Consider the following 57,671-nt stretch of genomic DNA (forward strand, 5'->3'; position numbering starts at 1 on the left):
ATTTTGCTGTCGTTTTTTTCGTTACTAATGGTCATCTAGACCATATTTACTCTCTTTCTCTTGCCCGCTGCGCATCACGAATATTCTTTTGAACCGTAATCGCTGCAAATAAACTTAGAACAAATGACATCCCATAGAATCCTTTTTCGCTCAAATCAATACTGCCAGCATTATATAAACCGATACCCATTAATGAAATAGCTACAATAAGTGCAAACCAACTAATACCATAATAAATATTTGTAACTGGTATTCCTTCTTCTTTATCTCTTACAGCTTTTTGTAAAGAAACAGACGCATATAGGCCGAATACTAGTACAGCAAAGTAATAGCCTTTTTCGTTCAATTGCATCGCTGCGTTAAACAAGCCAACGAAATAAGCCGTAACACCTACTAACAGAGCTGCCCAAGAAGCACCAATAAATGCCGGTGTCGGTTCTCCCTCTTTCCTAATTGCTTTCAACTTTGGATCCTTTTGTTTTCCTTTATCTAATAAAACCTCATTCTCATTAGACATAGAATGTTTTCCCCTCCTTCTATTTCTCTAATAAAAAGGAACACCGCAGATACACTGTAGTGCCCCCCACCTCATTCTATTATATAGAAAATTCTTACAAATAAAAGATGATTTTCCTAAAATTTCTCATTCAAACCTACTTCCATTTTCCAGAACTGTTCACGATAACTTTAGCATGAATTTTTATATCCATATCTTGGTACGACTGATACTTGTCCAATGCTTTCCATTCTTTATAATCCATTTTATTTCGTACGTATCGTCTAATACCAAGAGGATCTACTTGGAGTTTTTGCAACTTTACGATAAGTTTTTTACCTTCCCGATTTATTTTCTTGGTAATAATCGTTTCAATTTTTTTCTGTACTTTTGTATCAGAAATTTCTTCTCTCCCAGTATATTCAATTACATCCCCAATCAATTCTATATATATTGAGGCTTTCTTTGGGTTCGTTGATGTTGATGGGATTTCAATCTTGTGGTCCTTAAGTTCATAGTTAAGCATGATAGTGGCTTTTTCATCTTCTCCTACGTCAATTTGGTCAATGAAACTCCCTTCCTTCATCTCTTCTCGAAAAAGGAAAAGATAACGGGCCTCTGCAGGTTTCAGAATACCGACAACTTTGTCAGCATGAAATAACCCAATGCCATTATAAGTAATATTGTTTTTTTCAACTTTAAATACCGGCAGAATGGGATCAATGCCGTCATCATAGTAGTCTCTAAGAAATTGATAAATATTATAATTTGTTCTTAAATTTTCACGGTTTAACTTCGTTAAAAACTGCTCTAAGTATGTAGCATTTTGACCTTCGTTTTTAATCTGCAGCATTAATATATCACTTGCTTCATCTTCCGCTAAAGCCAATTTTGCTCTTGTACCAACACTTGGATCACGAGCTAAGGAAAGCAGGGTGGGCAGTAACCCCTGTTTCGCCAATTCATGACCAAATAAGGAAACACGCATTTGTCCGCTTTCAAGTTTTAAGTTTGTTTCCAATCTTACTTTTTCCCTTGCCTCTTTACTTGATTTCCCTTCAACACTGATTGTTTTTCGATCATATTTTCCGTCTTTTGTAATGATTGGAAAGGTAACGGTTAACCGTAAGGGATTCTTTTCGTTATCACTAACATCATAACTTACAGCATTAATTAGCGCTAAATCGTCTATGATCTTTTGCTCGGCACATCCAGTTAGTATGAGAATTAGTATAATGCTAAATAATTTATTCATTGGCTGACTCTCTGTTCATTATTTTCGTACTTACAACGGTAATTAATAAAAAGATTGGCAATAAAAAGGCTACAGCTGTACAAGCATAGCTAATATACTTTAACCATTCATCTAAGTCTTTAAGAACTTTTGGTATAAATGATACGACAAAGCTTATCAGTATTATTACGGTTACAAGATAACTTGATTTTGCTCTTTTAAATTGATATTGTAATAGTTCTTTTGTTCCCCATAAGTACATAACGGTAGTCAACATTACCTTTATACCGAAAACAGAAAAGGTAAAGCTTTCGACACGTTCTAAAACAGGAAAAGATATGTACCCCAATAGTGTTACGACCGGGTACATTTCGCTTACCAGTTGTTTAAAACTGAAAAAACCAAAACAGACAAAGGTCACACCCAAATATATAACGGTAGTAAGTGAATTTCCAGCTATAAGGGATTTTAATTGTTTCCTTTCTATCCGGTGGATATATAAGATCGACAGCTCATAACCTAAAAAGGCTGTAAAAACCGACACTCCCCCATTCAACATGTCTGTATCTCCTTTAAAAATAAACGGTGTCAAGCGAATAAAGCTGAATTCCGGAAGGTGGAAAGCTAATAAAAAAACAGTCCAGACTGTAAAATAAAATAAAACAACAGTTGCTTTCGCAATTTGATAAAGATCCTTCTTTAATAACATATAAGATAATATATAAGCCATTGAGAGAAAGTACACTAGTGACACATTATTGTAAAACAATACTTTAAGGATCATGGAAAACTTAACAGTCACCATTGCCCCTAAAAGCGTCCAAACAGACGCGATAACGAAATTAAAAGGAAGTGTCATCCACTTTGGCAGTATAGCTATGATTTCAAACATGGACTTACCTTTACTCAATTTGAATACGAGCCAAATAAGCACTAGATTGATATTGACAACGAAATAAATAATGAAATGACCAATCCAGCCGTTGGTCCCAAATGCTTCTGCGACAAGCCGGGGTAAATAAAACAGCGTAACTCCAGACTGAGTTAAATAAATCAATATCGAAGCTTGAAAGGGTGATAACTTTTCTTTCATTGTCATGATCGTTACTCCCTTCCAGCTTTTTTCTTAAAAGGTCCCCGTATCAATGTGTATTTAAAGAACTTGGGATACATCGGAGAAATTGGCATTAAATAAGGAGAATTTAAATTCGTCAAGGTGCTTAAATGAATAATTAAAATGGCCATTCCAAAAACAATCCCAATATTCCCCCAAAATCCTGATAGGATAATAAAGCCAAAACGTATAATTCTTATCGACCCGCTTAATAAATAACTAGGTACCACAAATGACGCGATAGCAGAAGCTGCTACGACAATAATAAGGATATTACTAGTAATGCCTGCCTGGACAGCCGCCTGTCCGATAACAATACCGCCAACAATACCAATTGTCTGTCCAACTTTTGTGGGAAGCCTGGCTCCTGCCTCTCTCAACAGCTCTAACAAAAATTCTAAGAATAGCGCTTCTAAGACAGGTGGAAACGGCACTTTACTTCGGGACTCCTGCAATGTCGGAAGTAAAGCCTGCGGAATCATTTCATAATGATAGGTTGTAACGGATACATATAAGGCAGTAAATAACAATGTAACTAAAATGGCAATATACCGTATGATTTTTATAAAGGTACCAACAAACCATCTTTGACTGAAATCATCCATGGATTCCATAAAATCAAAAAAACTGACAGGTGTACAAAAAGCGTACGGACTGTTGTCCATTATGCCTGCTACTTTTCCTTCAAAAAGTTTATATACCACCACGTCCGGCCTTTCTGTGGTATAAAATTGTGGAAAAGGAGAATTTGGATACTCATCGATAAATTGAACAAGCATATTGGTATCGGTAATTCCATCCTTTTGAATCGATAGAATTCTTTTTTTAATTTCTTCTAAGTCTTTATCTGATGCAACACCTTCAATATAAAGTAGATAAACAGACCTTTTTGATTTATTTCCGACATGCAATTTTATCGTCTTGAGCTGTGAGCTCAAGACTCTTTTCCGAATAAGAGATAAATTTACATCAACAGATTCCACAAAAGAGTCATGCGCACCAAGTATGACCGTTTCTGTTTCAGATGGAGAAATCGAACGACCTTTTCCCTCTTTAAATGGAAGCTCATATGCTTTTTGCTCAGTGAATAAAATGGCACTTCCAGATAATATAGCTTCTTCAAGTTCGCTAAAATCTGACAATAGTCTGAACTCTGAATGAGTTAAAAAGGGCTGTAATTCTTCTATCGTGATACATCTAAGTTTTGATAAGAATTGTTCATAATGGTCCTTATTAATTAAATAACTAAAGTAGTAAATTTTTATTGTTAAATTTGGAAACTCTGTGACACTTAAATCAGAACTATTCGTAAAATTGTTTTTAAATTGCTGTAATAATCCCTCTTTAGCTAACTTTGGTTCTACTTTTTCACTCGCATTCGATATTTCTATGCTTCTCTGCAGTTTGAAGTCCTTCAAAAAGCGATTGCGATTTTTACGCATTCGCACCCGCCCCATCTTTTTCTTTTATTTTTTGCTAACAATGGTAATTTATACATTTATTTAAAGGCTGAATAATAATTTGTATTAGAAAGGTAGATTGCAAATAAGGGAGGTTACCGGTGAAAAACCTAAATCCATTTTCTCCTTGGGAAGAGCATTATTTTTGGGTCAATATACTCTTGGATCATGCCATTTTTGTTCGTGATTACTTATCACCAGTCGAGGTAAACCTTATAGAAGAAGCCGTTGGGTTTATTAGCAGATTCACAGAGGTAAGAAACAGATTAGAACAAATTCCAAATACGAGTCAGATAAATTCACAAGCATTGGTTGAATTTTCAAAGCTATCCGCACAAGTTTCTTATGATTATTACACCTTCGAAGGAAAAATTCTTAACTTACAATTAAACAATAAAATATTGATTAACATTACCCCAACCTATTTTAATGGGACATTAAATGAAAACGGTGAATATTTACGAATCCTGCAATATTACATGAATGGAACAGATTACCCTCCTCTTCCATTAGTTGATTTATTAGATCTTTGGTTAGAGGATCAGATTGGTCACGCTGCATTACTAAATCGGGCACTCGATGGGATAGAACTTATTCTCCATGAGAGAGTGAACACGCTGAATAAGCTATTTTCAGCACATGTATTAAAAAATGACGCGATAAAAGGTTATTTACGGTTTATGCCTCCCCATTTCCCGGTACAAATCGCCTTTGCACGTGAAGTAAGTGGAACTGTTCTTGCCTTTAACCAATTGGTTGAACATGTTATTAAGTTATATAAAGGAAAAGAAGTTTTGAATGCCACAACGCTGCGTTTTTTAGAACACCATTTTCCTGAGTCCTGTTATTTTTTAACAAAGCTAAGTGCATTTGTTCCTGACATGGATCGTCCCCCGTGCTCATTGACAGCTTATTTTAAAAACTACCATGGCGGGTATTAATATGGTTAATCCATTCTCTGTTTGCTCATACTAATTTTGGATTCATGATTATTAGAAATGGAGTGAACATAAGAATGGAATTCGAAGCAAGAAATTCTACAGAAGCAGCCTTACATGAGTATAAATCTGGGTTAGGTGTATTTACCCAAAAAATGCCAGAGTTTGCTAGACACTTCAATGCCTTTACAGAAGAATGCTTTAAAGAGGGTGCTTTATCTCAACGGGAAAAGCAATTAATTGCATTAGGCATTAGTCTCTATACACAGGATGAATATTGTATTATTTATCATACAAAAGGTTGTCTTGATCAAGGATGTTCCGAACAGGAAATCCTCGAAGCTGTTGGTGTTACGGCAGCATTTGGCGGCGGAGCAGCTATGAGTCAGGCAGTAACGCTAGTTCAGGAATGCATTACGGATTTAAATCAACTAAAACAATAAATTATATTTAAAAAACCACTACAGAACACTCGTTCGTTCTGTAGTGGTTTTTTCAGTGAATTTGGTTTTTAACTTGTTTCATTAAGTACTGAACAAAATCATCGTCTTTTACTATCCACACCTCATAATTTCTTTTTAAGTAACTCTCCCCTTCTTCAAAATTGGCATAGGTTTGTTCCAATCGTTTCTGGCCTTTTTGAATCGCCCATTCATCGTCACTTACTTGATAAAGCAGAAAATAATCTTCTCTTCTACTTTTATACAATGTACCAAAAGAAGAACGTTTCAAATTATATCGATTTCGTCTCGCGTCTTCTGGAATAGATTCTAAATGAAAGGTCTCTGTTACAAAGTTTTTATAAGCTTCTTCAGTTAAAGAACAACCGGATGCCTTTGCATGCCCGCCTCCACCATATTTTCCGGCAACCTCAGAAACATCGATATGATCGTGAATGGTTCGGAAACCCATCCGCTTCCCACCAATATTTAAAATTGCAATATAATCTAGATGTGGATATTCTTTCCCTAATTCATTTCCCAGTTCTGAGTGATAGGATTCCGCATAGACCACACCTGCAAAAAGGCCATCAAGTTCTGTCTGAACAAGCTCCCGCCTTTTCCTGCGAATATAGCGATCAATTTTATCTTCTTCCATATCTAATATTTTCTTTTCAAACTCATCAAAATAAAAGTGGTCACTAGTTTTAAGCCGCTGGATCATTTTTTCTTCAAATTCGTCAATGGAAACTAGAAAAAATAGTGCATTCAGACGCTGGGCGTCTTGATTCTCATTTTTCTCCCACTCCCACGTATCGTATTGTCTAACCAACTCGACAAATTCTCTTATCGCATTTGACTCTTCAATGAACTGATGGGAAATAAGATAATCATATAATAATGAGGTCGCAGAGGTTAATTTACCATCTTGGTCTTCAACCATCACATGTCCCCATGGATAATCATTGTAATGCAGTGCGGTTTTGTGATGATCGATGAGCTGTACTTTCCCCCCTTCTTGATAAAACTCATTAATTCTCTGTTCATTTTTTTCATTTACAGACAAATCGGTAATAAATAAGGTAGTCCTTTTATCTTCGTTTTCGAAAAACCATTCAACTTCTCGATTTAAACCAGAAATGGAATTGTAGCGAACCTTTACATCTTCTCCAAAGGCAAGCTTTCCTAGTATTCCACACCCGACACCATCTAAATCATTATGTGATAACAGTTTATACATGCCCTTCACCTCATAAAATAGTATGGTTTCAAAAGGTGAAAAATATTGAATCACACCAAACAAAAAACCCGCCCCATCAAAAGTGCGAGTTTTGGTTGTTATTTTTCTAAAAACGAAAGAATTTGGTCTTTCTGTTTTTTAAAAACATTTCTTCCTAAATCACTTAAAACATCCATATAATCTACTTCATCAAAGGGAATCTCCTTACCCAAATCTTCATTGATTCGAAGGTATTGGTCCTTTAGAAGAATCTGACAATGATAGGTTACGGATTCTGATGAAAGGTGGAGGGCCAAATCCAGAAGCTTAGGTGTTACCTTCATCGTAGGTAAGTGGAACGGGAGCCACTGATTGATTCCCCAATACTTATCATTATTGTTCGTAAAATCAATATTTTGTAATCCAGTACCGATGGATAAGATGTTGATTTCCTTCATATTCTTTTGGAAGAAATCAATGGCTTCTGTCAGGCAGACCAATGAAGGATTATTCGCCCATAGCCCGCCATCTATGGATAAGTACTGATCCCCTATTTTGTTAGGAGGGAAATAGACAGGTGCCGAGCACGAGGAAAGGACCGCATCCCACACTTTTATCGATAGATCATCACAGTCAGGATGTCCGTAGTTTGAACGGTGAGTAAATGGTTTTCCATGCGTAATGTCCACAGCAGGAATAAGCAGCGGCTTGGTTATCTCCTGCAGTGTCACTTCACCAAACGCTTGTTTTAACAGATGTCTTAGCGCTCGGTCACTATAAACACTCTTAAATAGTCCAACCTTTGCCTGCCTGGTAAAAATCTTTCCACCGAAGTACTTATAGCTCTCATAGATCTCTTTCATGTTTTTGTGGAGTGAAACAGAGGCAGCAATGATAGCTCCAGTACTAGTACCAGCGACTACATCAAACAACTCATCTACAGGATGACCTACTTCTTCTTCTAATGCTTGTAAAATGGCGATGGCAAAAATACCACGAATTCCACCACCATCTATACAAAGTAATTTCATTATTTTTCACCTAAATTACCCTTCTTTTCCCTAAGTGTACCCTTTCTTTGTTTTCCTTATCACGGCGGCTAATTTATTTCATCGTTGTTGTGATTGGCCAAAATTTTCGTCATACATTGGTTAACATCAGACCTCTATCAATTAACACAGGGAATTCTTCACTTAAAAGCTTTATATCTTCAAGTTGTGTTTTTAGTAATAACTGTTGGTCAGGCATAAGGTTATGTCTCACTAACAGTTCCATTACTTCAATTCGTAATAACCAATCATCCTTATAATCCCTTGTTAATTCACCAAGCACCTCAAGTAGGGCTGTTTCTATGTCATTATGTGGATTTTCACGAATGGTTCTAACCTTCCCATACAACTGTTCTAATGGAGATAAATCTCTTTTAACAAGTGGTTTCGTTTCAACTTCTTCTAAGTTTGCATAAAATTGTTCAGAATCTGCTGCACCTGCGAATACGGAGGTAATTCGTTCTCCCACTGCAAGATCATAATTGCCCCAATCACGATCAAATAACGTTTGGCCTGCGTATGAGACACTACAATCATTAAATGATATGAGCAGAAGTTTGCCCTCTTTTCGATAGAAATGTTGTGGAGTTCCTGACACCTTCACGCCACTCTCAAAATTGATGGTAGATTCTTTCCCTATCTCAATGCCAATTCTATTAAGCTCCTCGTCACTTAGCTCCTCGAATGGATTGATGCTATTTGTTATTTTACCAATGGGAGCTCCAAAGCCGTCTTGATGTGTAGTTTTTCCATGACCTGACAATTCATTATTTTGATAAGCCAAGGCTGATGGACCTTCAGTTTGGACGTAAATGGCTTCACCTTTTTCATCTTTAATGATGTTACGTAAGGTGCCGGTTAACTGCAGTCCTGAGCTATATTGAAACGTAGCCGTATGATTCGATCGAAGTGCTTTATCTAAGCCCTTTGTTCCACCAATCCTAAAAGCCATGGTTTTCGAAAATTCCATTACTGCATTTATTAACTGGTCAAAGCTGTTACAAACAAAAAGCTGGGGCTGTGGTTTGGTAATATCAAAGCCAGTTTTAATAACAGTCTCCAAGTCAAAAGGGATCTTCTTAACCGAATCGGTTAGGCTGCTTCTACCTTCGGATACAGAAGATAACAATCCAGCTCCATAGATTTGTGGCTGATCGACACTGCCAATAAGGCCGTATTCTACGGTCCACCAATATAAACGCGAAATTTGCTCCGCTTCTGATAACTCGGTTACAGCCGCTTGTTTTTCTTCAAAAACAGCTTTAGCTGCGTCGATTTCTTCTTTTGTTGCTTTTCCGCTCTCTAATAGATTCGAATAGGTTCGCACTGCTTCAAATAATTCATGCTCTTCACTTGTTGCTAATGCTTTTGAACCAATTTGTCCGAAAAGCTTTACATATTCCGAGAATTTCTCCTCGCAAAGGATTGGTGCATGACCTGCGGCTTCATGAATGATATCAGGTGCTGGTGTATATTGAATGTTTTCTAGTTTACGAATGTCAGATGCTATCGGCAGGATACCGTGTGCTTGAAAGTCGAAGAAAATAACACCGGGGATAAAACCATCAATATTAGCTGCTCCCCAGCCGGACGGCTCTAACGCTTTGTTCATATCTGTAACATTAGGTATTTTCTCTACAGATATCCCAGAGGACTTTAACCCGCCTACATACGCTTGATGGGCAGTGTCTTTTAGATAGTTATGGTTCTGTCTCATCACATAACGCCACACCGCGTGATCAATCGGTGTGTATTTCTCATATTGCTGGTCTACCACATATTTTTGCAAGTGTCTCGGAATTTTCTTTGCTTTCCCCATAGATATCTCTCCCTTGAAAAGAAAATTAACTTTTCACTTTTAAATAGACTTCATCATATTTTGTGGCTAATTCAAAATCCAAAGCCGTTAAACCTTTAGCATTCCATGATGATATTCGTAATGTAACAACCTTATAATCTATTGAGATAAATGGATGATGGTTAGCCTGCTCAGATAGGTTAGCAACTGATTGAACGAAATCAATTCCCTTTAAATAGTCACGAAAACGAAACTTTCGCTCGATCCATTTTTCATCTGTTAATCTCCAGTCTGGAACGGAGGATAACTTTTCTTGAACCTCCGAAGGGGTTAGTTTTTCCACTATCTTCACTCCTTTATACTAATAAAGCGCTTTCATTCAATTTGGAGCCATCATTAAATATTATTCAATTACAATAAAAAAAACACTGTCAGTTTTTATTGTTTGCTTGAAGGGCAAATCAACTAACTGAGTCAATTTAAGATCAGAACTTTTACTGATAATCTCTCCTTGAAAAAACAAAAAGTAAAAGTTAGTTCATTTTTACTATTTTTAATATTTATAATATTTGAAATATTGACACTATTTATTCACCGTGTTAAGGTTGTTTTAGTGAAAGCGCTTTTACTACATATTGTTTAACTAAGGAGGAACCATTTAGTGAGGAAAAGAGTTTTAGCTATAACACTACTTATATTGATCTCCCTTGTAACTGTAACAGCCGCAGTTGCAGGCTCTACCCCAGGAGGAAAACCGCCGGCAAAGGAAAGACATACTATTACAGAAATTGTTCCTAAAGATGCCGTTTGGGAAAAGGTCTCCACTTCAGCCGGGTTTCTAGAGGGTCTTAATTTTGATCGCGATGGAAATATGTGGATGACTGCAATTTTTTCTGGAGAAATCATGAAGTTTGACAAAAATGGTAAGTCAAAGGTTGTTGCAACTTATGGAAACCCTAACGGGGCAAAGTTTCATAAGGATGGACGCCTGTTTATCGCTGATCTAAACGGGGAGCTCTATTACATTGATCCTGTTAGCGGAAAAAGGACAACAATAACGGAAAAATTCAATACTGAGCATTTAAGAGGACTTAATGATCTTGTATTCGATGATAAAGGAGGAGTATACTTTACAGAACCACATGGGTCTAGCGCACTGAATCCAAATGGTCGAGTCTTTTATCTTCCTCCGGGTGAAGGTGCAAAAGTTCAACTCTTCCAGGAGAATATAGCATATCCAAACGGGATTGCCATTTCACCAGATGGCCAGCGTGTATATATCTCTGAATATGGAAAAAATCGAATCATCGGTGCCCCTGCAGTGAATGCAAAAGATATATATGATACACCGTATGTTTTTGCTCGATTTGAGGGTGGAGTCGGACCCGATGGATTAGCTGTTGATACCGAAGGAAATGTATATGTAGCACATTACAAAGCTGGTGAAGTGGTCGTTGTGGACCCTAATGGTTTTCAATTCGGTACCATCCGTCTTCCAGAAGATGCTGGTACTTACAGTACCAATCTTGCTTTCCATGATGGACATCTATATGTCACAGAATCAAACAAAAACGAAGTTTGGCGAATTAAGGTTAATAAAAGTGGCCTAACACCATACGGATTACAATGACTCTTATCGCTGATAACTGCTTATTAATAAGTTAACTTTTTGGAAGTTAGGAAATTCAAAAATTACATTAATTTTAACACTCACCTGAACAACAAAAAAATCGCTATTGCAACTTAATTAAAACCCAAGTGAGACTATGCACTTGGGTTTTTCTTCTCTCGTCAGGATAATATCATTTTAAAGTACATTTATTCACAATTTTTATTTTATTGCAGGGTTAAAGGAAAGGTGAATTTGGACGATTTCTGAACGTGTGCCAATTCGAATCGGTAAGCCCCAGACACCATAGCCGGAGGAAACAATCGATTGGAGCTGCCCTTTTTTCAGATAGCCAAAATCATTTTCAAAAATCTTATCGGTTATAAGATTACCTGGTGCAACTTGTCCCCGATGTGTATGACCTGATAAAATAAGGTCCACACCGTTCGTTTCGGCGATATCTAAATCGTAGGGCTGGTGCTCCAGGAGAAAAACTGGTTTCTTTAGGTCGACTTGTTTCATTAATGTAGAAAGCTCCGCTCTAACTACATCCTGATAACCTCGATCTTTCCTCCCTACAAGGGAAATCCCCTCAGGAAGGTCCAATACCTCATCATCTAAAACCTTCATACCGCTGTTATTAAAGATCTTAACAAGATCGACGTCATCACGATCATGATTACCGAGGGAAGCATACACAGGTGCTTTGATTTGTTTTAAGATCTCTGGAATACCTTTTTCAAGAAATGGCGTAATATCATCATCAATAATATCTCCAGGAAATAACACAAGATCAGGATTTTGAGAATTTATATATTCCACCAATTTCTTTGCCTGTCCGCTTCCAGATAAATCCCCGAAATGCATATCCGAAGCCATAATAATTTTTAGATTTTGTTTCCCTTCTACCTGTTTCGGGATATTAATTTGATAGGTTGTCACTTTAGGACTGTAGGCATTAAACACTCCGAAAAAGAATGAACCAACCATCACAACTAATACGCTGTATCCTGTCCATTTAACAAACTTCTCTTTCTGTACCTTTGTAAATCTTCTTAAAAAAATGGATAAGTTGGCTAGGGGTAGCAGCAATATCAGAAAATAAAATAACGACAGCCACGCGGCTCCAAGCCATGTAAAAAATAAACTCTCATCCAGCCAGCGTGAGAACACGAAAGAGTAAGCAAAAAGAACGAGTACAACCCAGAAGATTATTTTTATACTCTTTCGGTCACCACTTATTTGCTTCAACCAAACCCAAATATTATAGCCTATGTAAAAAATCAATACATTATATAGTAAGATTATTCCTATCCCAACAGCCCACACAGAAGTAAATCTCCTTTTCACCAGAAGTCTTACTATAATTAGACAATATTTGAGCTCATTTAACAAATAATTAAGACTCGTTATTTACCATTAATTCGCAAGGTTGATATTACCAACACTTCCTCCTCTTATTTTTTGATACAATTTCATAGTCAGAGAATAATAGGGAGGTATACAATCTATGAAAAAAAGCAAAATCCTCCTTGCCCTGGTAATCCTCATTACCTTTACAGGGGGAATATTTACAGGAGTGTTTTATACCAAAACTAAAACAGAAGAAGCGTCAAAACCGCATAAAATAGAAAAAGCTTCAGAATCGGTAAAACTTCCCGAAGAAAAAGCAATTTCAGAGGAAAGTATTGAGGAATCGAAAGTGTTATTGGGCTATGTACAAGATTTTCGCGACCCGAATGTGGTTGATTACTCTAAGTTAACACATGCTATCTTCTCGTTTGCGCATCCGACTGCGGATGGCGAGATCTTGCTAAATGGTGATACAGCCATCAATAATTTACGAGCAATGGTCAAGGAAGCTGACAAATACAATACAAAAGTAATTCTAGCGGTTGGCGGCTGGTTTCATATCAATGGCGGGGAATCCTACGAGCCATTTAAAGCAGCCATCAGCAATCCAGATTCTAGAACAAGACTTGTGAATGAACTTACTAATATTGCAGACCGTGAACAACTAGACGGTATTGATATCGATTTCGAGCACCCTCGTTCAAAAGCAGACGCGGCAAACTTGGCAGCATTTGCTAAAGAGCTAAGCGATCAGCTTCATCCAAAAGGTAAAGAACTATCGATTGCGGTTTATGCCAAAATTCATGCGGTGACAGGCACCGAGATGGGCTTTGTTGTTTATGAACCTTCTACTTTCCAGTATGTCGACCATGTAAATATTATGGCCTATGACGGCCAGTGGGACGGCGGTTACAACGCAGCGAATTTATCACCTTATCCGTTTACGGAGAAAATAGTAAGCTATTGGGCAAATTTGTTTGACCAAAACAATTTGCCAAAAGAAAAGCTTGTTTTAGGAGTACCATTTTATGCTCAGCCTGAAAACCCTGATATTAAACAGGTTTCTTATGCCGCTATCGTTAACAGTGATCCTGCAAATGCTGTGAATGATACGGTGAGTATGAATGGAACGATTTATCATTATAATGGTGTCGAAACCATAAAAAAGAAGACCAATCTAGCACTTGATCACGGCTTTGGAGGTATGATGCTATGGGAAGCTGGTCATGACAGTAAAGGTGACCATAGCTTAACAACAGCAATATACGATGAATTAGTTAAATCGAATAATAACCTCGCAAAGAAATAACAAAAGGCTGCACATTCTTAACAAAGAGCGTGCAGCCTTTTTCTTATGCTTGTAAATTCATTAATCTTTCATTCACTTCTTCTTCAGTTAAACCATGCTGTGCCACATAGCGGTTTCGTGGGTGCGTCCTGCACTCATGAGAACAGCTGCGCAGGTGACGGTGTTCATTTTCCTCAGAGCAGAGAATTTTCTTATTACACTCCGGATTAGCACAGTTTACGTAACGCTCACAAGGGTCACCAGTGAAATAATCCTTACCTACAACCACATGTTCTTTTTGATTGACTGGAACGGCAATGCGCTCGTCAAATACATAAAGCTGTCCATCCCATAGGTCACCTTGAACCTCTGGATCTTTTCCGTACGTCACAATACCGCCTTCTAATTGTGAAACATCTTCAAACCCTTCTTTTACAAGCCAGCCTGAGAATTTTTCACAGCGGATACCGCCTGTGCAATAAGTAAGAATCTTTTTCCCTTCGAATTGCTCCTTATTATCTCGAATCCAATCAGGCAGATCACGGAAATTTAATATGTCAGGGCGAACAGCGCCTCGGAAATGACCTAAATCATATTCATAATCATTACGTGCGTCAATCACAACAGTATCTTCTCTTTGCATCGCTTCAAAAAATTCTTTCGGTTTTAGATGTTTTCCTGTTGTAACAAGTGGGTCCACATCATCCTCTAGACGAAGTGTAACAAGCTCTGGTCGATAACGAACTCTCATTTTTTTGAACGCATGCTCTGTTGCTTCATCGATTTTGAATACTGTACCTGCAAAAAGCGGGTGTTCATTCATATATTTTATATAAGCGTCAGTTTGCTCAACTGTACCTGACACAGTACCGTTAATTCCTTCTGAGGCAATAATGATTCGACCCTTAAGGCCTAACTCATTACAAAACTGAAGATGTTCTTGCTGAACCTCTTCTGGATTTTCTATATGGACATATTTATAATACAATAACACTAGAAATTCTTGATTCATATTTACCACCTTATTTACTTTTATACATTCCTTATATTAATAACCGAATTATTATATCAATAATCGTGCATAAATTTCAATTGATAAGAATTATTCTAACTTGCATGAAAAATAACACTAACGCTGGGTTAGTGTTATTTTTTGCTATCATCCAAATTGCCATACGCTATGACTTAGGTTTCCATATCTAAAGCTACGATGTAATAATTTTGCTTTTTGGTTGTCATCTGCTGCTCCCATAGCATAAAAAATTGGAACAAAATGTTCATTTCCATATGGAGGTACAGCATACTGTGCATTTGGAGCGATTGAATCGTATTTAAACAATGAATCTGTATCCCATGTATGAAGATGATGAGCTAACCAATCATCAAACTCCAATGCCCATTGATCAGTTTTTCCATTGTCTGCAAAATTTACTGCCCTCAAATTGTGAACCGTTCCCCCGCTGCCTATAATTAGAACATCGTTAGCACGTAATTCAGCCAGTGACTTTCCGACTTTATATTGTTCTTCTGGAGTTAAATTAGGATTTACCGACATGGCAATGACAGGGACATCTGCTTCTGGGTAAAGTAAACGTAGCACCACCCAAGCACCGTGATCCAATCCGCGTTTCGTTTCTACATCGAAAGGAATACCATTTTCTTTGAATAAATCCTTTATTTGATTTGAGATTTGGTGTAGACCTTTAGCTGGATATTTAATGGTATATAACGATGGGTCGAAGCCACCGAAATCATAAATAGTGTCATATTGGTCTACTTCGCTCACTTTTTGCGATCTAGATTCCCAATGGGCGGAAAATAAAACAATTGCCTTAGGGCGTGGTAAAGAATGTCCCATTTGATTTAAAAATTGAGTATACTCATTGTTTTCAATCGCTAGTAATGGTGCACCATGAGCAATAAACAGTGATGGCATCATAGTACTTTTCCCTCCTATATTAAAGAGATTGTGTTTGGTTATTTTGTCCTTTAAAAAACACTTTATCTAAAGCAAACATCTTACTATCATTTATGGCAATGAATAATGCGATTGCTAGTAATGCTAAATCCAATTCCCAGCCTGCACCTTGTCCATTTCCTAAGAAGCCGCCAGCCAATTTCACTTTAACAGTCGCTCCAAGCATTAATAATACAAACAGTGCTGATACAATTCTGCTTCCTAAACCAATGATTAATGCAAGCCCTCCAACCATTTCTAACACTGCAACACCATAGGCTAGTACTCCTGGTAAGCCAATCGAATCAAACCAGCCAACGATATTTTCAATCCCGCCTTGGAATTTCACTAATCCATGAATAAAAAACGTAACCCCTAACACTATACGTAAAATAAATGTACTTACTTCTATCTTTTTCATCTCTTCTGTCTCTCCCTTAATGTATTATTTTTTAAATCTTCTAATAACCAGTTTGTAAAATCCTGAAGATTACTTTTAGACACACTATGTCCTTCTACATATGTCTTAAAAGTAACGTTTGCACCTAATTGACGAAAATACTCGTTGTTGGCAAGTCCCCACTCATATGGAAGCACTTGATCCATTTCTCCATGTGAAATAAATACCGATAACTCATTTACAGCTTTGATCTCATATTCTTCTTTTACGAAGGCTGGAATGTAACCACTTAAAGCAACAACGCCTTTTATTTTATCTCCTAATGTCAAGCCTAGCGTCATCGCTAAAATCGCACCTTGGCTAAAACCTAACAAGTATAATTGAGATGTATCTAGTGGATACTGTTCGCAAGTATAGTCAACAAAGTTAGTTAGCTTGGTTACTCCCTCATCGAAAACTTCTCGGTGGGGCTTACCGTACCCTTCAATGGTAAAGAAAGCAAAACCTGGCGGCTGCGAGAGGTGACCGCGAATACTGAAGATGTAAAATCGTTCTTCTAAGCCGTTTACCAAAGACAGCATATTTTGTTCATTACTGCCTATTCCATGCATAATAAACAGCGCAGGATACTTTTTATCAGGATCGATCTCGCTTGGACGGCGAAGCTCATAAATCATAGGTGCATTCATATCTATATCCCTCCTATCAGTATTTTAATAGTTAATAAAAGTTCATATTTGGAAACATAAGCCTAAAAAATAAAATGTTTTTAAATATGAACATTTGTTGCTTATAGGATAACAGCGAATCTTGTGGATTGTCAATGGGATTTTTGCTAATATATAAATATGTTCTATATTAGGAAACCATAAAAGGGTGATCAAACTGGATATCGGCGCAAAAATTCGTGCTATTAGAAATCGAAAAAAAATCACAATCGCTCAAATGTGTGAAGGTACTGGCCTTTCAAAAGGATTTATCAGTAACGTAGAAAACAATAACACTTCACCATCAATCAATACGCTGCAAACTATTGCCACTTATTTAGAGGTTCCATTACCTTACTTATTATTAGAAAAAAAACAACATTTACGCGTCGTTAGAAAAAATGCTAGAACAACGACTACGTTTAATCAGTTGAAAATTGAGCACATCTCATCAATGGGAGGTTTGAGTTTAAGAAGTGTAGAGTTTCCTCCAGGCGCTTCGATAGGTGACGCCCATGCACATGAAGGGGAAGAATGCCATTTAGTCCTTGAGGGGAAAGTTTTAGCAGAGCAAGGAGAAGATTCTGTAATCTTAGAAGAAGGTGACTCCTTTAGTTGGAATGCCAGTGTTCCACATACAGTTAAAAATATTGGAGATTGTAAGGCGGTTGTATTAATTGCAGTTTATACTCTAAACGAACTAAAGGATTAATTTTTTTCTCACCATTTAAAAAGGCGTCCATAGATTTGGACACCTTTTTAGATGGTTTTTGTCACATCAGATTCTAGTTCTTTAATGACCTTTCTATTATTTCTTTGTTGTGCTCTCCATGTTTCGGTGGGGGAGATGAGTATTTAAGCTTCGGCTCGGGGCTGTAATGGGTAGAAACATATCGAAGCCCCCATTTTTCTTCAATTAGATGTCGTTCTTGATAATAGGGATGAAATGGAACTTCCCCTGTTTCCAACACAGGTGCCATACAACAATCAACTTTTTCAGCAAATTGAGTCCATTCCGACAGAGTGTGTTTACGAAACATTTTCTTAACCTCTTGGAAAATTAAATTATCATCACTTGGCTTAGTCAGGTGCGCTGGAAGCCATTCTATTTTATTTACAGCAGAGCAAAAGTTTTCCCAAAACTTAGGCTCTAAAGCCCCTAAACTGATATATCTTCCATCTTTCGTTTCATACAAATAATAGCAAATTAATTCTTTATTTAATTTAGAAATACCATTTTGCTCCCCAGTAGCGGATTCAAGAATGATATGGTTGGTCATAAGACTGAGCATTACATCAGCAAGTGAAAGGTCGATGTACGAACCTTCTCCAGTTCTTTCTCTATGAAATAATGCTGCAGAGATCGATTCACTTGCTGCAATACCTCCAATTAAATCAGCAAAAGTATGACTAGGATGAACAGGAACACCGTCGTTATCTTTTAATTGGGACAGCGCTCCACTTAGTGCCATGTAATTGATATCGTGACTGCCTAAATGACTTATAACGCCCTTTTGTCCATAACCAGACAAGGAACAATAGATAATATCAGGTTTTACCTTAACAATATCTTCATAGGCAAAACCCAATCGTTTTGTTACACCTGGGCGGAAGCTTTCCAGAACCACATCAGATTCCTTTATTAATTCTATAGCAATGCGCTGATCATTTGGGTCTTTTAAATTTAAGCTAATACTTCTTTTATCTCGATTCTGTGCACGAAATATATACTTGTCTCCCTGATCTTTTTCAGGCGGATACCTAGATGGATCCCCGCTCGGCGATTCAACTTTTATTACTTCTGCACCCTTATCGGCCAAACGAAGTGTAGCATATGGACCTGGTAAATATTGGGAGAAATCAATAACCCGAACACCTTTCAACATAAATTAGCCTCCTAATAATGAATGTCTTTAATAGCCTAATGCTCAAGTGCATTACTTTTTAATCTAATCCTATTTATAATAAAAACGACTGCCTTTGGTACAATTGTAAGAAAGACTAGCATCCTAAAAACTTGAAAGGCAGCAACGAGTGGAACATTGGCACCAATAATTACCGCCGTTAAACTCATTTCTGCAACTCCTCCGGGTGCCATACATAAAATGGCCGTTGCAAAATCAATACCCGACCACAAATATAAGAGAAAAGCAGCAAAAAAACTCATTGCAGTTAAAGATATGCCAGCTAAAAGACCAAGCATTAAATATTTCCGATATTCAAGCAATTCTTTTTTCTTAAAATTATTTCCAATATTAATCCCGATAAATAACTGTGCAATATGCAGCAATATTGGAGGAACATCTCCTAATGAAACACCCGATAATGAAAAAATTGCCACTACAATCAATGGTCCTGTCAAAAAGTATAGAGGAATACTCAAAAACCTCCCTATAACAACACCCAAACAGCCCAGTCCAAATAATATGAGCAATCCTATTAAATTCACGTTAACTGCTTCCGTTTGCTTTGCAATGATGGTATCTGCCGGTTTGGAAGAAAAAATTAAAAAACTTGGAATAATCATAACGACAAAGACTAGTCTTATGAATTGTTGAATGGCAATAATTTCTGGTTTTCCACCTAATTCTTTTCCGATTTCAATCATTTGAGCAGTGCCGCCGGGAATACTGCCGAAAATGGCTGTCATCCAATCCAATTTAAAGATATTTTTATATAAAACACCGTTCATAACACTAAGAAAAAAAAGGACGAATGTCATTACGATGACAAATTCTAACTGATCTAAAATGATTGCCCCCATTTCAGGAACAAAGTAAAGACCCATGGAGATTCCTAAAATAAAGAACCCGACTAAGGTACAAGAAGGTGGTGAATATGCGTCTTTAATAGTCATTGTAAGAAAAACTGTTAAAAACATAGGTCCAAGTATCCAAGGGAGTGGTAAATCTAATAAAGAAAACAAATTCCCGCCAAGTAAACCTGCAAGCAATGTAAGAAAAAAGCTTAAGTACTTGTCTTTATTAAAACCCGTGGTTATCTTCATACATCCCATCTCCGATTACGAATCAACATTCGTTGACTATTTCCCAAGACATTTCAGTTAACTTTTATAGTGTTCGTAGCCACTCCTCAAGGTGTGGCCGATGATTAGGATGAGCAATAGAAATCAATCTCCTAGCTCTTTCGATTAATGGCTGGTATCGAAGACTTACAGCGCCAAACTCCGTAACAACAACATCAATTTCTGTTCTAGGAGTAGAAACCGGAACGCTGGAACTCAATACTGGAATGATTTTTGAATTCCCTCTCCTATCCGTTGACGGTAAAGCGATTATTGCCTTCCCTCCTCTTGATTTTCTAGCCATCCGTATAAAATCGAGTTGCCCTCCTACTCCTGATATTTGCCGGCCATCAATGCTTTCGGAATTAACCTGACCAGATAAATCAATCTCAATCGCAGAATTTATGGATATAAAGGAATCAAGCTGAGCTGCTAATGAGATATTATGAGTATAGGTGACAGGGCGAAGCTCAATAGATGGATTTTTGTGGCAAAAATCATACAGTTCTCGACTACCTAATATGTTCGTACCAATTATCTTCTGTTTATCCACTTTTTTATATCTGCCGGTAATAACTCCTAGTTTGAAGAGCTCTATCATCTTGTCTGAAATTAACCCAGAATGAATCCCAAGATCTTTTTTGTTTGCTAACTTTCCTAATATTGCGTCCGGTATTCTGCCGATACCAATTTGAAGGGTAGCTCTATCTGGTATCAAATGTGAAACTTCATCAGCAATCTTTTCTTCAATCTCACTAGGAACAGGAGAGTAATATTCTAGCAGAGGACTATCACCATCGATAAAATAATCGATGTCAGAAATATGAATGCCTGTTTGGCCATATGTCACAGGCATATTCTGATTAACCTGTGCAACGACAATTTTTGCCTCCTCAATGGCTGTTAGAAGAGTTTCGGCCGTAATTCCTAAGTTACAAAAGCCATTATTGTCAGGAGGGCTAACTTGAATAATTGTGATATCTGGTGAAAATGTTGTACCGAGGATAGTAGGAATCTCTGATGTATTTACAGGTATATACTGTATCTTACCTTCGGATATTTTTTTATGGATTTCAGGAGTACCGAACAACGTGTAAATTTCCCATTGCTCACATCCTATGTCATAAGAGAAGAGACTTTTATTTAGGTTGGGGACAGGGTTAACTAGGATTCTATGGCGAGGTACTTTATCAAAATGATCAAGTAAGCCTTGAATAATAGCAGTTGGTTCTGCAGCACCTTGTTCAAAAAAAAGAAGCATATTGGATTCAATTAGATTTAAAAATTGATTAATATTAATCTTTTTTAACTGGAATTCATTATAAAAACTCACAGCAAGTCACTTCTTTCTACAATCTTTTTATGTAATCTAGTCCTATGTAAAAAGAGAAAAGCACAACCAACAAAAGCGAACTGTTTTTGTTGGTCTGTGCATCCTTATGTTATTTCATTTCCGGAGGAATGAGATGATCCGGTACTTCTAGACCCAGTTCATGCTGGTAAAATAACACAGCCCCTTCATGTAATGGGACCGACCCTTCTCCTGCGTCTAGTGTAATTTCAGCCCAGTCGAAATCTCCTACAGTTGGATAGACTTGTGCCAGTGCTTTTTGGTTATCAAAAGCAACTTTCATCATGGCATAAACTACCTCCACCGGTACATCTTTCCTAACTCCTTCTCCAGGTTCAGTTGTCATTACTTGAGCTGCTGGAGCACCGTCATAGACATTAGCAGGAAGTGTCATAAATCCTAAATGCGGCGTTACTTTCTGCATTTTTTTGATTTGCTCATCTGTAATATTGATAACTCGGACTGGTAATGTGGAGTGAACATCTAATATCGCAGCATCTGGCTGTCCGCCACTTTTTACAAAACCGATACTATTTCTATCTTTCACAGCCGAAACTTGATCATCAAGTGACCCTTCATACCATTTAACTTTTATACCTAATGCATCCATCCATTGTTTAGCTCTCTGGGCAAACGAGCTTCCTCTTTGCCCTGGTCCAAACGTTTTACCTTCTAAATCCTCTAATGTTTCCACACCGCTTTCTTGGGTGACAAAAAAGGGAATCGGACTTACTGACCAAGAATACAACATCCGTAGATCTTCAAACGATTGTCCTTTAAACTCCTCAATCCCATGGTAGGCAGAATTTGCCGTATCATTATTGGCCAGAGCAAAATCTGCTTGCCCCTGGCTTAATATCTTCATACTGTCTACTCCGCCCTCTGTTTCCATAATCGTAACATTCAAGTTAGTCTGTTCCTTTAAAAGGGATCCAAGTTTTGCATAGAATGCAAAAGCACTGGAGCTTGAGGAAGTTGCAGCATAATTAATACTTCCACTGACTTTTGATAAATCAAATTTTTCGGGATCAAACTTTTCATTCTTATTTGCATCTGTTTTTGCTGCATTATTACCACAAGCTGCTAAAAACACAACCATAAACATTATCACAACAATTAACATTGGTCTTTTATTTTTAATTTTCAGCAAATTAATTAGCCCCCTTAAGGTAAACCGAATGTTATGAAAACAATGCTTTTACTGAAGGAGAGTCTATGAGGTTGTATTCTTCATGCATCAAAGAACTTTTGGACACTATTTTAATCTATTAATTTATGAAGGGTCAGGTAAATTAAAAAGTTTTTTAGCATTATGATAGCGGATACGATCTCTTGTTTCTTTCGACAACCCTTTCAATGCCGCAACAGGTGAATCAAACTCCCAGTGCGGATAATCTGAAGCAAACAATAGTTTATCTGAGCCTACCATGTCTATTAATTGTTCTAAATGCTTGTGGTCGGCAGGCTCCGGCTCTATCATTGGCTGGGTGCCGAACCAAATATGATCCCTAACATATTCACTAGGAGGTCTTTTCACCCAAGGAACCTCTCTTCTCACTGCACGCCACTGTGTATCCATCATATACGTCAATCCAGGTACCCATGCAAAACCTGCTTCAATAAACGCCATCTTAATTTCGGGAAACTTCTCGAACAATCCAGAAAAGATCATATTTGCCATCTGTGCTTGATAGGGGATTGAATTGGTTGATTGAAATTCAACAAAATAAGGTGGAATACCAATTGGTCCTGTTGGGAAAAGACCCGTTCCTCCAGCGCCGGTAGTATGAAAACAAACGACTAAGTTATTTCTAACCGCTGCTTCCCAAATTGGATGATATCGAGGATCTCCCCAGCCGCTGTAAGGAGAGTGCATTCCAAGACCTAACTGGACCATCTTTGGGTGGCTTCCGACACGGTCAATTTCTCTTACTGCAGCTTCTGGATCTTGAGCCGCAATTAACACAGTTCCAAAAACTCGTGAATCTTTACTCAGCCAATGCTCGATAAGCCAATCATTATAGGCGGATGCTAAAGCTGTTGCCATCTCCCGCTGAGGTGCACCAGATATGAAAAAAGTTCCATCCGTAAATAAAATAGCATGAGAGTAATTATATTCATCCATCACCTGTTTTCTAAAAAAATCTATAGAAGAACATGCAGGTCCTCCTTCAGGCACTTTACTGTCAGCTCTTAGACCTCCATTAACAGGAAGAGTAATATCAACAGTTGGCAAATGCCCTTTGAATTTACTGGCAATCATATAATCTCTCCAATAATCATCAAGGTAAGGCAATAAATCTCTTTTTTGCACTGGGTTAGGATGGATGTCACAATCTATTACAGGGACTTCACCATTAACCATATTATTTTACCTCCTAATTCCAATTTACTAATCTTACTTGTATAGGACCACATCGTCGCCTTCTACTTTAACTGCATAAGTTTTAACCTTTATCTTTTCAGGTTCTCGTATGGAACAGCCGTTGGTAACATCGAACTCCCAATGATGCCATGGGCAATAAATAATATCTCCTTTTCTCTCATAGCAATATTCACCGACATTTGACGGCAGGGCAGCACCCTGGATCGTTCCTTTACCCAATGGTCCTCCCTGATGCGGACAAGCATTACGCATTGCATAAAAACCGTCCTTCGTACGCACTAACACTACAGACAACCTTCCTATTTGGTAAATTTCTCTATCACCAATTGAGAGAGTATCTTGTTTACATAAAACATGCTTTTCCATGATATTACCTCCTTTAATCCGTTGGAAATAAATTTTTTTAAGAATGCTTTATCTTTTTAAAGCGTTTACAAATTGTATATTATGAAAGATGAGCTCACTTTTATTTTTATTGTAAATAATTTTCGTTTAAAAGTATATATATATATTTAAAATTTTATGAAAATTTTGACTACTAATTATTCTTAAATTAATATATTCATTGATGACCTATGAAAAAATTAGTTAATTAAAGTTTGTAACAACCATTGTCCCTGGATTTGTGAAAGTGCTCATTCCTTCAAATGCCGATTGTACTTCTGAAAGAGAAATTTCACGATTCACCATTTTTCCTGGTGTTAGTTTACCCTGTTCAACTAATGGAAGTAATAAATCATATCTATGTGCTGGCATACCTAACGCAGTAAAAAATTGAATCTCATTATATATCATTTTACTAATAGGAATGGTAACATCTGTTTCCTTATTAGAACCAATTTGCAAGTGACGTCCTAATGGTTTCAAACTATTAATAGAGTTCACACAGGTTTCCTGAATACCAATCCCATCTACTGAAACATCGGCGCCTCCTCTTGTCAGCTCCTTTATTGCCTCAACAGGATTAGTTCTTTTACTATTAATTGTATAGATCGCACCCATTACTTTAGCATATTCAAGATTTGCATCGTTTATATCGACTCCAATTACATTTGCACCAATTGCAGTTGCTACATTTATTGCGGATAAGCCAATACCACCACATCCATATACAGCAACCCATTCTCCGGGAAGCACTTTTACTTTATCAACAACCCCATGATATGAAGTCATGAATCTACATCCTAATGCAGCCGCATCTCGGAAATTAATTTCTTCTGGAAGATGTCTGACATTTCGATCACCCATCGGAACAGAAACATACTCCCCATAACCGCCAGAATATGCTACCCCTGGAATTAACCTTAAATCACAAAGATGAGTATGACCTTTTAAACACATAGTGCATGTTCCCTCGCTTCCCGAGAATGGAACAACCACCCTGTCACCCTTTTTAAAATTCTTAACATTCTTTCCCACTTCTTCAACTATTCCACTGAATTCATGCCCCATAATTGGTTGTTGGATTGGGACATGTCCTGACCAAAAATGCCAGTCAGACCTGCAAACCCCATTAGATTTAACATGAATTAATACACTATCATCATTAATGATTGGATCAGGAACTTCTTTAACAACAACTTTTTTCACTTCTTCTAATACAAGAGCTTTCAAAAAAATTCCTCCCATAGATTTATTGATTTCAATTTTTCAGCATTTATGGGTAATTGATAACTTTTGAAAATAAAAGTTCATCCTTGTTACCCATTACCAATTTTTAGAAGGATCAATGAAATCCCCTTTAAGTATCCATTCTCCTTTTTCAACCATAACCGGCTGAAGTTCTATTACACCATAATGATTATCAGGTGAAAATGTAACTGGCGGAAGAATTCCTGTTTCGTAATTTTTCATTGATTCAAGTGACTTGATAAAGTTCTCTCTTGTAAGCGGCCCTTTTACCTGCTTCAAAGCTTCGGTGAAAACCTTTGCTTGAGCCCACGTAAATAAAGACTGGTAATCAGGACGTGCATCAGGTTCAGACTTTTTCAAAGCATTCCTATACTCTTCTACCTCTGGTATGTCAGCTGTGGGTGGAACAGTAAAAGACATTGCTCTAAGACCTTCAACTGCATTACTGCCAAGCTCCAATGTATCATTTGAAACGTTGGGTGCATAAGTGTACAATGGCATCTTCACATTCTGACGATCTAAAGCCTTTGCGAGTGCCACCAATTCATCCACTGATTGAATAATAACTATAGCATCGGGTTTACTATTTTGAATTTGGAGGGCAATGGGAGCATAGTCTGTCGTCCCAAACTTCACCGGCATAAATTCAACTTTGATATTGGGGTCAAATGACTTAACTCCAGGCTCCACATTCTTCGCTTGATTTTCAAAATACGCTGGATCACTATGGACCACTAAAATACTCTTTGCCCCTTCTTTAGCTGCCCAGCGTCCTAAAGCTCGAGACTGGTTTTCATATAGTACCTGAACACCAAATAGATATGGTTTTACAGGATTCCACCATTCAGGAGCATTTCCAAGTCCAGGCATAAAAGGTGTATTTTCTTTATCAAAATATGGAAATGTCGCAGCATTTTGAGCGGTTCCATTCGATCCTACGATAGCAAATACTTTGTCACGTTCAACAAGCTTTCGTGCAATTGAAACAGATTTTTGTGGATCGTAAGCATTGTCCTCGACAATCCACTCTATTTTTCTATTATTTATTCCACCTTGTTCATTAATCATTTCAAAATACGCGTTCATCCCTATACGCTGTGTAATACCGTGTGAAGCAATGGGTCCCGTCAAAGGAAGCCATGCACCGATTTTAATTGAAGTATCCGTAACCCCTGGAACCTGCTCTGTAGTTACAGTATTCTGATCACTACACGCTGTAATAAAAAGGACTGTCATCAGTAATCCTACCAGTAACTTTCTCATACAAGGTTCAACCCCTCTTATTCAAAATTCATAACTACCCCTTTTAATTTTGTATATGCTTCAATTCCTGGATACCCCAATTCATAACCAAGACCACTTTGTTTAAATCCAGTAGTAGGAACAGCTGTATCTTTTTTTAAGTAACAATTTACCCATACGGTTCCTGCATTTAGTGTACTAATGATTTTATGGGCTTTTGTCATGTCCTTCGTCCAGACACCAGCAGCCAATCCATATTGTGTTAAATTAGCTCTTTCAATCACTTCATCAATATCTGTAAATGGCATTATACATAATACAGGTCCGAATATTTCTTCCTTTACTGCCCTGCAGTTTTCATCAAGATTTATCAGGATAGTGGGTTCCAAAAAGTTTCCCTTTGCAAATTCTCCTTTCGTTAATACAGTTCCACCTATCAGGACTTTGGCACCATCATTCTTAGCAACTTTAATATAATTGTTAACTCTTTCTAAATGTTTTTTTGAAACTAATGGGCCCATTTCAGTGGTTGGATCGAAGGGGTCACCAACTTTCATATTTCGGGCCAATTCAACTAACTTCTTAGTTACCTCATTAAATACTTCCTTTTGAACATATACTCTAGAACCTGCCGAGCACACTTCGCCTTGATTTGTGAAGATGGCCATAAACGCACCCTGAACAGCTTTATCAATATCAGCATCAGCAAAAATAATGTTTGGAGACTTTCCACCTAATTCCAATGTTAATTTTTTGATCGTATCAGAGGAACTGCGAATGATACTTTTTCCAACTACTGTCGAACCTGTAAAGCTAATTTTATTTATATCAGGATGATTGGAAATTGCGGCTCCTGTAGTTTCACCTGGACCAGTCACAATATTTACAACACCATCCGGAAATCCTGCTTCTTGTATTAGCTCTCCTAACAGGAGCGTCGTAAGGGAGGTTTCCTCAGAAGGCTTTAATACTACCGTATTTCCTGCTGCTAGTGCAGGTGCTAATTTCCTGCAAGCCCCTTGTAATGGAAAATTCCATGAAGTAATAAGGCCGCACACACCTAACGGCTCTCTCTTGGTAAATACATGATAATTTCCCCCAGTAATAAGCTGCAAAGTTTCCCCTGTTAGTTTTGTACACCAGCCTGCATAATAACGTAAATGGCTAACAGCGCCTGGAATCCAGGCATCCCTTGATTGGCTAATCGTACATCCAAAATCTAGTGTTTCTAAGTATGCAATTTCTTCTGCTCTCTCTTCTATTAAATCAGCAAGCTTATTTAAAAGTTTCGAACGTTCTTCTGGCGTTACTTTTGACCAAGAATTTTCAAATGCTGTTTTTGCAGCATGAACAGCCAGATCCACGTCCTCCTTACTCCCTTCATAAATCTTTGCAATAACTTCACTAGTTGCTGGATTAATAGAATCATAAACTTTACCGGATACTGAAGAAACCCATTGTCCGTTAATCAAGATTCTCTTTGTTTTTGCGAGAAATTCTCTAGTTCTAATAGGTAATTCTAACACTTCTGACATTTTCTCATCCTTCCTTTTACGTTTCTAACACCACGTAGTGTTTATTATTAATTAAAAGAAATGATTAATATATTGTGAGAAATCCAGCATTTTTTGGATTATGCACTAAAGCCTCCATCTACTCCAATTATCTGACCACTGACGTAGCTAGAAGCACCGGAGACAAGAAAAGCAGTTACCTCTGCGACTTCATCGGTTGTACCTCTACGTCCCAATGGTGTTTGTGATATGACATTTGCTGCTGCAGGAGATAAAGTGTTTTTATTTTTATGAGGTTTGTGAATGCTATATGAATCAATGACTCCAGGTGCAACCCCATTAACACGAATTCCTTCTTTTCCATACTCCCGAGCTGCATTTCTTATTAATGCTTCAACCGCCATCTTCGGAACAGATGACATCGCGTCATTTTCAAGTGTTCGAAGAATTGCCGTCGTAAGAAGGTGAACAATCGAACCACCTCCTTGTTTCTTAAGAAACGGAATCCCACGTTTTAGAATATTAAATGAACCGATTACGTCTGTATCAACTACATATTGAAAAGCGTCGTCCTCGATTTCTGTTAGCGGCATGATCTTAAAGGCAGTACCAGTAGCTGAAACAATAGCGTCAATCCCGCCCCACTTTTCTTGGATGTTTGAAAAGAAATTGCTTACTGATTCTCCATCACAAATATCAACAACTCCAATATCCGCAATACCGCCGCCATCTCGTATGGCTTGTGCTGTAGCTTCAGCTTTTTCCCTGTTTGTGTTATATCCAACTGTCACTATCGCTTCCTGACCTATCCGTTTTGCAATAGACTCGCCAATACCACCACTTCCACCAATAACAGCAATTCGCTTAAGCTTATTAGGTCTGTTCTTAAGTTCCATAACCTACCACCTCATTTTTAAAATATTAAATTTATTATTCTGTCCCAAAATAACCCGCCTGTAGGGCTTCTTTAGCAGCAGCATCCGTTACAGAACCGTGATACCGGATCATCCCTCCTTCCAACACAATCATACTTTGGGCATGTTGGAGGGCATAGGTAGTCATCTGCTCAATTACAATGACAGTCATTGCTCTTTGATTCAAACTAGAAATTACTTCGTAAATTCGTTCTATCATTTTCGGGGCCAAACCCAATGAGGGTTCATCTAAAATGATTGTAGTTGGTCTGGCCATTAAAGCTCGTGCAACTGCAACCATTTGCTGCTCACCACCACTTAAGAGACCTGCCTGCTTATTCAGATGCCTTTTTAGCTCAGGAAGAAATTCCAAAGTATCCTCATAACTCTTCATCATCTCGACCTTTGATTGACCAGAACCATATGCCCCCAGTAAGAGATTTTCCTTCACATTCATGGTTGTAAACAGCCGCCGCCCTTCTGGAACTAGGACAACCCCTAGATTAATGAACCCGTTTCCCGAATGTGAGCGGGATCGATCGGCAGCCTTAACTTTAACTGTTCCGTTTGTTGGGCGTAGCATTCCACCTAAGATTAAAGCTAGTGTCGATTTACCAGCACCATTTGGTCCCAAAATAGCAGTAAAACTGCCCTTTTCGATTTCTAAGGAAACATGATTAAGGGCAAGGACGCCGTTATACCTATGTGTGATATTCTCAAGTCCAAGGTCTTGAATCCCAGTAGTTATAGTCAATTACTTAACACTTCCTTCCCATCCTTTAATGCAGAACCAAGATATGCTTCAAGTACTTTTGGATTACTTTTGATATCTTCAGGCGTGCCTGTAGCAAGAACCCTACCGAAGTCTAGTACAACCATATTATCTGCAATATTAAGCACCTCTTGAACCACGTGATCGATAATCAAAATGGAAACACCTGCATTTTTCATGGCCTTTAAAATCGATCGAACCTCACTTCTTTCCTCCGCATCTAGTCCGGAGAATGGTTCATCCATTACTATCACCTGTGCACCTGTAGCTAATGCTCTCGCAATGTCTGTTACCTTTTGGACTCCAAATGGTACTTCACCAGGATATAACCGGGCATATGGGCGCAGCCAAAGATTATCTATCAATTTCTCAGCAATATCTACTGCACTAGTACCTGTCTTAGAATTATTATGAAACTTCTTACTTTGTTGAGCAGCTAAGAAGATGTTTTCTTCAATCGTTAATTCATCAAAAAGTTCGGCATGTTGAAAGGTGCGGCCAAATCCCTGTTTGACCCGTCCATAAGGTGCAAGTCTTGTTAAGTCTGTTTTACCAAGTTTTAATGCTTCAACGTTTGTGGGTTTAACATAACCGCTCAGGACGTTCAACAAGGTTGTTTTTCCAGCTCCGTTTGGTCCGATTAACCCCAATACACTTCCAGGCGGGACCTCTAGAGACACATTATCTAGTGCTCGAACTCCCCCAAAGGAAACGCTTAACCCAGAGATTATTAGATTAGAAGTTGCTGGTTTTAAAAGGTTTTCCACCAGGCAGGAAAGGTTCTCATAATCGCTATCTGTTAAATTGTCTACGGTTGCAGCAACAAAGGATGTACTATTACTACTACTTTTATTTGTCCATTGTTTAAGTCGTTGTGCTATACCTGGAACAATTCCTTTCGGGAGAAATAACAATACCAGAATCGTAGCAATACCAAAAACATAAGCTGATATTCCTTGAACCTCTCTTGCCATTTCAGGAACCAATACAAGAAACATTGCCCCAAGAAGGGCACCCCCGATACTTCCGACCCCGCCTACTACTGTACATAATAATAGGTTAGTAGCAATCGCTATCGAAAAGGCCTCTGGACTTATATACATCATAGAAAATGCTAAAGCTACACCTGCCGTTGAAGTGATTGCCCCGCTTATTCCAAAAGCCAAAGCATTTTCCAACGAAGGTTTTAATCCAATGGACATAGAAGCCATTCGTTGGCTCTTTATTGCTAACCATCGACGGCCTAGATTACCTTTAGTAATGAGGGTGACCACCAAAAAGGTTAAAGTCACCAAAACTATGGTAATCAAAATGTGTCCATTGGTATCAAGCGGAGTGTTTGAAAAAAATAACTGAGCTGGTCCAACCGTTATCCCCTGGTCGCCTCCTGTTACTGACTGCCACCGTCCGATTATTTCATTCGATACCAGCCCGAGCGCTAAAGTAAGAATCGCCATATACAATGCCGCAAAGCGTCCGGCACTAAGCCCTATAATAACTCCTAAAACCAGCGAAATAATAATACCAAGCAAAATGATAATTTCAACCGAAATTCCGCGCACACTTAAATTGGCGGCTAAATAAGCACCGATTGCAAGAAATGCAGTATGTCCGATTGACCAAATACCAGCGTAGTTAGCCAGCATGCTAATGGATATTGTCCCTATTGCATAGATAAGGGTAAGGTCAATGATATAACTCATATATGATCCAACGAGCCCAGGTCCAAGAAGAACCATCAAAATGATTCCGGCTCCGAGAATAGCACCGATTTGAATCAGTTTTAGTTTCTTTACAAGCTGCCGTGATAAATGGTTTTCAAAATTCATACCCTTGCTCCCCCTCTTGCACCCAATATTCCACTTGGTCTTAAAAACAGGATTACAACGATAACAGCAAAAACCATTGTGTCGCGAAAACTAGCAGAAACATAGCTTCCGGCTACGTTATCTAAAATGCCGATCATCATCCCGCCAGCGGCGGCACCAATCATGTTGGTTAAGCCCCCTAGAAAGACGCCTGCAAAGGCACGAAAAAGGACCATAGCCATCAGAGCTACGCTAACTGATGATTCAGCTGCCATGATGAATGCAGTAACCCCAGCCAGACCACATCCGAGAAACCAAGCAAGACTTGCAACACGTGTGCTTTTAATTCCAATCATTCTAGCAGCGAAGTGATCCTCAGCAGATGCTCTCATAGCCAAACCAATTCGGGTCCAGTTGAAAAGTGCCGTAATAAGCAGCATAGCAACGACTGCAAGTCCAGTGGCCAGGAGTTTTTGATAAGTAATAGCTACGCCAAATACTGTTATATTACCATCAATTATTGGAGGGAAAGGGCGTGGGTTATATCCCCAAATGGTGCCAATTAATGCTTGAAGTACTAACCCAAACCCCATTGTAATAATAAGTGCCGAAAACATATTACCTGGTCCTAGTGGCCGGATCATAAAACGTTCAACTCCAACCCCAATTATTCCAGCGACCAGAAACGTAATGGGTAAGGCTGCTACTACTGGAACCCCCAAGGAAATTACAGATATTGCGACATATACCCCAATCGTTGCAATATCTCCAATGGCAAAGTTCACAACATCCGTTGCCCGAAAAATAATGACAATCGATAATCCAAGTAATGCATATAATGATCCGCTGACTAAACCAGAAAAAATGACAGAGAGTAAATCATGCATATTGTTCACTCACCTCTTCTCTACTAATAATTTAATCCCAATACGAAGTTGGTTCTATGAAATCACCTACCGCTTTCCATTTACCGTTTTCTACTATTACTCTTTGAACGGCTGTTCCTCCCATATGGTTTTCCGCAGAAAATGTCACTGGAGGTAAAATATCAGTCTTATAATCCTTTAGGTTCTCTAACGCTTTGATAAAGCTCTCACGTGTTAAGTCTCCTTCTACTTGATTAAGGACCTCAGCAAATATCTTTGACTCTGCCCAGGTATATAAAGATTGAAAGTCAGGTATTGATTTAGGGTCATGTTTTTTTAATGCTTCCCTATATTCTTCTACTGCTGGGGAATCATGTGTTGGCGGAACAGTCCAAGATACACCACGAAGACCATCCACTGCATTTCCGCCCAGCTTTAATGTGTCTTGAATTACATTTGCAGCAAAGGTGTACAACGGAATCTTTACATTTTGCCTCTCCAACGCCTTAGCAAAAGCAACTACTTCATCAATAGGTTGAACTAAAACAATAGCATCCGGTTTGCTGTTTACAGCATTTAGGGCAATTGGCGTATAATCAGTTGTACCAAGTTTCACAGGCATCAAATTTACTTCTACATTGGGGTCAACAGTTTTAGCACCGGGCGGCACCATCTCCGCTTCTGCTACATAAACAGCTGGATCATTGTGAACAACAAGAATATTTTTAGCTCCTTCCTTAGCTGCCCAACGGCCTAGCGCAAAAGTTTGATCTTCATAAGGAACCATAACACCATAAAGGTTTGATCGTGCCGGTTCCCACCAGCTTAACAAACCTCCAAATACGTTTAACACAGGCACATTTTGCTCATCAAGTACATAGGAAAATGTAGCTTCCGTATTCGCTGTCCCAAAGGAGTTAACAATTGCAAAGACATTATCGCGTCCAATAAGTTTTTTTGCAGCTGCAACCGTTTGCTGTGGATCCCGTCCTCCGTCCTCAATTTTGAACTCAATTTTTCTGTTTTTTACTCCTCCCTTGCTATTAAGCATTTCAAAGTATGCCTCAATTCCTGCACGTTGCGTATTGCCATAAACTGCTGCTGGCCCAGTCAATGGGAGCCATGCACCTATTTTAACTGTATCTTTAGTAACACCAGGAGCGTTCTCTTTGTTAGAAACTTCCTTTCCATTGCACGCAGTAATAAACATAAAGACCATAAGTATTCCAAGAAAGATTTTTTTCATAACTGTATCACTCCCTTTTTTAATTTGCTTTCATTAATTACTAAAACATTATCATTGAATAATATAAAAAAATGAGCTCACTTTTATTTTTTGTTGATAATATTTTCGGAATTTTTAGATAATATAAAACAGGGATTTTTATTTTAAAAAAATTGTTTCTAATTCTTTATCTAGTTGATACTAGACCACCATCAACAGGAATAATTTGCCCTGTTATGAAACGTGATCCCTCACTGGCTAAAAAAACTAATACTGGTCCTAAATCCTTATCGGGATCGCCTAGTTTTCCCCCAATTGGTATTGCTTTTGAGTATGATTCATCGTGTGACTTCAATTCTTCTTTACTCATAAGGGAACGGCGTTCATCATACATTGGTGTCCATATTGCAGGTGCGAGTGAATTTACTGTGATATTATATTTCCCCCATTCATGTGCAATCGATCTCGTCCAGGAAGCGACTGCACCTTTAGAAGCAGAATAATGGGCACCTGCTGGATATGGATTCATACCCGCCACGGAAGCAAAGTTTAAGATTTTACCTCCTTGTTTTTTTAGATAGTTAAATGCAACTTGATTTGTAAGAAAAGTACCATAAACGTTTACCTTAAAAATTAAATCCATATCATGTTCGGATATTTCTGCAGCGGGAATGATACGATTAACACCCGCAGCATTTACTAATAAATCAAGACCATCCATCTCCCCAACAGCCATCTCGAATGCTTTTTCAACATCATTACGATTTGAGACGTCACAATGATAATAATTCACCTTTCCTGGACCCTTAAGTGAGGCTTCTTCCGCAACCATATTTCCTTGTTCGTCTAATACGTCAAAAGAAGACACATGTGCTCCTTCCTTTGTATAGGAACGTACCACACTAGCGCCAATTCCACGTGCCCCTCCTGTAACGATAATTTTCTTTCCGATTAATTGCATTCTCTTACCTTCTTCCGTAAGTTAAATAGTTTTATTAATGGAAGGTGGAACGGGGGGCCAATATCGATTAAATTGTTCGATAAGTCGATTACCATTATATTCTCCTGCAGCAAGCAGCTGTAGATTCCTTATTCTCCATTCTCTATCTTCCTCTTTGACATAGAAAATTTCATAACGCCCCCAACGATGCATGTCTGGGCGTTGAGGATGGTCTGTGAATCGCTGCCAAGAGTACATATACATATAAGCAGTAGCAGTATCTTTTGTCTCTAAAAAGATTTGTTCGTTTGAAATATGATGGCTGGCACTGACAACATAATCAATAAGTCTTTCCTTCAAGTAATGATATGTTTCTCTTTTATTGAACAATGGTGCCTTATAATTTGTTGATGAGTCATCAATAAAGTAGCTATTTTTACAATCGTCTGTAAAGCAGGCAATCATGCCGTCTGGGTCACATAAATCTGCACAATGAGCATATTGATGCATAATCTCTTTAATGGATTCAAGATCTTCTAAACGCTGGATTCTTTCCTCCAATGTCAAAGGATGATAGCCTTTCATGGTCCGTATTTTTCCTTCAAAGGTTTCCTTCATAAATTTAGCCACCTCTTAAATATTGATAAATGTAGAAACCAAGCAGAATCGATGACACCAGGATCAATCCCACTTGTCTGATGCCATCTATTCATAAAAAAACTTCCCAAGTTTATTGGTTCAAATCAATAATTACCGTCTTTACTTGGGTGACCTCTTTAACGGCTTCCATCCCATTCTCTCTCCCCCATCCGCTAGCTTTATATCCACCATACGGGGCTGCCCAGCGGACATAGCGGAATGAATTCAGCCATACTGTACCCGAACGTAATTCCTTTGCCATTCTGTGGCCACGAGACAAGTCACTCGTCCAAACGCCCGCAGAAAGACCGTAGGAAACATTATTCGCGATGTTGATTGCCTCCTGTTCCGTCGAAAAAGGAATAACACTTACGACTGGACCAAAAATCTCTTCTTGAGCAATTCGCATGTCCGGTTTTACATCTGCAAATACCGTTGGGTTAACATAATACCCTTTATTCATATCTGGTCTATTTCCACCAGCTACCAATGTTGCTCCTTCTTCTTTTCCTATGTCTATATATTTCAACGTTTTTTCTAATTGCTGTTTATTAGCATGCGGTCCAATGTCCACCCTTTCCAATGGATCCCCAACTGTTATTTTTTCTACTCTCTCTTTAAATCTGTTTAAGAATCTTTCATAAATATCTTGATGAACGAGTACTCTTGATCCTAACGTACATGCTTGACCTGTATAGTCAAATCCATGTTTAACAGCAGATTCAAATGCTGCTTCAAAATTGGCGTCAGGGAAAATAATTTGCGGCGATTTACCGCCAAGTTCAAATGATATTTTTTTTAGATTACTTGTAGCTGCCCGCATGATTTTACGTGCTGTTGACCCATCGCCTGTAAAGGTTATTTTATCTACATCTGGATGTGATGTTAGACGCTCCCCAGCTGTTTCTCCATATCCAGGAACTACATTGACTACTCCTGGCGGAAAACCTGCTTTTTCGATTAGTTTTGCAATCTCTAAGGCATTAACAGGAGTTGTTTCAGCAGGTTTGAGAACAACGGTATTTCCAGCACACAATGCAATTGATAGTTTCATCGTAACGGACGTTACGGGCGCGTTCCAAGGAGTAATTGCTCCTATTACACCAAGTGGTTCCCGTAGCGTAAAGATTTGTTTATCATCTTCAAATGGAATGGTTTCACCCTGAATTTTATCTGTTAAACCTGAATAATAATACCACCACTGATGAAGTGCGGTTGCGTCAATCTTTGTGCGGTATAAAGGTTTCCCATTTTCTTTACTTTCGAGTTCGCCAAAAAACTCTGCGTTTTCCTTCATTAATTGACCCATATTCCGCATAATCTCTGCTCGCTCATAAGTACTCATTTTCCTCCAAGGTCCATGATCAAATGCTTCGCGGGCTGCCCGTACGGCACGATCAATATCTTCTTCATTCCCCTCGGGAACTTGAGCCCATATTTCTTCAGTAGCTGGGTTAATCACATCTATCATTCTACCAGACGCACTTTCTACCCATTCTCCACCAATAAACAATTTATCGTAAACTCGCATTTATTTTTCCCACCTTTTTTCAACATGAATACTAGACTATTTTTCAGTTTTATTGAGCTGTATATCCGCCATCAACAGGAAGATTGACACCACTAATAAATGACGATTCATCACTAGCCAAAAATAACGCTGTATTTGCAATGTCTGTTGGTTGAGCTGCCCTATGAAGAGGAATACTTTTAAGAAAATTTTGTTTATTTTGCTCAAAATCATCCTCCTCTGTACGTGCCAAAAATTGTTTTAACATAGGAGTTTCCGTTAAACCTGGACAAATAGCATTTACGCGGATTTTATCATTTCCTAAACGAACGGCAAGGGATCGAACTAGGTTAACTACAGCACCTTTAGCAGCAGAATAAACAGGACTAAATGGCGAAGCAACGAAGCCTGAAACGGAGGCGGTAAAAATAATTGAGCCACCCATATCTTTCATATAAGGCAGTGCATACTTTGTTGTGAAAAATCCACTTTTCAAATTCAACATCATTGCCAAATCAAATTCTTCTTCCTCTACTGTTTCAATACCAGATGGCCCTGGTATCCCCACATGATTCCAAAGGACATCAATTCGGCCATATTGATTCCTAATTTGCTCAATCGCATTTTTTATTGCAGATAAATCTGTCAAATCAATATGAAGAAAGTTAGCTTCCCCTCCACTTTCTCTAATTTCATTTACAACATTCTCACCATTATCTCTATTGATATCTAAAATATTTACAATTGCACCTTCTTTGGCAAATAATAGGGCTCCAGCTTTTCCCATTCCAGAAGCACCAGCACTAATGACCGCAACCTTATTTTCCAACCTCATTTAACAATCATCTCCTATAAATTAATTACTTTTTGAAAGTTCTTCTAATAGTTCTTTTCCACCATCAACCTGCTTTTCAAATAGCTCCAAAGCCGGCTTAGTAGCTTTTTTCCATTCTTCAATTTCTTTATCAGTAGGGTAGTAGAATTTTACTCCCATTTCCTTTTCTAATTTCTGATAAGCTTCTATCTCACCTTTTGTTACTACTTCTTTAACATGGGCTTCCAAGTCTATACCTGTTTCCACAAGAATATCTTGAAGATCCTTTGGCAATGACTCAAATTTTTTGAGTGAGATAATCACTGGTGTTAGTGGGTTGAACACCGGTGCTACCGTAAATGTTTTTACTGGTAACTTGGCATCAGAAGCATATAATGCTGAGGTTAATAGACCATCTACAACATTTTGTTGTAATGCAGGAATGATTTCAGCACCAGAAATGGTCATCGAACTTGCACCCAGTGATTTAACAGTTTCTGGTGTTATAATTCCACCTGGTGTTCTAATCTTTAATCCTTTAACACTTTCCGGATTTGTTATTTCCTTATTGATATCATTGGTAAATAGGGCACCAAATGTTCCGGTGTATGCGTAGGCCAATACTTTTAATCCTCTTTCCTCCATCTTTTTCGCAATTAGCTTACCACCGTTTTCACTATGATTAAATTTTTCCCTATTTTCTAAATAAACAGCTGGATCCTTGGGATCATACTTGAATATGAAAGGGAGTTCATATACATTCCAAATTGGGTCAAAACTAGCGAGAGTTGGTGAACTTGAATGACTCATGTCAATGACACCTTGCAGGATAGATGGGGCTTCTTGGTCGACTGGCATTAATTGCGCACTAGGGTAAATTTCAATGGTTAATCTTCCATCACTACGTTTTTTTACTTCCTCCGCGAACCATTGCATATGGGTATGGTGAAAGGCTTCAGTTGGATAGCCATGCGCAAGCTTTAAAACATATTTTTCGTTATTCGATCCTGAAGAACTAGATCCATTAGTAACATTCTTTGATTCGCTAGTAGATTGGGTTGAATTTCCACATGCAACACCAAATATCATAACCATCAATAGACATAATACCAAACTAAATTTTTTCATAAATGCCCCCTAACCATTAATGGTTTTCTGCAAGACTTTAGTAAAAATTTAATGATCCAATCCTTAAAATATTGGTTTACTCAATTTTATTTTGCTATATATCCACCATCTACCGCTAGATTTACTCCACTAATAAAAGCAGATTCGTCTGATGCAAGAAATAAAGCTGTGTTTGCAATGTCAATAGGCTGTGCTGCCCTTCCAAGAGGAATATTATTCAGCATCAGACGCTTGTTCTGTTCAAAATCATCTTCCGGAGTCCGTGTTAAAAAATCCTTCAGCATCGGTGTCTCTGTCAAACCTGGACAAATGGCATTAACACGGATTTGATCTTTTCCCAAACGAACGGAGAGAGAACGGACTAAATTAACAATTGCTCCTTTTGCGGCAGAATAGACTGGACTAAAAGGGGAGGCAACTAATCCGCCAATGGAAGCTGTAAATATAATAGAACCTCCAGATTCTTTCATTAGAGGAAGAGCATATTGTGTCGTAAAGAAGCTGCTTTTTACATTTAATGTCATGGCGATGTCAAAATCTTTTTCTTCCACTTCTTCAATTCCCGGTGGTCCAGGGATTCCAACATGATTCCAAAGTACATCAATCCGCTCATGTTCTGTTTTTATTTCCTCAATTGCAGCACTAATCGCTGATAAGCTTGTCATATCCGTGTGAAGAAAATTGGCTTTACCTCCTTTCTCTCTGATTTCTTTTACAACCTGTATTCCACCTTCTTGATTAATATCTAAAATATTTACGATAGCTCCCTCTTTGGCAAACAATAGGGCTCCTGCTTTCCCCATCCCAGAAGCACCTGCACTGATTACAGCTACTTTATTTTTTAATCTCAATACTTTCATTCCTTCCATAAAAAAATGCAAGACAAAACATACACGAGTTCAATAAGATCTTCTATTGAACTCGTGAGGGTCGCAGATATTACCTATGACGATGTTATTTAATACTAGAAAGCTCTTCTAACAACTCTTTTCCACCTTCAACTTTAGACTCAAATAATTCTCTAGCTGGTTTTGTAGCTTCTTCCCATTCAGCCATTTCTTTTTCTGTAGGATAATAGATTTCGATACCATCGGCTTCCATATTTTTATATACAGTTAAGGCCTTTTCTCCTACTACTTTCTTCGAGTATTCTTCTAGATCCTTACCTGTCTGAACGAGAATTTCTTGTAGATTTGCTGGTAACAAATTAAACTTTTTAGCTGACATGATAACCGGAGTAACACTATTAAAGACTGGCACTACTGAAAAAGACTTAACAGGCAGCTTCGCATCGTGTGCATAAATTGGAGTAGTTAAGAGACCATCCACAACCTTTTGTTGTAAAGCAGTAATTACTTCAGCACCTGCAATTGTCATACTGCTTGCTCCAATTGCTTTAACTGTTTCTGGTCCGATCATCCCACCAGGGGTTCTTAGCTTTAAACCTTTTGCGCTATCTGGTCCAGTTACTACATTTTCGGTGTCCGTCGTAAATACCGAGCCAAACATATCAACAAAACTAAATGCCAGAACTTTCAGTCCTTTATCTTCCATCAACTTAGCAATCTTTTTACCACCATTTTCACTGTTATTAAATTTGATTCGGTTCTCTAAAAAAACAGTAGGATCTTTAGGATCATATTTAAAAATAAATGGTAATTCATACACATTCCACACTGGATCAAAACCCGCTAGAACGGGGGAACTAGAATGACTCATGTCAATTTGGCCTTGTAACATTGCAGGAGCTTCTTGGTCAGGAGGCATTAACTGGCCGCTTGGAAAAATTTCAATCGTTAATTGGCCATTACTGCGTTTCTTTACCTCTTCTGCAAACCATTCCATATGTGTATGGTGATAGGCAGTAGTAGGAAATCCGTGTGCCAATTTTAAAACATATTTTTCAGTGGATTCTGATGAGTTTGATCCTGTATTGTCTGCTGGTTTTTCCTGGGTAGTATTTGTTGATTTTCCACATGCTGCTAAAACCATCATAGCAATCAATAGAATGGCTATTAAATTATACTTTTTCAAAAAAATTACCCCCCACATTAAATTTACTAGTCTAATAAAAAGGTGCTTAACCACGGTACATATAGTAGAATCAGGGCAGCAAAAACTAATGCATATAAATACGGGACGGATCCCTTTACAACTACCGTAATGTTTTCTTTAAAATACCCGCTTAAGGCAAAAAGGCTGCCACCTACAGGAGGAGTAATTTGTGAAATCATCATTAATGCACAGGTAACAATACCAAAATGGATAGGGCTAAAACCTAAGCTAATTACTACTGGATAAAGAATTGGCATTGTAATGAAGAGAATCGGAAATGGTTCTAAAAAAGTACCGAGAACAAAGAATAGTAATAAAATGATTAACATGATGATCCACGGAGAGAATGATAAATTTACGATATATTCCGTGAGGTTCTGTGTAAATTGAGTATACGTAAGGGCAGTCGCAAATAGCTGAGCTCCACCTAAAATTATGTAGATGACAGCAGTTGTAACCATGGAACTCTTTACGCTTTGAATTAGATTTTCTTTCGTGAATTCTTTTCGATTAAAAAGGTAGCTAATGATCAAAACGTATAAGACCGCAATCGCAGCTGATTCTGTTGGTGTCATGACACCAGTATATATTCCCCCTAATACAATCACCGGCATTAATAATGATGGAATTGCTTGAAGGAAGGAAACTTTTATTTCAGCAAAAGAACTTCTTTCTTTCTTAGCAGCATGCTCACGTCTGCTAACGAACACAGCAGTAATGACTAATACGATTGCAATTAATATCCCGGGAACAATGCCAGCCAGAAAGAGATCTGCTACATTGGCTTGAACCATTGAGGCATATACAATAAAAATTACACTAGGGGGAATCATGACACCTAAAGTCCCTGCCGCAGCGACAATCCCCATACTATTTTCTTTTGAATAACCTAGTGCAGTCATTTGAGGAATAATTAGAGTACCAACTGCAATAACTGTTGCAATGGACGATCCAGAAAGTGCACCAAATAATGCACAAGCAATAACGGCAGCGGCTGGTAACCCCCCGCGGAAGTGACCTACTAAATCAGTAATTACTTTTAATATTTTGCTAGCCGGACCCATAAAAGTCATTAAATTTCCTGCAAGTAAAAAATAGGGTACTGCTAATAATAGCCAGCTATCCGTTGAAACATAGAATTGAGTAGGAATACTCTCTATCGGTAACCCCATCAAGACGATTGCCCAAAAGGCACCTCCAGCTCCCAATGCCAGCCAAACAGGAGTACCGATAACTAGTAGAACAACAAAAATAATAAGTCCTGCGATTAGCATTTTATCTCAACCTCCTGTGGCGCTTTTTGTTCAGTAATTGGCGGTGTTATTTTCGGAACTCTAATTCTACTAAATTCGATTATGATTTGTTGGATGGAGTATAGACTTGCAAAAAACATCCCAATCGGAACGGATATTGTAGGAATGACCATTAGCATAGTCCCAGAAGAAGTTAGAAGTTTCATTTGAAACAAAGACATTACCCATTGGGTACTGGCCCAAAATAAAATGGCAAATGAAAGGAAGAGGATGATACTGATGATTAATTCATTAAGGTGTCGTAACTTCCCTTTTAGGATCGTACTCATTAAATCCATTTTAATATGTTCACCTTTTTTCACGAGCGGTCCGAGATACAAAAATGTACCGTAAATAATAGTGTAGCGACAAATCTCTTCAACCAATGCATACGATGTATCAAAAAAGAATCTCATCGCAACATTGAAAATAGCAAATGCCACACTTACGATTAAGCAAAAAAATGCAGTGAATTCAAGAGTTTTATCCAACCATTTGGTATATGATTCGATCTTTTGGATGTTTGTCATATTATTCCCCCTGTTTTTATAAGCGCTTACAAGAAATGTTATTTAAAAAAGTGAACTCACTTTTACTTTAATTGTAAATAAAAACATTCTACTTGTAAATAACATGGTCTAAATATTCAGAAAATTATTTCTAACAAAATTCTCAATTATTCCTTTGATTTCGACAGGGTCCTTGGGTTATTTATAACATTATGACCGAAATATTGAATAAAAAATACCGTCAACAACATGAATACCCCAATGATACTCAAATACCATACAGGTACTATTAGCAGAATAGCCGCTATTCCTAGGATAATTCTTTCATAAATAGTTGAATTCCTCATAAAATAGCCGGATGACATGGCACAAAAACTAATGACACCTAGGATCGCAGTAACAATATCAATTATTACTTCACTCCCTGTTCCTTCCACTAATAAAAGACTGCTATTATAGGCAAAAATAAATGGCACGATAAAAGCAGCAAATGACATACGCATAGCAGTTAAAGCGGTCTTGACCCAATTTGCTTCAGCCATAGCAGCAGCAATAAATGCAGCAGAGCAAACTGGTGGTGTAATCGCTGATACTACAGCAAAATACAGAATGAAGAAATGTGCAGCAATCGGCGGGATACCAAGTGCAATTAGTGGCGGGGCTGCCATTGAAGCTCCCAATACATAGGACGCTGTTGTGGGTGCTCCCATTCCAAGAATTAATGCCAGTATCGCAGCAGCCAGCAATGAAAGAAGGATAGAATTGGAACCAAGACTAACGATTAAGTTTCCGATTTTCACAGCTAATCCTGTTTTTCCGAGCAAAGAAACAATAATTTGTGAACAAGCAATCAGCGGTACGATTATGGTCATTGTTTGTGCACCTATTACCAAAACTTTAACCGAAGTTGATAGCCTTGTCTTAATACCACTCCATTTAAAATCCTGAAGTAAAAAACTGGCCACACAAATGAGTACAGCATAAAAACAAGCAAGTTGTATAGTAAATCCATTTCCTATAAAAATCAAAAGAACAATAATTGGTAACACCAGGGTACCAATATTTTTATAATTTAATAGTTCTTTCCAGCTTGGGATAACAATTTTTTCTACCTCTTTGCTTTCATTATCTAGTATTTCAATCGACCCATAATTTCTTTTCTTAGCATCAAAATGAACTGTCATGAAAATACCTAAAGTGAATAACAACGCTGGAATTATAGCTGCCACAATAATGTTTAAATAGGAGATCCCAAGAAATTGTGCCATTATAAATGCCGAAGCTCCCATTATTGGCGGCATAATTTGTCCTAGAGTAGAAGAAGATGTTTCAACAGCCGCAGCATAATAACCAGGGTAATTCAATCTTCTCATTAATGGTATGGTAAAACTTCCTGTAACCACAACATTAGCTGCCGTATTACCAGAGATGGTACCAAACATAGCACTAGATACTACCGCAACTTTAGCAGGCCCTCCAGTTGATTTTCCTGTCAGTTTTAAAGCAAGCCCCATAAAACTGTTACTTGCACCTGTAGCTTCTAACGCAGCGCCAAATATCAAAAAGATGGCAATTGTTGTAGCAACGATCAATACCGTTTGACCATAAATCCCTGTTCCAGTCATATATAGACCAGAAACGATGAATTCCCATCCCATACCGCCATGACCCCATTCCCCAGGGATCCATTGTCCATATGCTGTATATAAAATCATTATTAACGTCATAATGGGCACTGACCAGCCAACCGTTCGACGTGAGGCGTCTAGAATAACAATGATAAGAAGTGTACCCAATAAAATATCCAAGGAAGTATATCCAAATGGATCCATAATAAAACGATCAACATTTAGAACAACATATGCGCCTGTAACAAGCGCAACTGCCATAAATAAATAATCTACTATCCTCTTTATGTTACTTTTACTCGAGGTTGGATATAGGAGATACGTCATGAATAAACCAAAACCAACATGGACACTTGCTTGTATTAATGAAGTTAACGGTTGAACTCCTGCTGTTAACAGGTGAAATAAAGAAAACAAAATAGCGGTAATAAATATTACGACCTTCGTTTTTTGTCCACCCTTAACTCCCTCTAAATAACGGTCAATATACATAGAATCACCCCAGTAACTTGATTGAACAGAGTCCTAGTAAAGGAAGCTTGAAAGAATGACCGAATAAGTAATCGCTTACATTTTAACTAGGGAATCTGTTTATATTACTTTGTCAGCCTGTAATTTTTCAAGTTCCTCTATACTAACACCGCATAAGTTTGAATATATTTCGAAATTATGCTCTCCTAACTTCGGACCTGTATGTTTTACTTTACCAGGTGTTCTGGAGAATTTTGGGACAATTCCTTGCATTTTTAACTCGTTAAAATCTTCATCCTTTACAGAAATGATATCTTCTCGAGCCAAGATTTGTTCATTTTCAAATAGATCCTTTGTATTCATGACAACAGAATAAAAAGGCGCTTCTTTTTCTTGTAAAACTTTCTCAATCTCAGCTAACGTTCTTTCTCCCATCCATTTATTAATAATCGTGTTTAAAGCATCCGCATTTGCCACCCGGAGCTGATTACTATTGAATCTTGAATCGTTTGCTAATTCATCACCGCCAATTGCTTTTAGAAACCTTCTTGCAGTATTATCAGTTGCTGCAGAGATTGTCAGCCATTTTCCATCCCTTGTCATATAGGTGTTAATGGGCTGTCCTCCCGGGTGTTGATTTCCTTGACGTTCTTGGACTTGTTGCAGTTGATCATACATAACAATTGGAAATTCAACAATTCGAAAAAGAGTTTCATAGAGGGCTAAATCAATCATCTGTCCCCCTTTTTTATTATGCTCCCGCTCGTAAAGAGCAAGTGACACACCATAAGCGCCCATTAACGCTGTTATGGAATCTGCCATTGAAAAACCTGCATGGACCGGCGGGCCATCAGGGAATCCAGTAAGATATTGGATTCCGCTAAAGGCCTCAGCAGCCCGGCCAAATGAAGGTAAATCTGACATCGGACCGTTTTGACCATAACCACTTATTCTTAGAAAAATCAAATTTGGATTGATAGATTTTAAATATTCCCAAGAAAATCCGAAACGCTCCATCACTCCTGGTCGAAAATTTTCTATGAGAACATCACTTTGCTTTACTAAATCAGTAAAAAGCTTTTTACCCCGATCATCTTTTAAATTTAAGGTAACAGATTTTTTATTTCTTCCGATTACCTTCCACCATAAACTTTCTCCATCTTTTATAGGAGCTAATTTACGTGCCGGATCACCGCCATCGGGATTTTCAATTTTAATCACTTCTGCTCCAAAATCGCCAAGCAAAGCTGCACATTGTGGACCAGCTATAACTGTGCCTAAATCAATAATACGGGTATTTGATAAAATTTCACTATTTAACATTATAAGTTCCCCTTTAATTATTGATCAACACAGGTTCAGGAAGCCCAAACAGCTTTTTAGCATTATAGTATTGGATTTTTTCTCTTGTTTGTTTATTTAATCCTTTCAATGCAGCTACAGGCGAATCAAATTCCCAATGTGGGTAGTCTGAAGCGAACAGTAGTTTATCAGAGCCAACCATCTCTATCAATTGTTCGAGATGCTTGCGGTCTCCTGGCTCTGGCTCAATCATTGGCTGTGTACCAAACCAAAAATGCTCTTTAATATATTCACTAGGAGGTCTTTTCACCCAAGGAACCTCTCTTCTAACTGCACGCCATTGAGTATCCATCATATATGTCAGTCCAGGTACCCATGCAAAGCCTGCTTCGATAAATGCTATTTTTAATCCTGGAAACTTTTCAAACATTCCGGAAAAAACCATATTTGCCAATTGTGACTGAAAAACTAACGAATGTGTGGATTGAGTTTCTACAAAATATCGTGGAGGACCTATTGGACCTGATTTAAATAGTCCCGTTGGACCAACAGTTAAGTGAAAGGTTACAACTAAATCATTCCGAACAGCTGCCTCCCAAATAGGATAATACCGCGGATCACCCCATCCGCCAAAAGGAGAATGGATACCTAGTCCAACCTGTACCATTTGGGGATGGCCGCCTACACGATCAATTTCTCTTGCAGCAGCTTCAGGATCTTGTGCAGCAACCAATACAGAACCAAAGAGTCGTGAATCTTTAGCCAGCCAATGCTCTATCAGCCATTCATTGTAGGCTGGTGCCATTGCTGTTGCCATTTCACGCTGAGGTGCACCTGAGATGAAAAAGGTTCCATCTGTAAAAAGGATCGCATGTGAGTAATTATATTCATCCATGACCTGCTTTTTAAAAAAGTCAACAGATGAACATGCTGGTCCTCCCTCTGGTACCTTGCTATCAGCCCTAAGTCCACCGTTTACAGGAATCGTAAAATCCACTGTTGGCAAATGACCGCGGAATTTACTTGCAATCATATAGTCTCTCCAGTAATCATCTAAGTAAGGTAATAAATCCCTTTTGCGAACTGGATTAGGATGAATATCACAGTCAATAATAGGAACAGCACCTTGAAATTTATTCTCCTCAGCTGACATAAAAATGTACCTCCTTATATATAGGTAATTATTCATAGCATAAATCATATTTTGGAATGGACGTGTGGATTGTTTATACAAGCGCTTACAAACTGTTTTTTTGTGAAGATGAGCTCACTTTTAATTAAATTATAAAACACTTGATAATAATTGAAAAGTGTTTTATCTAAATTTTATGATATTTTTATTTATTCTGATAATTCTTTACGTCCTTCTTCTACTTATCTCTTACTTGTGTTAGAATCAGCTCATCACTTTATAGCTATAATCCTAGCTTTTTAGATAGTATTACCTTCATAATCTCAGTGGTTCCAGCTGCAATTGTATCCATTCGTACGTTTCGAAATCTACGTGCAAGTGGGTACTCTTCCATATAGCCAATACCACCATGTAGCTGCATACAGTGATATGCAACACGATTGGCCATTTCTGTGATCCACCACTTCGCCATAGCTACTCTTTTTTCATTTGTATTTCCCTTTAGATGACTGTCAACTATCTCATCAACAAATACTCTGCCAAGTTCAATTTCCGTCGCCATTTCAACCAATTTAAATTGATTATGCTGAAATTTGCTAATGGATTGGCCAAATGCAGTTCGATTTTTTGTATATTCCATGGTCATATCCAACATTGCTTCCGCTTCTGCTTGTGACCGAATGATCTGTACCAACCGTTCCTGTTGTAGATTACTCATTAAATAAGTAAAACCTTTATTCTCTTCTCCTAATAAGTTGCTCATAGGTACACGACAATCATGGAAATAATATTCACAGACCTCTGAAGCTTTTCTTCCCAGTTTTTTCATACTTTTCCCTTTTGTAAAACCTTTCGTACCTTCTTCGACAAGGAGTAGGCTAATTCCTTTATGCGGCGGGGAAACATTGGTGAGCGTTTTACATGCGAGGAGCGTTAATTTACTGTTTATCCCATTTGATATATACACTTTTTGACCATTGATGATATAATCTTGACCTTCTTTTCTTGCAACTGTTGTTATGGACGCAACATCTGATCCAGTATTTGGTTCCGTCATGGCAATTGATAGTGTTACTTCACCAGTTACACATTTTGGCAGCCATTTTTGTTTTTGTTCTTCACACCCATATTTTGCGATGTAGGGAGAAACGACATCACTATGTAAAGGCACGGCGATATCTACACCTGCTTTACCTAGTTCTTCTATCATGATAACGGAATATTCAAATCCGACTCCCAATCCGCCGTATTTCTCATCAACCCATGGACAGAGAAAGCCATAGTCCCCAAACTTTCTCCAAATTTCATTGGGGACTAAAGCTCCTTCTTCCCATTCATTCATGAAGGGAACAATTTCTTCCATTAAAAATCTACGAAAAGTTTTTCTAAAAATATGATGTTCGTCTGTATAAATAGCATCCAGAACAAACTCCTCCGTATCTGCTTTTAATGAGTACTTATTTTATTCGACTCAATCGCATTAATCCAAATATTCGAGACTACATCACTTAGTTCTTCTAAATCATATTCTTTTTCTCCACCAAGAACGCACCAATTGTAAGCGGTCTGTTGAATCATACTTGCAATTGCACTTGAGATATAATCCAAATCGACATCTGGGGATATCTCCTGTTTTTCAAAGGTTCTACGTACATTTTTAAGGAAGCGTTTACGCAATTCCTGCTGTTTCTCCTTATAAAACGGATCAAAGCCGGAAACCTGGACAAATACGTTATATAACTTAGCATGTTTTTTAATCGATTTAAAAAATGCCCTAGTAGATACTTTGATTTTTTGCCCGCTTTGATTTTTTGCTTGATTCATACTTTCTTCATAAATATCATCAATCATATCCTCAATGATATCTACTAGTATCTCGTCTTTATTGGCATAGTATCGATAAAAATTCCCCTCTGAAACATCCGCCTCTGTGGTTATATCTACAATTCTTGTATTTATATATCCTTTTTCACCATAGACTACAGCAGCAGCCTTTTTTAATTTATCTTTCATCAATTTTCCTTTTTGAGTTTTCGGTTCTTGAATTGTTCTCTCGTTATTTGTCATCGTTATCATTCCTTCAAGAAGTTGAGTTTTTGGTTTTTATTTAATTCCCTCTTTCTTCACAAAACTTATTCTATCCCAAGCATTTTCATTGGACAATTCCTTTAATTTATATTTTTGAATTTTTTCAGTTGGTGTTTTAGGGAATTCATCAATAAATTCAATAAATCTTGGATGCATAAAATCTGACATGTACTTTTCACACCAATTAAATATTTCCTTTTCCTCTGCCGTCTCTCCAGGTTTTATTCTTATAAAAACTTTTAATTCATCCTCACTTAATTCATTAGGAATCCCTATGGCAGCTGATTCTAATACTTTAGGATGATTATTAATAATTTTTTCGACCATGTAAGAAGAAATATTTTCTCCTTTTCTCCTGATAACATCTTTGGTTCGATCCAAGAAATAGTAAAATCCATCCACGTCTCTATATGCTCGATCACCAGTATGAAACCATCCATCTTTTAAAGATTCTTTTGTCTTCTCTTCCATTTTATAATAACCTTCCATAAAAACATGGGGTTTTAAGGGCCTGATACATAGTTCCCCTGGCTCAGTAGTGGCTATTGGAAAATTCGCTTCATCTCTTATACTGATTTCATAATGTGGTAAAGGCTTGCCGCAGGATCCAATCCTAAATTCATTAGGGGTATTTGAAATACAAGCAGTTGTCGTTTCTGTAGTACCGTAGCCCTCTAATAACTGTAATCCAAACCGTTCTTCAAAAGGAATCCATAAATCTTTTGGAACTGGCGCACCAACGCCTAGTCTAACTGAATTGTTATAAACGCTTCCATCTGAAGAATTTTTATAAAGGATTGTAATCATGGCTCCAATAAATTTAAAAATTGTGACATTGTAACGTTCCATTTCACTCCAAAATTTAGAAGCACTAAATTTTTTCCCGATTGCCATTGGAATTTTGGACATAAGAGCAGGCATTGTCGTACCCATTTGAGCATTTACATGGAAAAAGGGTAAGCAGGTGTAAATAACGTCATCAGGTCTAAATTGAAAAACCCGATTTGCTGAAGCTAACCCCGCCTCAACATATGAATTTTGACTTAACATTACACCCTTCGGAACCCCTGTAGTGCCGGAAGTATAAAGGATACACATAAGGTCTTCGAGGAATACGTTATTCTTTTCAACATATAAAGAACTCGCTTCGTCCATTAATTTATCGAAACAGTAGAAATCTTTTTGGGAGATTACTGTACTATTATTGAATATACCAATTGAACTTTTCACATTTGGAAGTGTGGATTTAATTTCGAAATATTGTTGTAAAAATGGTTCCTCGATAACAGACAAAACTGCGTCTGAATGATTGATGATATAGCTTAGCATTTCGCCCTTAGTTGATGTATTAATGGGAACCATGGCTGCTCCAATCTTGGCTAAGCCAAACCAGCAAACTAGATATTCTGGTGAATTGGACAGTATTAAGGCAACTTTATCTCCTTTTTTTACACCCATTGAAGAAAAGACATTTGCTGCTTTATTAATTTTTTTTGATAATTCTCCTAATGTAAATATTTGTTCTTGGTAATATAACCACTTTAAGTCAGGTGATTCCTGAACAACCTCCTCCAGGCGTTCCCCAAGATTACTCATTCATTATACCCCCTTGTTTCGCTTGCAGACAATTGCAATCGTTACGGAACCGTGACTTCCAGTCTTAAGATAAGGTTAGCCCAAGATTTCCCATGTGTATCTAGATTCAACGACCGGGAAACACCACCTGATAGTGCATTTTTCATGACAAAATTTATGGCCTTTAATCCATCAAATTCATATCTTATTATTTCACCCTGTACTAATTCTCCAAATAACTCACGAACACGTTCTACGGTAACTTGTTCTTTAATTAATTCATAGTTCTGTTCATCATAGGGTACGACACCAACATTAGAGGTATCACCTTTGTCGCCAGAGCGGGAATGAGCTATTTCACGTAAAGGAACTTTTTTCATTTTACTACCTCCTCGATCATACTAACCTTTAGTTTAACGTCGGAGGCATCCAGAAAGGCACTGTACATCGCGAGTACTTGTTTAACCATTCTACGGTTCCCGCCGCCTCCTGCTGCGCCCAAGAGATAAAGTAATTCAACCTCATGTGCCCAAGCTTCTGCGATTTCTTTGCTTTCTGTTCTCATCGCTGACCTGAGCCGAACTTCATATGGAGGGTCACTTAGGGGGGGAGCAGAGGAACCATGTATTGAATTTACCCCAATAATATCGTAACGAATTTCTAATGAATGTTCTTTGTACAGTCGATCGAATCTCTTTTTTAATGTATCCTGACTTAATAAGGCACGTTCATAAGCACCAGGACCAGCATATGACATCTCACCTTCCCCTATATAACCTTCCAATACCCCAACAAGAACTTTTAATGTCTCCGGACGCGGTTTCCCTTTTCCGTTTTCTACTAAAACATCATTTTTCCCGACTTGTTTAACCGTTACATGTTTTAAGTCGGCTACCCCATCAGGAGTAATGTAATTTTCGGGATCGTGCACCTCGTAAACTAACTGGGATTTACAAGTATCAATAGTCATAAGGCCACCGGCATCATTTAAAATGGAGATAACTCCATTACCACTTTCTTCAACAACAGCATAAGGTAACCCAAGACGGTCTAATCCAGGTACGATACGGTACGGTGGATCCGCATAGTTTCCACCTGTTACGTGCGTACCACATTCTAATAAATGCCCTATGATTATGCCTTTACCTTTTCTATCCCAATCATCTTCAGCCCATCCAAATTCATAAATCATCGGACCAAGAAAAAGGGATGGGTCTGCCAAACGACCTCCAATAATAAAATTTGCACCATTTTCAAGGGCTTCTACAATTGCGTCGGCACCAACATAGGCATTGGCTGAAACGATGGTACCAGGAAGCTCGCTTAATGGTTTTCCTGTTTCAAATATGATTGGATCTTTCTCTTTAATTTGGTCTAAGACATCGTCACCCGTAATCGCCGCTAAACGAATGTTGGATAAGTTTAGTTCCTCAGCAATCTCTTGAACACGTTTTATAGCAGCCTCAGGATTGGCAGCTCCCATATTTCCAACAATTTTTAACCCTTTCTCCACATAGGGGAGGAAGGTGCGAGCTAATTGTTCAAGACGAATATCATAACCTGTTTCAGGATCAGCTAGCTTTCTCATTTGTGCCATTGATAATGTCCGCTCAGCGAGCGAATCAAAACATAAATAGTCTAGATCTGCTTTTTTGGCTAATTCAATTGCAGGGTCTAAATTGTCTTCAGCATAACCCGAGCCACAACCAATTCGAATTGATTTTTTCACCATTCTCTTAACCAGCCACCCTTCTAATTGTTTACTAGTTTTGTTAAAACTTAGATAATATTATTTTTATACAATTTCTGAATTTTTTCCTGGTCATAATGTAAAAGAGCTTTTAATATTTCATCCGTATTTTCACCGAGTTTAGGCGGTCGTCTATAAATCTCATTTTCTCCAGATACCCCGGACATCTTAATTGGGTTACCAACTGCCTTAATTGTTTTTCCATCTCCAATTGGAAACTCAACTAGCATATTTCTAGCTATTATATGTGGATCTTCTACTAAATCTTCCGGATCAAGAATAGGTGCTGCGGCTATCCCTGCATCAAGGAACATTTTTGCCACTTCATGTTTAGAATATTTACTAGCCCATCGTTCCAACACCGGTCTAAAGAAGCTTTCAACTTGGCTTCCTCGTTTCTCAGGTGTATCAAAATCTGGATTAGATAGTAAATCTTCTCTTTCAATTACTTTACAGAACATTTGCCAATGTTTTTCTACATAAACGCTAACTGTAAAATATCCATCTTCAGCGCGGAAGTCGCCAACAATAAAGGATAAAAAGGATGTTTCTGGGGAAGGTTTCACACCAGTTAGTGAATAGTTCATCATGGGACGCTCATTTAGTAAAAATAGGCTATCCATCATGGATATATCCACATAACGCCCTTCACCAGAACGCTGAGCATCGAAGATTGCGATTAGCAGTCCTATTGTTCCATTAAGTGATGTGAAAATATCTCCTAAGGATAGACCGTGAAAACCTAGAGGTTCTTCCGATTTTGATCTATTAATTAGGTTATTGGTAATGCCGCCTAATGCCTCACCTAGATTTCCATATGCAGCCCATCCTGCATATGGACTAGGCAAAATATCCTTATGTCCATATCCACTTAATGAAACATAGACTAACTTTTGATTCTGACTTTTTAAGTCATTGTATCCCAAACCTAGTTTATCCATAACACCGGCCCTAAAGTTTTCCACTACGACATCAGCTTTTCTCGCAAGTTGTTTAAATATTTCTTTTCCTTCATTAGTGGTAATGTCTAGAGTGATGCTCTTTTTATTTCTATTAACTCGATACATGGTCGATGAAGTAATCGTCCCATCTTCATCTTTTAAAAACGGACCCGTCCCTCTTCCTGATTCTCCTACCTTTGGGCGCTCTACTTTAATAACTTCCGCACCCATATCAGCTAATAGCTGCGTTGCCATAGGGGCAGCAACCATATGCTCAGCAGCTAAAATTCGTAACCCCTCTAACGGAAGTCGATTATTATTTTTCATTAGCTTTGAGCCTCTCTTTCAACATGATTTAAAGTCGCTCAATGATGGTAGCAGTTGCCATTCCACCACCACAGCACATTACTTGTAATCCGAATTGTTTATCCATATCTTCTAATTCATGAAGTAAGGTTGTCATAATTCTCGCGCCACTTGCTCCTGTAGGATGTCCTAATGCAATAGAGCCGCCACGTGGATTAACCTTTTCCAAATCCGGTTTAAATTCTTTCATCCAAGCTAGGACAACCGATGCAAAAGCTTCATTACATTCAAAAACATCAATATCCCCAACAGTTAGACCTGTTTTATCGAGAATCCTTCGTGTTATTGGTATAGGTCCATCCAACATCATAGTAGGATCAGATCCTATTACTTCCCGTGCAAGGATTCGAGCCCTTGGCTTTAAGCCTAAATCCTGTGCTTTCTCGCGGGACATAATTAATACCCCTGCAGCTCCGTCACTGATTTGACTCGAATTTCCTGCCGTTACTTTTCCGTTTTCAGTAAATGCAGACCTCAGGGAGGATAATTTTTCTAAAGTAGTGCTTGGGCGAATCCCCTCATCATCGCTGATGATTTCTTTTTTCCCGTCTATCCTGAATTCATAGGGCAATATTTCTCGTCTAAAATCTCCCTTTTCGCGGGCGATACTGGCTAACTGATGGCTTCGTAATGAGAGCTCATCCATCTGCACCCGTGATATCCCCCATTTATCAGCTATTCTTTCTGCTGAGATCCCTTGGGAAATCATTTCATATAATTCTGTTAATTCCGTTGGAGGTTCAACACGGTCAGCTCCGATCGGAATCCGGGTCATATTCTCAATCCCAGCAGCGATAACCACATCATAATCGCCAGCAATCACACCTTGGGCTGCTTGATTGATTGCCTGCTGGGAAGAACCGCATTTACGATTAATTGTCATTGCGGCTGCTTCTATAGGAAGACCGGCCATTAAAGTGGATATACGAGCGATATTATTTCCTTGCTCTGCGGTTTGTGTAACGCAGCCGACAATAACATCCCTTATCTCCTTCGGATCAAATTTCACCTTTTCCACTAAACCTTTAAGTAATGAACTAAGCATATATTCAGGACGTGTATTCGTATAGATACCGTTTCTTTTTCCTGTAGGAAGGCGTAACGCCTCTACAATAACTGCTTCTCTAACCATAAACTTCTCCCTTCAAACTTTCTTAAAATACATTGGTCTATGCGAGATCGCTTGAAATATTACTTAATATTCATAAAACCCTTTGCCCTTCTTTTTCCCTAAATATCCCAAGGCCACCATTTGCTTTAAATACGTTGGGGATTTAAACCGTTCCCCATAATTTTCTTCCATAGATGTCAATGCTTTTAGTCCAGTATCAAGACCAGCGAGGTCAGCTAACTGAAATGGACCCATAGGGTGCTTAAAAGCTAAACGCATGGCCTTATCAATATCTTCAATGGTAGCTACGCCCTCTTCATAAAGACGAAAAGCTTCAGCTCGTTGTGCTAATAAAAGCCTGGTTGTAATAAACCCGGGAGTATCTTTATTACAAACAACAGTTTCTTTTCCGATTGTGTGACAAAACGTTTGAACAGTTTGTAATGTTTCTTCTGAAGTCTCTAAACCTTTTATAATTTCTACTAGTTTCATAACGGGTACAGGATTAAAGAAATGGGTTCCGATTATTTTTTCCTTACGTAATACTTTAGAACCGATTAACGTTACACTTAATTGGGAGGTATTTGTGGCTAGGATTGTTTCTGGAGGACAAATCTCATCTAGTTGCTGAAACAGTTCCTGTTTCAAAGAAAGTACTTCTGGTATCGCTTCAATGACTAAGTCCGATTCTTTTACACTTTCATATAAATTTGTCTTTACCTGTATTTTCTGTATACACTTTTTCTTTTCTGTCTCTGTAATTTTTTCAGATTTAATCATAAGATTTAAACTTCTATCTATATTTTGCAGCCCTTTTTCTAGCATATCGTGATTAATATCTCGTAAAACGACATTATAGCCAGATAATGCTGCTATCTGGGCAATTCCATGACCCATAATACCAGCACCTATTACTGAAATATTTTGCATTTTACTCCTCCTTACGAACTGTTCTCTAATAGCAATTATTTAATTGTGGTTAAATATTTTGTTTTTAAAGCGTGTTTTTGTATTTTTCCGGTTGTATTACGTGGCAGCTCTTGCACTAGAATAATTTGTTTAGGCAATTTAAATTTTGCTAGTCTTTCAGCTAACCAAAGTTGTAGTGACTCAATTGAAAAATTTTCTTCTGAAACAACAAATGCAATAGGGACTTCTCCCCATTTACTATCTGCAACACTTGTCACGGCTACCTCTCTAACACCTTCATATTGCTCTATGACTTTTTCAATTTCACGAGGATAAACATTCAGTCCGCCAGAAATCATCATATCTTTTTTACGGTCCACAATATAAACATATCCATCACTATCTATCATTCCAATATCACCGGTATACAACCAACCATCTTTTATGGTTTCTTTCGTAGATTCAGGGTTTTTCCAATAACCTTCCATTATATTTTTGCCATGAGCAATAATTTCTCCAGTTTCACCAGCATTTACTTCAATTCCAGCGTCATCTACAATTTTCAGACTAATACCTAACATTTGCTTCCCAACTGAGTTTAATATTTTTTCATACTTTTGATCATGTAAAGCTAATAGATGATCTTCAGGTTTAAGACCTGTGAGCATAGGGCTTGCTTCAGTTAATCCATATCCATTCCAAAACTTACATTGAAAGGCATCCATCGCTTTCTGTAAGAGGGGAATAGGCATTGGAGCTGCTCCATACGTAATCATTTCAAGATGACTAAAAAGATTAGAATCAAAATTTTCCGACTCTAACAGACTAGAAATCATCGTTGGCACTAATAGAGCCTGAGTGATTTGATATTTTCCTATCATTTGGAAAACTGTATCAGGGTCGAATTTTTTTAAAATAACATGGGTAGCTCCAGCAAATGCCAGGCTAAATACTCTTGAACCTGCTGACAGATGACACATCGGAGCCACGTTTAAAAAACGATCATGTTGGCGAATGTTTCCTTCTACAACAGATGTCCAGGAATTTGCCATTATATTCCGATTCGATATCATCACACCCTTTGGTGTTCCTGTTGTACCTGAAGTATAGATTTGTAAGACGATATCACGTTCATATATTGTGTTATTATCATATTTATCTGGGGCCTCTTGTACTAGGTTTTCATAGGACAAACCAACTAGGACATTTTCCTCAGATTGAAGTTCAACACCATACCTGATACCAGTCACTTTTAAAATCTCCTCTAACCATCCTGCATGGTCAGAATCAACAAAAATGGCACTCGCTTCTGCATCTTTAATAATCGAACAAATTTCAACTACTGTTAATCGATAATTAATTGGTACAGCGACCGAACCCGTTAGAGCGGAAGCAAAAAATAGTTCAGGAATATAGCCATTATTCTGAGATAAAATGACAAACCGATCGCCTTTTCGTAATCCTAATTTATCTGTTAATACATTCGATACACGTTGAACCCGAGAAAAGAACTCGCGATAAGTAAGATGACGCTCATTAGAAATGATCGCAAGTTTCCTAGGATTGACCTTATTATGATGGTTTAAAATATCTTTTACTAACAAAATATCACCCTCTATTCCGGAAACACCTATTTACCATTAAAGGTAGGTTTTCTTTTTTCTAAGAAAGCGCTTACTCCCTCATTCTTATCAATTGTCGAACATAATTTTGA

The 57,671-nt window shown here is 38.0% G+C and carries 54 protein-coding genes (1 of these 54 running past the window's edge); 5 read left to right on the plus strand and 49 right to left on the minus strand.

The features are described 5' to 3' along the window. Positions 1–46: 46 nt before the first annotated feature. From yiaA to BANA01_RS12840, 4 genes are all read right to left on the minus strand, one after another. Positions 47–517 (minus strand): inner membrane protein YiaA, encoded by a 471-nt coding sequence (yiaA, locus tag BANA01_RS12825; protein ID WP_034672455.1) that lies wholly within the window; start codon positions 515–517, stop codon positions 47–49. A 136-nt stretch (positions 518–653) separates the two neighbouring features. Continuing rightward, positions 654–1,751 (minus strand): Ger(x)C family spore germination protein, encoded by a 1,098-nt coding sequence (locus BANA01_RS12830; RefSeq protein ID WP_034672458.1) that lies wholly within the window; start codon positions 1,749–1,751, stop codon positions 654–656. Then, positions 1,744–2,829: a GerAB/ArcD/ProY family transporter gene (locus BANA01_RS12835; RefSeq protein ID WP_034672461.1), complete on the minus strand. Its 1,086-nt coding sequence runs from the start codon at positions 2,827–2,829 to the stop codon at positions 1,744–1,746. Before BANA01_RS12835 ends, BANA01_RS12830 begins: the two co-directional genes overlap by 8 nt. A 5-nt stretch (positions 2,830–2,834) precedes the next feature. Further along, complete coding sequence (locus BANA01_RS12840; RefSeq protein WP_052106254.1) at positions 2,835–4,286, minus strand: spore germination protein; 1,452 nt, start codon at positions 4,284–4,286, stop codon at positions 2,835–2,837. A 119-nt stretch (positions 4,287–4,405) separates the two neighbouring features. Between BANA01_RS12840 and BANA01_RS12845 the strand changes: the two genes are divergently transcribed. Together BANA01_RS12845 and BANA01_RS12850 are read left to right on the plus strand one after the other, a co-directional pair. Beyond that, positions 4,406–5,245, plus strand: coding sequence for a DUF2935 domain-containing protein (locus tag BANA01_RS12845; protein ID WP_034672464.1), 840 nt, complete (start codon positions 4,406–4,408; stop codon positions 5,243–5,245). 74 nt (positions 5,246–5,319) lie between these two features. Further along, positions 5,320–5,685, plus strand: coding sequence for a carboxymuconolactone decarboxylase family protein (locus BANA01_RS12850; RefSeq protein WP_034672468.1), 366 nt, complete (start codon positions 5,320–5,322; stop codon positions 5,683–5,685). Between the two features lie 52 nt (positions 5,686–5,737). Here BANA01_RS12850 and BANA01_RS12855 read toward each other — a convergent pair whose 3' ends face one another. The 4 genes from BANA01_RS12855 to BANA01_RS12870 all read right to left on the minus strand — a co-directional run bounded on the left by BANA01_RS12855 (position 5,738) and on the right by BANA01_RS12870 (position 10,091). Continuing rightward, complete coding sequence (locus BANA01_RS12855) at positions 5,738–6,922, minus strand: DHH family phosphoesterase (protein WP_063253481.1); 1,185 nt, start codon at positions 6,920–6,922, stop codon at positions 5,738–5,740. Between the two features lie 98 nt (positions 6,923–7,020). Continuing rightward, positions 7,021–7,932 carry a CBASS cGAMP-activated phospholipase gene (locus BANA01_RS12860; RefSeq protein WP_063253392.1) on the minus strand — a complete coding sequence of 304 codons (912 nt, stop codon included), beginning with the start codon at positions 7,930–7,932 and terminating at the stop codon, positions 7,021–7,023. 109 nt (positions 7,933–8,041) lie between these two features. Continuing rightward, the gene (locus BANA01_RS12865) at positions 8,042–9,769 is read right to left on the minus strand and encodes an aromatic amino acid hydroxylase (protein WP_063253393.1); all 1,728 of its coding nucleotides are present in this window, start codon (positions 9,767–9,769) and stop codon (positions 8,042–8,044) included. Positions 9,770–9,794: 25 nt separating this feature from the next. After that, complete coding sequence (locus BANA01_RS12870) at positions 9,795–10,091, minus strand: 4a-hydroxytetrahydrobiopterin dehydratase (RefSeq protein ID WP_063253394.1); 297 nt, start codon at positions 10,089–10,091, stop codon at positions 9,795–9,797. 318 nt (positions 10,092–10,409) lie between these two features. On the opposite strand from BANA01_RS12870, the gene BANA01_RS12875 reads away from it, so the two are divergent. Next, positions 10,410–11,378 carry an SMP-30/gluconolactonase/LRE family protein gene (locus tag BANA01_RS12875; RefSeq protein WP_063253395.1) on the plus strand — a complete coding sequence of 323 codons (969 nt, stop codon included), beginning with the start codon at positions 10,410–10,412 and terminating at the stop codon, positions 11,376–11,378. A 201-nt stretch (positions 11,379–11,579) separates the two neighbouring features. On the opposite strand, the gene BANA01_RS12880 is transcribed toward BANA01_RS12875, so the two are convergent. Then, a complete protein-coding gene (locus BANA01_RS12880) occupies positions 11,580–12,644 on the minus strand; it encodes a metallophosphoesterase (protein ID WP_235847135.1) in 1,065 nt (354 codons plus the stop codon). 223 nt (positions 12,645–12,867) lie between these two features. Between BANA01_RS12880 and BANA01_RS12885 the strand changes: the two genes are divergently transcribed. Beyond that, positions 12,868–14,019, plus strand: coding sequence for a glycoside hydrolase family 18 protein (locus tag BANA01_RS12885; protein WP_063253397.1), 1,152 nt, complete (start codon positions 12,868–12,870; stop codon positions 14,017–14,019). 43 nt (positions 14,020–14,062) lie between these two features. On the opposite strand, the gene trhO is transcribed toward BANA01_RS12885, so the two are convergent. From trhO to BANA01_RS12905, 4 genes are all read right to left on the minus strand, one after another. After that, the gene (trhO, locus tag BANA01_RS12890) at positions 14,063–15,010 is read right to left on the minus strand and encodes an oxygen-dependent tRNA uridine(34) hydroxylase TrhO (protein WP_063253398.1); all 948 of its coding nucleotides are present in this window, start codon (positions 15,008–15,010) and stop codon (positions 14,063–14,065) included. Positions 15,011–15,157: 147 nt separating this feature from the next. After that, positions 15,158–15,937: a DODA-type extradiol aromatic ring-opening family dioxygenase gene (locus BANA01_RS12895; protein WP_063253399.1), complete on the minus strand. Its 780-nt coding sequence runs from the start codon at positions 15,935–15,937 to the stop codon at positions 15,158–15,160. A gap of 19 nt (positions 15,938–15,956) precedes the next feature. Beyond that, positions 15,957–16,376: a DoxX family protein gene (locus BANA01_RS12900; RefSeq protein ID WP_063253400.1), complete on the minus strand. Its 420-nt coding sequence runs from the start codon at positions 16,374–16,376 to the stop codon at positions 15,957–15,959. Beyond that, entirely contained in the window at positions 16,373–17,044 is a 672-nt protein-coding gene (locus tag BANA01_RS12905) for an alpha/beta hydrolase (protein WP_063253401.1), read from the minus strand. The genes BANA01_RS12900 and BANA01_RS12905 overlap by 4 nt, the downstream gene beginning before the upstream one ends. 196 nt (positions 17,045–17,240) lie before the next feature. Between BANA01_RS12905 and BANA01_RS12910 the strand changes: the two genes are divergently transcribed. Next, a complete protein-coding gene (locus tag BANA01_RS12910) occupies positions 17,241–17,774 on the plus strand; it encodes a helix-turn-helix domain-containing protein (RefSeq protein ID WP_063253482.1) in 534 nt (177 codons plus the stop codon). A 73-nt stretch (positions 17,775–17,847) separates the two neighbouring features. Here BANA01_RS12910 and BANA01_RS12915 read toward each other — a convergent pair whose 3' ends face one another. The 36 genes from BANA01_RS12915 to BANA01_RS13090 all read right to left on the minus strand — a co-directional run. Then, positions 17,848–18,948 (minus strand): CaiB/BaiF CoA transferase family protein, encoded by a 1,101-nt coding sequence (locus tag BANA01_RS12915; RefSeq protein WP_063253402.1) that lies wholly within the window; start codon positions 18,946–18,948, stop codon positions 17,848–17,850. A 35-nt stretch (positions 18,949–18,983) separates the two neighbouring features. After that, positions 18,984–20,069, minus strand: a complete 1,086-nt coding sequence (locus BANA01_RS12920; protein WP_063253403.1) for an AbrB family transcriptional regulator — start codon at positions 20,067–20,069, stop codon at positions 18,984–18,986. Positions 20,070–20,133: 64 nt separating this feature from the next. Beyond that, complete coding sequence (locus tag BANA01_RS12925) at positions 20,134–21,420, minus strand: acetyl-CoA hydrolase/transferase family protein (RefSeq protein WP_063253404.1); 1,287 nt, start codon at positions 21,418–21,420, stop codon at positions 20,134–20,136. A gap of 109 nt (positions 21,421–21,529) precedes the next feature. Next, positions 21,530–22,588, minus strand: a complete 1,059-nt coding sequence (locus BANA01_RS12930; RefSeq protein WP_063253405.1) for a TAXI family TRAP transporter solute-binding subunit — start codon at positions 22,586–22,588, stop codon at positions 21,530–21,532. Between the two features lie 123 nt (positions 22,589–22,711). Next, positions 22,712–23,803, minus strand: coding sequence for an amidohydrolase family protein (locus tag BANA01_RS12935; RefSeq protein ID WP_063253406.1), 1,092 nt, complete (start codon positions 23,801–23,803; stop codon positions 22,712–22,714). A gap of 33 nt (positions 23,804–23,836) precedes the next feature. After that, on the minus strand, positions 23,837–24,190 hold the full coding sequence (locus tag BANA01_RS12940) for a Rieske (2Fe-2S) protein (RefSeq protein ID WP_063253407.1): 354 nt from the start codon (positions 24,188–24,190) through the stop codon (positions 23,837–23,839). Positions 24,191–24,412: 222 nt separating this feature from the next. Further along, positions 24,413–25,438 carry an alcohol dehydrogenase catalytic domain-containing protein gene (locus tag BANA01_RS12945; protein WP_063253408.1) on the minus strand — a complete coding sequence of 342 codons (1,026 nt, stop codon included), beginning with the start codon at positions 25,436–25,438 and terminating at the stop codon, positions 24,413–24,415. A gap of 93 nt (positions 25,439–25,531) precedes the next feature. Continuing rightward, the gene (locus BANA01_RS12950; protein ID WP_063253409.1) at positions 25,532–26,719 is read right to left on the minus strand and encodes an ABC transporter substrate-binding protein; all 1,188 of its coding nucleotides are present in this window, start codon (positions 26,717–26,719) and stop codon (positions 25,532–25,534) included. A gap of 17 nt (positions 26,720–26,736) precedes the next feature. Next, complete coding sequence (locus BANA01_RS12955; RefSeq protein WP_063253410.1) at positions 26,737–28,233, minus strand: aldehyde dehydrogenase family protein; 1,497 nt, start codon at positions 28,231–28,233, stop codon at positions 26,737–26,739. Positions 28,234–28,331: 98 nt separating this feature from the next. After that, complete coding sequence (locus tag BANA01_RS12960) at positions 28,332–29,108, minus strand: SDR family NAD(P)-dependent oxidoreductase (protein WP_063253411.1); 777 nt, start codon at positions 29,106–29,108, stop codon at positions 28,332–28,334. A gap of 34 nt (positions 29,109–29,142) precedes the next feature. Continuing rightward, entirely contained in the window at positions 29,143–29,880 is a 738-nt protein-coding gene (locus tag BANA01_RS12965) for an ABC transporter ATP-binding protein (protein ID WP_063253412.1), read from the minus strand. Further along, positions 29,877–31,727 (minus strand): branched-chain amino acid ABC transporter ATP-binding protein/permease, encoded by a 1,851-nt coding sequence (locus BANA01_RS12970; RefSeq protein ID WP_063253413.1) that lies wholly within the window; start codon positions 31,725–31,727, stop codon positions 29,877–29,879. The genes BANA01_RS12965 and BANA01_RS12970 overlap by 4 nt, the downstream gene beginning before the upstream one ends. Continuing rightward, the gene (locus BANA01_RS12975; RefSeq protein WP_063253414.1) at positions 31,724–32,593 is read right to left on the minus strand and encodes a branched-chain amino acid ABC transporter permease; all 870 of its coding nucleotides are present in this window, start codon (positions 32,591–32,593) and stop codon (positions 31,724–31,726) included. Before BANA01_RS12975 ends, BANA01_RS12970 begins: the two co-directional genes overlap by 4 nt. A 31-nt stretch (positions 32,594–32,624) precedes the next feature. Beyond that, positions 32,625–33,818 carry an ABC transporter substrate-binding protein gene (locus tag BANA01_RS12980; protein WP_063253415.1) on the minus strand — a complete coding sequence of 398 codons (1,194 nt, stop codon included), beginning with the start codon at positions 33,816–33,818 and terminating at the stop codon, positions 32,625–32,627. A gap of 166 nt (positions 33,819–33,984) precedes the next feature. Beyond that, positions 33,985–34,758, minus strand: coding sequence for an SDR family NAD(P)-dependent oxidoreductase (locus BANA01_RS12985; RefSeq protein WP_063253416.1), 774 nt, complete (start codon positions 34,756–34,758; stop codon positions 33,985–33,987). Between the two features lie 21 nt (positions 34,759–34,779). After that, positions 34,780–35,355, minus strand: coding sequence for a nuclear transport factor 2 family protein (locus BANA01_RS12990; protein ID WP_063253417.1), 576 nt, complete (start codon positions 35,353–35,355; stop codon positions 34,780–34,782). 112 nt (positions 35,356–35,467) lie between these two features. Continuing rightward, on the minus strand, positions 35,468–36,907 hold the full coding sequence (locus BANA01_RS12995) for an aldehyde dehydrogenase family protein (protein ID WP_063253418.1): 1,440 nt from the start codon (positions 36,905–36,907) through the stop codon (positions 35,468–35,470). A gap of 49 nt (positions 36,908–36,956) precedes the next feature. Beyond that, positions 36,957–37,721, minus strand: coding sequence for an SDR family NAD(P)-dependent oxidoreductase (locus tag BANA01_RS13000; RefSeq protein WP_063253419.1), 765 nt, complete (start codon positions 37,719–37,721; stop codon positions 36,957–36,959). A gap of 21 nt (positions 37,722–37,742) precedes the next feature. Further along, positions 37,743–38,828, minus strand: a complete 1,086-nt coding sequence (locus BANA01_RS13005) for a TRAP transporter substrate-binding protein (protein ID WP_063253420.1) — start codon at positions 38,826–38,828, stop codon at positions 37,743–37,745. 86 nt (positions 38,829–38,914) lie between these two features. Continuing rightward, a complete protein-coding gene (locus tag BANA01_RS13010; protein ID WP_063253421.1) occupies positions 38,915–39,679 on the minus strand; it encodes an SDR family NAD(P)-dependent oxidoreductase in 765 nt (254 codons plus the stop codon). 103 nt (positions 39,680–39,782) lie between these two features. After that, a complete protein-coding gene (locus BANA01_RS13015; RefSeq protein ID WP_063253422.1) occupies positions 39,783–40,862 on the minus strand; it encodes a TRAP transporter substrate-binding protein in 1,080 nt (359 codons plus the stop codon). Between the two features lie 26 nt (positions 40,863–40,888). Continuing rightward, positions 40,889–42,157 (minus strand): TRAP transporter large permease, encoded by a 1,269-nt coding sequence (locus BANA01_RS13020; RefSeq protein ID WP_063253423.1) that lies wholly within the window; start codon positions 42,155–42,157, stop codon positions 40,889–40,891. Then, entirely contained in the window at positions 42,151–42,705 is a 555-nt protein-coding gene (locus BANA01_RS13025) for a TRAP transporter small permease (RefSeq protein WP_063253424.1), read from the minus strand. Before BANA01_RS13025 ends, BANA01_RS13020 begins: the two co-directional genes overlap by 7 nt. Positions 42,706–42,851: 146 nt before the next feature. Continuing rightward, positions 42,852–44,804, minus strand: coding sequence for a TRAP transporter permease (locus BANA01_RS13030; protein ID WP_063253425.1), 1,953 nt, complete (start codon positions 44,802–44,804; stop codon positions 42,852–42,854). A gap of 99 nt (positions 44,805–44,903) precedes the next feature. After that, on the minus strand, positions 44,904–46,106 hold the full coding sequence (locus BANA01_RS13035; RefSeq protein ID WP_063253426.1) for a CaiB/BaiF CoA transferase family protein: 1,203 nt from the start codon (positions 46,104–46,106) through the stop codon (positions 44,904–44,906). Between the two features lie 13 nt (positions 46,107–46,119). Continuing rightward, a complete protein-coding gene (locus tag BANA01_RS13040) occupies positions 46,120–47,238 on the minus strand; it encodes an amidohydrolase family protein (RefSeq protein ID WP_063253427.1) in 1,119 nt (372 codons plus the stop codon). Positions 47,239–47,500: 262 nt separating this feature from the next. Continuing rightward, positions 47,501–48,640: an acyl-CoA dehydrogenase family protein gene (locus BANA01_RS13045; RefSeq protein ID WP_063253428.1), complete on the minus strand. Its 1,140-nt coding sequence runs from the start codon at positions 48,638–48,640 to the stop codon at positions 47,501–47,503. Between the two features lie 23 nt (positions 48,641–48,663). Further along, a complete protein-coding gene (locus tag BANA01_RS13050) occupies positions 48,664–49,284 on the minus strand; it encodes a TetR/AcrR family transcriptional regulator (protein ID WP_063253429.1) in 621 nt (206 codons plus the stop codon). 36 nt (positions 49,285–49,320) lie between these two features. Further along, complete coding sequence (locus BANA01_RS13055) at positions 49,321–50,901, minus strand: AMP-binding protein (RefSeq protein ID WP_063253430.1); 1,581 nt, start codon at positions 50,899–50,901, stop codon at positions 49,321–49,323. A 41-nt stretch (positions 50,902–50,942) separates the two neighbouring features. Next, positions 50,943–51,260: an AtuA-related protein gene (locus tag BANA01_RS13060; RefSeq protein ID WP_063253431.1), complete on the minus strand. Its 318-nt coding sequence runs from the start codon at positions 51,258–51,260 to the stop codon at positions 50,943–50,945. After that, entirely contained in the window at positions 51,257–52,612 is a 1,356-nt protein-coding gene (locus BANA01_RS13065) for an acyclic terpene utilization AtuA family protein (RefSeq protein WP_063253432.1), read from the minus strand. The genes BANA01_RS13060 and BANA01_RS13065 overlap by 4 nt, the downstream gene beginning before the upstream one ends. Positions 52,613–52,659: 47 nt before the next feature. Next, positions 52,660–53,898, minus strand: a complete 1,239-nt coding sequence (locus BANA01_RS13070) for a CaiB/BaiF CoA transferase family protein (protein ID WP_063253433.1) — start codon at positions 53,896–53,898, stop codon at positions 52,660–52,662. Between the two features lie 28 nt (positions 53,899–53,926). Further along, positions 53,927–55,069, minus strand: coding sequence for a thiolase family protein (locus BANA01_RS13075; protein WP_063253434.1), 1,143 nt, complete (start codon positions 55,067–55,069; stop codon positions 53,927–53,929). Positions 55,070–55,132: 63 nt separating this feature from the next. After that, positions 55,133–55,978: a 3-hydroxyacyl-CoA dehydrogenase family protein gene (locus BANA01_RS13080; RefSeq protein WP_063253435.1), complete on the minus strand. Its 846-nt coding sequence runs from the start codon at positions 55,976–55,978 to the stop codon at positions 55,133–55,135. 35 nt (positions 55,979–56,013) lie between these two features. Next, the gene (locus BANA01_RS13085; protein WP_063253436.1) at positions 56,014–57,561 is read right to left on the minus strand and encodes a class I adenylate-forming enzyme family protein; all 1,548 of its coding nucleotides are present in this window, start codon (positions 57,559–57,561) and stop codon (positions 56,014–56,016) included. A 26-nt stretch (positions 57,562–57,587) separates the two neighbouring features. Beyond that, positions 57,588–57,671 carry the end of an enoyl-CoA hydratase/isomerase family protein gene (locus BANA01_RS13090; protein WP_063253437.1) on the minus strand. The gene runs 690 nt beyond the window's last position, so the window shows 84 of its 774 coding nt (coding positions 691–774); its start codon lies beyond the right edge, outside the window; its stop codon occupies positions 57,588–57,590.

Source organism: Neobacillus niacini NBRC 15566, assembly GCF_001591505.1.
GTDB classification, from domain to species: Bacteria; Bacillota; Bacilli; order Bacillales; family Cytobacillaceae; genus Neobacillus; species Neobacillus niacini.

Bases quoted from the DNA above. Each gene is read 5' to 3' on its own strand.
- yiaA (WP_034672455.1), bottom strand. From the start codon at position 517: ATGTCTAATGAGAATGAGGTTTTATTAGATAAAGGAAAACAAAAGGAT.
- BANA01_RS12830 (WP_034672458.1), bottom strand. From the start codon at position 1,751: ATGAATAAATTATTTAGCATTATACTAATTCTCATACTAACTGGATGT.
- BANA01_RS12835 (WP_034672461.1), bottom strand. From the start codon at position 2,829: ATGACAATGAAAGAAAAGTTATCACCCTTTCAAGCTTCGATATTGATT.
- BANA01_RS12840 (WP_052106254.1), bottom strand. From the start codon at position 4,286: ATGCGTAAAAATCGCAATCGCTTTTTGAAGGACTTCAAACTGCAGAGA.
- BANA01_RS12850 (WP_034672468.1), top strand. From the start codon at position 5,320: ATGGAATTCGAAGCAAGAAATTCTACAGAAGCAGCCTTACATGAGTAT.
- BANA01_RS12855 (WP_063253481.1), bottom strand. From the start codon at position 6,922: ATGTATAAACTGTTATCACATAATGATTTAGATGGTGTCGGGTGTGGA.
- BANA01_RS12860 (WP_063253392.1), bottom strand. From the start codon at position 7,932: ATGAAATTACTTTGTATAGATGGTGGTGGAATTCGTGGTATTTTTGCC.
- BANA01_RS12865 (WP_063253393.1), bottom strand. From the start codon at position 9,769: ATGGGGAAAGCAAAGAAAATTCCGAGACACTTGCAAAAATATGTGGTA.
- BANA01_RS12885 (WP_063253397.1), top strand. From the start codon at position 12,868: ATGAAAAAAAGCAAAATCCTCCTTGCCCTGGTAATCCTCATTACCTTT.
- trhO (WP_063253398.1), bottom strand. From the start codon at position 15,010: ATGAATCAAGAATTTCTAGTGTTATTGTATTATAAATATGTCCATATA.
- BANA01_RS12895 (WP_063253399.1), bottom strand. From the start codon at position 15,937: ATGATGCCATCACTGTTTATTGCTCATGGTGCACCATTACTAGCGATT.
- BANA01_RS12900 (WP_063253400.1), bottom strand. From the start codon at position 16,376: ATGAAAAAGATAGAAGTAAGTACATTTATTTTACGTATAGTGTTAGGG.
- BANA01_RS12905 (WP_063253401.1), bottom strand. From the start codon at position 17,044: ATGAATGCACCTATGATTTATGAGCTTCGCCGTCCAAGCGAGATCGAT.
- BANA01_RS12915 (WP_063253402.1), bottom strand. From the start codon at position 18,948: ATGTTGAAAGGTGTTCGGGTTATTGATTTCTCCCAATATTTACCAGGT.
- BANA01_RS12920 (WP_063253403.1), bottom strand. From the start codon at position 20,069: ATGAAGATAACCACGGGTTTTAATAAAGACAAGTACTTAAGCTTTTTT.
- BANA01_RS12935 (WP_063253406.1), bottom strand. From the start codon at position 23,803: ATGGTTAATGGTGAAGTCCCTGTAATAGATTGTGACATCCATCCTAAC.
- BANA01_RS12940 (WP_063253407.1), bottom strand. From the start codon at position 24,190: ATGGAAAAGCATGTTTTATGTAAACAAGATACTCTCTCAATTGGTGAT.
- BANA01_RS12950 (WP_063253409.1), bottom strand. From the start codon at position 26,719: ATGAGAAAGTTACTGGTAGGATTACTGATGACAGTCCTTTTTATTACA.
- BANA01_RS12955 (WP_063253410.1), bottom strand. From the start codon at position 28,233: ATGTCAGAAGTGTTAGAATTACCTATTAGAACTAGAGAATTTCTCGCA.
- BANA01_RS12960 (WP_063253411.1), bottom strand. From the start codon at position 29,108: ATGGAACTTAAGAACAGACCTAATAAGCTTAAGCGAATTGCTGTTATT.
- BANA01_RS12970 (WP_063253413.1), bottom strand. From the start codon at position 31,727: ATGAATTTTGAAAACCATTTATCACGGCAGCTTGTAAAGAAACTAAAA.
- BANA01_RS12975 (WP_063253414.1), bottom strand. From the start codon at position 32,593: ATGCATGATTTACTCTCTGTCATTTTTTCTGGTTTAGTCAGCGGATCA.
- BANA01_RS12980 (WP_063253415.1), bottom strand. From the start codon at position 33,818: ATGAAAAAAATCTTTCTTGGAATACTTATGGTCTTTATGTTTATTACT.
- BANA01_RS12985 (WP_063253416.1), bottom strand. From the start codon at position 34,758: ATGCAATTAATCGGAAAGAAAATTATCGTTACAGGAGGGGCACGTGGA.
- BANA01_RS12990 (WP_063253417.1), bottom strand. From the start codon at position 35,355: ATGAAGGAAACCTTTGAAGGAAAAATACGGACCATGAAAGGCTATCAT.
- BANA01_RS12995 (WP_063253418.1), bottom strand. From the start codon at position 36,907: ATGCGAGTTTACGATAAATTGTTTATTGGTGGAGAATGGGTAGAAAGT.
- BANA01_RS13000 (WP_063253419.1), bottom strand. From the start codon at position 37,721: ATGAGGTTGGAAAATAAGGTTGCGGTCATTAGTGCTGGTGCTTCTGGA.
- BANA01_RS13005 (WP_063253420.1), bottom strand. From the start codon at position 38,828: ATGAAAAAATTTAGTTTGGTATTATGTCTATTGATGGTTATGATATTT.
- BANA01_RS13020 (WP_063253423.1), bottom strand. From the start codon at position 42,157: ATGCTAATCGCAGGACTTATTATTTTTGTTGTTCTACTAGTTATCGGT.
- BANA01_RS13025 (WP_063253424.1), bottom strand. From the start codon at position 42,705: ATGACAAACATCCAAAAGATCGAATCATATACCAAATGGTTGGATAAA.
- BANA01_RS13030 (WP_063253425.1), bottom strand. From the start codon at position 44,804: ATGTATATTGACCGTTATTTAGAGGGAGTTAAGGGTGGACAAAAAACG.
- BANA01_RS13035 (WP_063253426.1), bottom strand. From the start codon at position 46,106: ATGTTAAATAGTGAAATTTTATCAAATACCCGTATTATTGATTTAGGC.
- BANA01_RS13040 (WP_063253427.1), bottom strand. From the start codon at position 47,238: ATGTCAGCTGAGGAGAATAAATTTCAAGGTGCTGTTCCTATTATTGAC.
- BANA01_RS13050 (WP_063253429.1), bottom strand. From the start codon at position 49,284: ATGACAAATAACGAGAGAACAATTCAAGAACCGAAAACTCAAAAAGGA.
- BANA01_RS13055 (WP_063253430.1), bottom strand. From the start codon at position 50,901: ATGAGTAATCTTGGGGAACGCCTGGAGGAGGTTGTTCAGGAATCACCT.
- BANA01_RS13060 (WP_063253431.1), bottom strand. From the start codon at position 51,260: ATGAAAAAAGTTCCTTTACGTGAAATAGCTCATTCCCGCTCTGGCGAC.
- BANA01_RS13065 (WP_063253432.1), bottom strand. From the start codon at position 52,612: ATGGTGAAAAAATCAATTCGAATTGGTTGTGGCTCGGGTTATGCTGAA.
- BANA01_RS13070 (WP_063253433.1), bottom strand. From the start codon at position 53,898: ATGAAAAATAATAATCGACTTCCGTTAGAGGGGTTACGAATTTTAGCT.
- BANA01_RS13075 (WP_063253434.1), bottom strand. From the start codon at position 55,069: ATGGTTAGAGAAGCAGTTATTGTAGAGGCGTTACGCCTTCCTACAGGA.
- BANA01_RS13080 (WP_063253435.1), bottom strand. From the start codon at position 55,978: ATGCAAAATATTTCAGTAATAGGTGCTGGTATTATGGGTCATGGAATT.